The sequence below is a fragment of the Fundidesulfovibrio soli genome (assembly GCF_022808695.1).
Lineage (GTDB): Bacteria > Desulfobacterota > Desulfovibrionia > Desulfovibrionales > Desulfovibrionaceae > Fundidesulfovibrio > Fundidesulfovibrio soli.
The window spans coordinates 56266-111073 of sequence record NZ_JAKZKW010000011.1; the positions used below are offsets into that span (position 1 = coordinate 56266).

At 66.3% G+C, this 54808-nt stretch carries 54 protein-coding genes and 1 pseudogene; 21 read left to right on the forward strand and 34 right to left on the reverse strand.

Going from position 1 to position 54808, the window contains the following annotated elements; all coding sequences use genetic code 11:
• Nucleotides 1-43: 43 nt before the first annotated feature.
• The 3 genes from MLE18_RS11000 to MLE18_RS11010 form a co-directional block, all read right to left on the reverse strand.
• Nucleotides 44-430, reverse strand: coding sequence for a response regulator (locus MLE18_RS11000; protein ID WP_243438851.1), 387 nt, complete (start codon nucleotides 428-430; stop codon nucleotides 44-46).
• A 128-nt stretch (nucleotides 431-558) separates the two neighbouring features.
• Complete coding sequence (locus MLE18_RS11005; protein WP_243438852.1) at nucleotides 559-2619, reverse strand: methyl-accepting chemotaxis protein; 2061 nt, start codon at nucleotides 2617-2619, stop codon at nucleotides 559-561.
• 136 nt (nucleotides 2620-2755) lie between these two features.
• On the reverse strand, nucleotides 2756-3367 hold the full coding sequence (locus tag MLE18_RS11010; protein WP_243438853.1) for a GyrI-like domain-containing protein: 612 nt from the start codon (nucleotides 3365-3367) through the stop codon (nucleotides 2756-2758).
• 50 nt (nucleotides 3368-3417) lie between these two features.
• On the opposite strand from MLE18_RS11010, the gene MLE18_RS17970 reads away from it, so the two are divergent.
• The gene (locus tag MLE18_RS17970) at nucleotides 3418-3978 is read left to right on the forward strand and encodes a hypothetical protein (RefSeq protein ID WP_272881610.1); all 561 of its coding nucleotides are present in this window, start codon (nucleotides 3418-3420) and stop codon (nucleotides 3976-3978) included.
• A gap of 19 nt (nucleotides 3979-3997) precedes the next feature.
• On the opposite strand, the gene MLE18_RS11020 is transcribed toward MLE18_RS17970, so the two are convergent.
• The gene (locus MLE18_RS11020; RefSeq protein ID WP_243438854.1) at nucleotides 3998-5440 is read right to left on the reverse strand and encodes a sigma-54-dependent transcriptional regulator; all 1443 of its coding nucleotides are present in this window, start codon (nucleotides 5438-5440) and stop codon (nucleotides 3998-4000) included.
• Nucleotides 5431-6915, reverse strand: coding sequence for a sensor histidine kinase (locus MLE18_RS18125; RefSeq protein WP_243438855.1), 1485 nt, complete (start codon nucleotides 6913-6915; stop codon nucleotides 5431-5433). The genes MLE18_RS11020 and MLE18_RS18125 overlap by 10 nt, the downstream gene beginning before the upstream one ends.
• 152 nt (nucleotides 6916-7067) lie before the next feature.
• Here MLE18_RS18125 and MLE18_RS11030 point away from each other — a divergent pair, with 152 nt between their 5' ends.
• From MLE18_RS11030 to MLE18_RS11050, 5 genes are all read left to right on the forward strand, one after another.
• Nucleotides 7068-7523 carry an NfeD family protein gene (locus MLE18_RS11030; RefSeq protein ID WP_243438856.1) on the forward strand — a complete coding sequence of 152 codons (456 nt, stop codon included), beginning with the start codon at nucleotides 7068-7070 and terminating at the stop codon, nucleotides 7521-7523.
• Between the two features lie 19 nt (nucleotides 7524-7542).
• On the forward strand, nucleotides 7543-8448 hold the full coding sequence (locus MLE18_RS11035; RefSeq protein WP_243438857.1) for an SPFH domain-containing protein: 906 nt from the start codon (nucleotides 7543-7545) through the stop codon (nucleotides 8446-8448).
• 633 nt (nucleotides 8449-9081) lie between these two features.
• Entirely contained in the window at nucleotides 9082-11622 is a 2541-nt protein-coding gene (locus tag MLE18_RS11040) for an ABC transporter ATP-binding protein/permease (protein ID WP_243438858.1), read from the forward strand.
• Nucleotides 11588-12115 (forward strand): Crp/Fnr family transcriptional regulator, encoded by a 528-nt coding sequence (locus MLE18_RS11045; RefSeq protein WP_243438859.1) that lies wholly within the window; start codon nucleotides 11588-11590, stop codon nucleotides 12113-12115. Before MLE18_RS11040 ends, MLE18_RS11045 begins: the two co-directional genes overlap by 35 nt.
• 65 nt (nucleotides 12116-12180) lie before the next feature.
• A complete protein-coding gene (locus MLE18_RS11050) occupies nucleotides 12181-12621 on the forward strand; it encodes a Fur family transcriptional regulator (RefSeq protein ID WP_243438860.1) in 441 nt (146 codons plus the stop codon).
• Between the two features lie 395 nt (nucleotides 12622-13016).
• Here the strand turns inward: MLE18_RS11050 and MLE18_RS11055 are convergent, their stop codons facing one another.
• From MLE18_RS11055 to MLE18_RS11140, 18 genes are all read right to left on the reverse strand, one after another.
• Complete coding sequence (locus tag MLE18_RS11055) at nucleotides 13017-13511, reverse strand: hypothetical protein (RefSeq protein WP_243438861.1); 495 nt, start codon at nucleotides 13509-13511, stop codon at nucleotides 13017-13019.
• Between the two features lie 8 nt (nucleotides 13512-13519).
• A complete protein-coding gene (locus tag MLE18_RS11060) occupies nucleotides 13520-13825 on the reverse strand; it encodes a hypothetical protein (RefSeq protein ID WP_243438862.1) in 306 nt (101 codons plus the stop codon).
• Nucleotides 13822-14424: an RNA polymerase sigma factor gene (locus tag MLE18_RS11065; RefSeq protein WP_243438863.1), complete on the reverse strand. Its 603-nt coding sequence runs from the start codon at nucleotides 14422-14424 to the stop codon at nucleotides 13822-13824. The genes MLE18_RS11060 and MLE18_RS11065 overlap by 4 nt, the downstream gene beginning before the upstream one ends.
• Nucleotides 14425-14662: 238 nt before the next feature.
• Nucleotides 14663-16942 (reverse strand): ferrous iron transport protein B, encoded by a 2280-nt coding sequence (gene feoB / locus MLE18_RS11070; protein ID WP_243438902.1) that lies wholly within the window; start codon nucleotides 16940-16942, stop codon nucleotides 14663-14665.
• Nucleotides 16943-17039: 97 nt separating this feature from the next.
• Entirely contained in the window at nucleotides 17040-17282 is a 243-nt protein-coding gene (locus MLE18_RS11075) for a FeoA family protein (RefSeq protein WP_243438864.1), read from the reverse strand.
• 45 nt (nucleotides 17283-17327) lie between these two features.
• Nucleotides 17328-17540, reverse strand: a complete 213-nt coding sequence (locus MLE18_RS11080) for a hypothetical protein (protein WP_243438865.1) — start codon at nucleotides 17538-17540, stop codon at nucleotides 17328-17330.
• A 42-nt stretch (nucleotides 17541-17582) separates the two neighbouring features.
• Nucleotides 17583-17801, reverse strand: coding sequence for a FeoA family protein (locus MLE18_RS11085; RefSeq protein WP_243438866.1), 219 nt, complete (start codon nucleotides 17799-17801; stop codon nucleotides 17583-17585).
• Between the two features lie 423 nt (nucleotides 17802-18224).
• Nucleotides 18225-19043 (reverse strand): amidohydrolase family protein, encoded by an 819-nt coding sequence (locus MLE18_RS11090; protein ID WP_243438867.1) that lies wholly within the window; start codon nucleotides 19041-19043, stop codon nucleotides 18225-18227.
• On the reverse strand, nucleotides 19040-19468 hold the full coding sequence (locus tag MLE18_RS11095; RefSeq protein WP_243438868.1) for an acyl-CoA thioesterase: 429 nt from the start codon (nucleotides 19466-19468) through the stop codon (nucleotides 19040-19042). Before MLE18_RS11095 ends, MLE18_RS11090 begins: the two co-directional genes overlap by 4 nt.
• Nucleotides 19465-20670, reverse strand: coding sequence for a 2,3-bisphosphoglycerate-independent phosphoglycerate mutase (apgM, locus tag MLE18_RS11100; RefSeq protein ID WP_243438869.1), 1206 nt, complete (start codon nucleotides 20668-20670; stop codon nucleotides 19465-19467). The genes MLE18_RS11095 and apgM overlap by 4 nt, the downstream gene beginning before the upstream one ends.
• A 116-nt stretch (nucleotides 20671-20786) precedes the next feature.
• Nucleotides 20787-21665 carry a universal stress protein gene (locus MLE18_RS11105; protein ID WP_243438870.1) on the reverse strand — a complete coding sequence of 293 codons (879 nt, stop codon included), beginning with the start codon at nucleotides 21663-21665 and terminating at the stop codon, nucleotides 20787-20789.
• Nucleotides 21666-21678: 13 nt separating this feature from the next.
• Entirely contained in the window at nucleotides 21679-21867 is a 189-nt protein-coding gene (locus MLE18_RS11110) for a ferredoxin (RefSeq protein ID WP_243438871.1), read from the reverse strand.
• Between the two features lie 113 nt (nucleotides 21868-21980).
• Complete coding sequence (locus tag MLE18_RS11115; RefSeq protein WP_243438872.1) at nucleotides 21981-22148, reverse strand: flagellar biosynthesis anti-sigma factor FlgM; 168 nt, start codon at nucleotides 22146-22148, stop codon at nucleotides 21981-21983.
• A 160-nt stretch (nucleotides 22149-22308) separates the two neighbouring features.
• Nucleotides 22309-22737 carry an MOSC domain-containing protein gene (locus MLE18_RS11120; RefSeq protein WP_243438873.1) on the reverse strand — a complete coding sequence of 143 codons (429 nt, stop codon included), beginning with the start codon at nucleotides 22735-22737 and terminating at the stop codon, nucleotides 22309-22311.
• 162 nt (nucleotides 22738-22899) lie between these two features.
• A complete protein-coding gene (locus MLE18_RS11125; RefSeq protein ID WP_243438874.1) occupies nucleotides 22900-23376 on the reverse strand; it encodes a FadR/GntR family transcriptional regulator in 477 nt (158 codons plus the stop codon).
• A 17-nt stretch (nucleotides 23377-23393) separates the two neighbouring features.
• Nucleotides 23394-23810, reverse strand: a complete 417-nt coding sequence (locus MLE18_RS11130) for a hypothetical protein (protein ID WP_243438875.1) — start codon at nucleotides 23808-23810, stop codon at nucleotides 23394-23396.
• 93 nt (nucleotides 23811-23903) lie between these two features.
• On the reverse strand, nucleotides 23904-24245 hold the full coding sequence (locus tag MLE18_RS11135) for a DsrE family protein (RefSeq protein WP_243438876.1): 342 nt from the start codon (nucleotides 24243-24245) through the stop codon (nucleotides 23904-23906).
• Between the two features lie 18 nt (nucleotides 24246-24263).
• Nucleotides 24264-24998: an acyltransferase gene (locus tag MLE18_RS11140; protein ID WP_336605575.1), complete on the reverse strand. Its 735-nt coding sequence runs from the start codon at nucleotides 24996-24998 to the stop codon at nucleotides 24264-24266.
• 883 nt (nucleotides 24999-25881) lie between these two features.
• On the opposite strand from MLE18_RS11140, the gene MLE18_RS11145 reads away from it, so the two are divergent.
• The 13 genes from MLE18_RS11145 to MLE18_RS11205 are packed head-to-tail and all read left to right on the forward strand — an operon-like array spanning nucleotide 25882 to nucleotide 37500.
• Nucleotides 25882-26292 carry an NADH-quinone oxidoreductase subunit A gene (locus MLE18_RS11145; RefSeq protein WP_243438877.1) on the forward strand — a complete coding sequence of 137 codons (411 nt, stop codon included), beginning with the start codon at nucleotides 25882-25884 and terminating at the stop codon, nucleotides 26290-26292.
• Complete coding sequence (locus MLE18_RS11150) at nucleotides 26289-26837, forward strand: NADH-quinone oxidoreductase subunit B (protein ID WP_336605577.1); 549 nt, start codon at nucleotides 26289-26291, stop codon at nucleotides 26835-26837. Before MLE18_RS11145 ends, MLE18_RS11150 begins: the two co-directional genes overlap by 4 nt.
• A 2-nt stretch (nucleotides 26838-26839) precedes the next feature.
• Nucleotides 26840-27451, forward strand: a complete 612-nt coding sequence (locus tag MLE18_RS11155) for an NADH-quinone oxidoreductase subunit C (RefSeq protein WP_243438879.1) — start codon at nucleotides 26840-26842, stop codon at nucleotides 27449-27451.
• The gene (locus MLE18_RS11160; RefSeq protein ID WP_243438880.1) at nucleotides 27448-28566 is read left to right on the forward strand and encodes an NADH-quinone oxidoreductase subunit D; all 1119 of its coding nucleotides are present in this window, start codon (nucleotides 27448-27450) and stop codon (nucleotides 28564-28566) included. The genes MLE18_RS11155 and MLE18_RS11160 overlap by 4 nt, the downstream gene beginning before the upstream one ends.
• A 10-nt stretch (nucleotides 28567-28576) precedes the next feature.
• Nucleotides 28577-29569, forward strand: a complete 993-nt coding sequence (gene nuoH, locus MLE18_RS11165; RefSeq protein WP_243438881.1) for an NADH-quinone oxidoreductase subunit NuoH — start codon at nucleotides 28577-28579, stop codon at nucleotides 29567-29569.
• Nucleotides 29570-29571: 2 nt separating this feature from the next.
• Nucleotides 29572-30015, forward strand: a complete 444-nt coding sequence (locus MLE18_RS11170) for a NuoI/complex I 23 kDa subunit family protein (RefSeq protein WP_243438882.1) — start codon at nucleotides 29572-29574, stop codon at nucleotides 30013-30015.
• Nucleotides 30012-30587 (forward strand): NADH-quinone oxidoreductase subunit J family protein, encoded by a 576-nt coding sequence (locus MLE18_RS11175; RefSeq protein WP_243438883.1) that lies wholly within the window; start codon nucleotides 30012-30014, stop codon nucleotides 30585-30587. Before MLE18_RS11170 ends, MLE18_RS11175 begins: the two co-directional genes overlap by 4 nt.
• Complete coding sequence (gene nuoK / locus MLE18_RS11180) at nucleotides 30588-30917, forward strand: NADH-quinone oxidoreductase subunit NuoK (protein WP_243438884.1); 330 nt, start codon at nucleotides 30588-30590, stop codon at nucleotides 30915-30917.
• A gap of 18 nt (nucleotides 30918-30935) precedes the next feature.
• Nucleotides 30936-32432 carry a monovalent cation/H+ antiporter subunit D family protein gene (locus tag MLE18_RS11185; RefSeq protein ID WP_243438885.1) on the forward strand — a complete coding sequence of 499 codons (1497 nt, stop codon included), beginning with the start codon at nucleotides 30936-30938 and terminating at the stop codon, nucleotides 32430-32432.
• On the forward strand, nucleotides 32429-32680 hold the full coding sequence (locus tag MLE18_RS11190) for a hypothetical protein (protein WP_243438886.1): 252 nt from the start codon (nucleotides 32429-32431) through the stop codon (nucleotides 32678-32680). Before MLE18_RS11185 ends, MLE18_RS11190 begins: the two co-directional genes overlap by 4 nt.
• Nucleotides 32673-34466 (forward strand): Na(+)/H(+) antiporter subunit D, encoded by a 1794-nt coding sequence (locus tag MLE18_RS11195; RefSeq protein WP_243438887.1) that lies wholly within the window; start codon nucleotides 32673-32675, stop codon nucleotides 34464-34466. The genes MLE18_RS11190 and MLE18_RS11195 overlap by 8 nt, the downstream gene beginning before the upstream one ends.
• A 51-nt stretch (nucleotides 34467-34517) precedes the next feature.
• Nucleotides 34518-36041, forward strand: coding sequence for an NADH-quinone oxidoreductase subunit M (locus MLE18_RS11200; RefSeq protein ID WP_243438888.1), 1524 nt, complete (start codon nucleotides 34518-34520; stop codon nucleotides 36039-36041).
• 37 nt (nucleotides 36042-36078) lie between these two features.
• Nucleotides 36079-37500, forward strand: a complete 1422-nt coding sequence (locus tag MLE18_RS11205) for an NADH-quinone oxidoreductase subunit N (protein ID WP_243438889.1) — start codon at nucleotides 36079-36081, stop codon at nucleotides 37498-37500.
• A 263-nt stretch (nucleotides 37501-37763) separates the two neighbouring features.
• Here MLE18_RS11205 and MLE18_RS11210 read toward each other — a convergent pair whose 3' ends face one another.
• The 11 genes from MLE18_RS11210 to MLE18_RS11260 form a co-directional block, all read right to left on the reverse strand.
• Nucleotides 37764-38441, reverse strand: a complete 678-nt coding sequence (locus MLE18_RS11210) for an LrgB family protein (RefSeq protein ID WP_243438903.1) — start codon at nucleotides 38439-38441, stop codon at nucleotides 37764-37766.
• Entirely contained in the window at nucleotides 38438-38824 is a 387-nt protein-coding gene (locus tag MLE18_RS11215; RefSeq protein WP_243438890.1) for a CidA/LrgA family protein, read from the reverse strand. The genes MLE18_RS11210 and MLE18_RS11215 overlap by 4 nt, the downstream gene beginning before the upstream one ends.
• Nucleotides 38825-39061: 237 nt before the next feature.
• A complete protein-coding gene (locus MLE18_RS11220) occupies nucleotides 39062-40672 on the reverse strand; it encodes an SGNH/GDSL hydrolase family protein (protein WP_243438891.1) in 1611 nt (536 codons plus the stop codon).
• 62 nt (nucleotides 40673-40734) lie between these two features.
• Nucleotides 40735-41397 (reverse strand): DUF4412 domain-containing protein, encoded by a 663-nt coding sequence (locus MLE18_RS11225; RefSeq protein WP_243438892.1) that lies wholly within the window; start codon nucleotides 41395-41397, stop codon nucleotides 40735-40737.
• A gap of 82 nt (nucleotides 41398-41479) precedes the next feature.
• Nucleotides 41480-41836 (reverse strand): DsrE family protein, encoded by a 357-nt coding sequence (locus tag MLE18_RS11230; protein WP_243438893.1) that lies wholly within the window; start codon nucleotides 41834-41836, stop codon nucleotides 41480-41482.
• A 164-nt stretch (nucleotides 41837-42000) separates the two neighbouring features.
• A complete protein-coding gene (locus tag MLE18_RS11235; RefSeq protein WP_243438894.1) occupies nucleotides 42001-44658 on the reverse strand; it encodes a PAS domain S-box protein in 2658 nt (885 codons plus the stop codon).
• Between the two features lie 346 nt (nucleotides 44659-45004).
• Nucleotides 45005-45496: a chemotaxis protein CheW gene (locus MLE18_RS11240; protein WP_243438895.1), complete on the reverse strand. Its 492-nt coding sequence runs from the start codon at nucleotides 45494-45496 to the stop codon at nucleotides 45005-45007.
• A 15-nt stretch (nucleotides 45497-45511) separates the two neighbouring features.
• Nucleotides 45512-47545 carry a HAMP domain-containing methyl-accepting chemotaxis protein gene (locus tag MLE18_RS11245; protein WP_336605576.1) on the reverse strand — a complete coding sequence of 678 codons (2034 nt, stop codon included), beginning with the start codon at nucleotides 47543-47545 and terminating at the stop codon, nucleotides 45512-45514.
• Complete coding sequence (locus tag MLE18_RS11250; RefSeq protein WP_243438897.1) at nucleotides 47542-48177, reverse strand: TetR/AcrR family transcriptional regulator; 636 nt, start codon at nucleotides 48175-48177, stop codon at nucleotides 47542-47544. Before MLE18_RS11250 ends, MLE18_RS11245 begins: the two co-directional genes overlap by 4 nt.
• A 276-nt stretch (nucleotides 48178-48453) precedes the next feature.
• Nucleotides 48454-50451, reverse strand: coding sequence for a PAS domain S-box protein (locus tag MLE18_RS11255; protein ID WP_243438898.1), 1998 nt, complete (start codon nucleotides 50449-50451; stop codon nucleotides 48454-48456).
• A gap of 120 nt (nucleotides 50452-50571) precedes the next feature.
• Nucleotides 50572-52077 carry a sensor histidine kinase gene (locus MLE18_RS11260; protein ID WP_243438899.1) on the reverse strand — a complete coding sequence of 502 codons (1506 nt, stop codon included), beginning with the start codon at nucleotides 52075-52077 and terminating at the stop codon, nucleotides 50572-50574.
• A 1339-nt stretch (nucleotides 52078-53416) separates the two neighbouring features.
• On the opposite strand from MLE18_RS11260, the pseudogene MLE18_RS11265 reads away from it, so the two are divergent.
• Both MLE18_RS11265 and MLE18_RS11270 read left to right on the forward strand, forming a co-directional pair.
• Nucleotides 53417-54304 (forward strand): annotated as a pseudogene (locus tag MLE18_RS11265) (hydrogenase small subunit); the annotation flags it as partial.
• A gap of 92 nt (nucleotides 54305-54396) precedes the next feature.
• Nucleotides 54397-54808: nickel-dependent hydrogenase large subunit (locus tag MLE18_RS11270; protein WP_243438900.1), on the forward strand; the 412-nt coding region annotated here is incomplete at its 3' end.

Sequence of the window (54808 nt, forward strand, 5' to 3'; positions counted from 1 at the left end):
GCCAACCCGCGCCCCCCCAATCCACCTTCCGGGAGACCGGGGCTCACGGCCCCGAAAAACCCGATTCAATCCCTCCGCGAACGGCATTCACCACCAGCGCCGGGTCCTCGCCCTTGGGCACGAAGAGCACGCGGGGCTCGCCGAGACACTCCCCGGCCTCGTCCCGGCTGTGGGCCAGCACGGCCACCGGGAACCCGGGCCGCGCCCGGCGCACCAGCCGGATCACTGAGAGCGGGTCCATGTCGGGCAGCTCGGAGTCCATGACCAGCAGGTCGCCTCCGGCGCTCGCCATGTCCACTGCCTCGCGCCCCAGGGCGCAGCCCTTCACCGCGTAGCCCTCGCGGTTGAGCTCCCTGGCGAACAGCTCCCGGATGTGCCGGTTGCGATCCGCAAGGATGACGGTGAAGGTCGTGGATGCCGCAGTTGCCATGCCCCCCCTTAGGCAAGAGGCGTGCCGGAATTCACAAATCGCAACCGCCCAGAATAGCGAAACAAAAAAAGCGGCGAACCATGTGGTCCGCCGCCTGGGTGTCCATTTTCTTTACAGTTGATAAAGACTCAGACGCCGATGGCCCTGGCTCCGCCCGCCTTGCTTTCCTCCAGGTCCGCGATGACGGCCTTGAGCTCGTGGGCGTGGCCCGAGAGGCCCTGCACCGCCCGTGCGAACTCGCCCACGCCCTGGGCCAGGTTCTGGGAGAAGCTGCTGATGTCGGAAACCGCCCGGGCGATCTCCTCGCTGACGCTGGACTGCTGCCCCGCGGCCTGGGCGATGCCGCGCACCTGCCCGGAGCTCTGGTCCACCAGGCCCACGATGAGGGCCAGGGCCTCGCCGGACTGGTCGGCAAGCCCGGCTGCCACGGCCACGGCCTGGGCCGCCTTCTTCACCAGCTGCACATTGTCGGCGGTGTTGGCCTGGATGTTGGCGATGGCCTGGCCCACCTCCTTGGTGGAGTCCATGGTTTTTTCGGCCAGTTTGCGCACCTCGTCGGCCACAACCGCGAAGCCTCTGCCCGCGTCGCCCGCGCGGGCGGCCTCGATGGCGGCGTTGAGGGCCAGCAGATTGGTCTGGTCCGCGATGTCCGAGATGACGGTCATGACCTGGCCGATGGCCGTGGCCTGCTGCCCGAGCTTGGCCATTCCCTGCTCCAGGACCTTGGCCAGGCCGTCCACCTCGTTGATGGCCTTGCGGGCGTTCTCCACCACGTCGTGGCCGCTCTGGGCCTGCACGCGGGTCTTGTCGGCCAGCTCGGAGGCCTCCGCCGCGTTGCGGGCCACCTCCAGCACGCTGGAGTTCATCTCGTCCATGGCGGCCGCTGTTTCGCCGGTTGTGGCCTCCTGCCCGGCCACGCCGTTTCGCAGGGCGTCGATCTCCGCCATGAGCGCCTCGGAGCTCTCTGTGATGCCGCCCACCACGCCGTGCAGAATCCCCGCCGCCTGGAGCATGCCCTCGCGCCGGGCCTCCTCGGCCTCGTGGCGGGCCTGCTCGGCCTGCCCCAGGGCCTGCTTGGCCTCGTGGACGGCATCCTCGGCGCGGCGGCCTTCCTCCCGGATGGTCTCCAGGTTGGCCTTGAGGGAATCCACCATCTTGCGCAGGTCGTCGGCCAGCACGCCCAATTGGTCGGTGCCGTGGACCTCCAGCCTGGCGTCCAGACTGCCGCCGGCCACCTCGCGCGCGAAGGCGCCGCAGGCCGAAAGGGGCTTCAGTATGCACACCCGCAGCGACGCCATGATCACCGCGACCAGCAGGACGGCGATCACCAAGGATATGAGCATGTTGTTGCGGTTGACGGCCTGCACCAGGGCGGCCATTTCCTGGTAGGGGGAGACGATGACGTAGCGCCAGCCCGTGAGCGGATCGGGCAGCACCGTGACCATGCCCTTGTTGCCGTCCTGGCTGGTGGCGATCTTCTCCATGGAGGATGCAGCCAGGGCCTTTCGCATCCACTCGGGCGGGTCCTTCTCGGTCTGCATGCGCTTGGCCGTGTCCGGATGGGCCACGTACATGCCGTCGCGGTCCAGGATGAAGGCGTAGCCGGAATCCCCGATGCGGGTCTTGCCCACCTCGGAGGTGAGGTACTCCAGGTCAAGCCCGGCGTTGAGCACGCCCACGAGCTTTCCCGAGCCGTCCTTCACCGCCACCGCCAGCACCACCACGGCCTTGCCCACCGTGCGGCTCACCAGCGGCTTGGAGACGGCCCTGTCCTTGCCGGAACTGACGGCCTTGAAATAGTCGCGGTCCGCCACGTTCACAGAGCCCTTGAGCACCTCGGAAGAGGTCAAAGCCTCTCCCTTGAGGTCGAAAACGTTGAGATAGAGGAGCCCCTTGAGGCTATTGACCAGGCTCAGCAGTTCCTCGTGGGTGCCGGGAGGGTTCTTGCCTTCTGCGGCCTGGATCATGTCCTGGCGTTTGGCGATGCCCGCCAGGGCGTGGAGCCTGTCCTCCACGCCGCCGGTCACGTCGCGGGAGAGGAACTGCGCCAGCAGGGCCGTGTCCTGCCCGAGCATGGTCTCCATCGACGAGCGCACCAGGTTGGCGTTGAGCACCACCAGGCAGAGCATGCCCAGCAGAATGGCCCCGAGGGCCGGGATCAGAAATTTCAACTGCAGCGACAACTTCATGAATCCCCCAGGCTAAGGTGTTTCCAGGCAGTGTGGCACCCTTATATTTGTTTCGGTAGCAACCTCCAAAAGATTAGCCCGCATACCGAGCTGCCGGAACCGGAATTCCGGACGGGATGCATGGGCGGCGGAAAGCCTACATCACGGGCACCCGAAGCAGGACGCGTTGCCGTTCGGGCGCGGTGCGGGCGGGATCGTTCAGGGCCACCTCGTGCAGGCGGCCCACGGCGTAGGCCTCGCGCTCCTCGATGAAGGCGTAGAGGGCCCTGATGGAATCCTGCAGGGCCTCGCGCGGCCCCACGTGCAGCATCTGGGCGCAGCGGCCCTCCTCCATGCCCATGGCCACCGCCAGGCGCAGGGCGGGCGAGACTTCGCCCTTGGCCGCCAGGGCCGCCTTGACCTCCTCCAGTTCGTTCTCGCCCACGGAGTCGGGCAGGCGCATGCACATGGCCCAGTTGAGGGCGTCGTCCGGGGCCTGGGTGATGTCGAAGTATCCCGGGTCCATGTGCCACAGCGTCTCGCGGCGGCAGAGCTTGAAGCCCTGCCCCGCCGCCGCGGCCCGGGCCTGCAGCGCCCGGCCCAGGCGGGCGAGCGCCTGGCGCCCCTCGAGATACTCTCTCCCATCCACGCCGCCGCGCCCCTCGACGCAGAGGTACCAGCCCGACTCCACCTCGGCGAAGCGCGGTTTGCGCCAGGCGGTGTAGTCCTTGCGGTTCAGGGCGAAGAGGTCTGTTTTCTGCTGGGTCATGGACTGCTCCGGGTTGTGTTTGGCGATCAAAGATTCTAACTGCCTGCGTCATGCACGCCAAGCCCGCCCTGCCCCGGCGCATCGCGCGCCAGTTGCGCGCGCAGCCCGGAAGCCCGGAGCATGCCCTGGCCGAAAGCCTCTGGAGCCAGGCCCTGCTGCTGGCCGCGCCCAGGGCCTTCGCCCTGCGCCTGGCCCGGCGGGATTTCGAGGCCCTGTTCGGGCCGCATCTGGACGGGGCGGTGCTGACCCGCGCCGCCCTGGAGGGCTGCCCCGGCGTGTGGGTGCTGGCGGCCAGCATCGGCCCGGCCCTGGAGGAGCGCGCGCGGGAGCTGTTCGATGCCGGCGAGGCCTTCTCCGGCTACGCCCTGGACCTGTGCGGCAACCTCCTGGCGGACAAAGCCTTGCGTTCCCGCATGGACGCGGCCAAGGCCCAGGAGCCGCCGGGCAGCCGCTTCACCCGCCGCATCAGCCCCGGCTACCGGGACTTCCCCCTGGCCGCCCAGGCCGTGTTCGCGGAGCTGACCGGGGCCGCCACGGGCATCGCCTGCGGCGCGGGCATGGGCCTTGCCCCCCGCAAATCCCTCACGGCGCTTTTGGGCCTGCTGCCCTGAAATCATCCCCCGGTTCCGGCTAAGGGAGAACGTCCCCGATCCGCACCGAAGCCTCCACCACCAGCCCGAGCTTCTCCATCTTGGCCAGCAGCGTGGGGCGCGACAGCCCCAGCAGCCGCGCCGCCTGGGAGCGGTTGCCCCCCGTGGCGCGCAGGGCCTCGGCCAGCACCACGGCGGCGAAGCGGTCCGTCACCTGGGCGAAGAGGTCCGGCCCGCCCGCGGCCACGGCCTGGCGCACGTAGCGCTTCATGGCCTCCTCCAGGCCCGCCGGAGCGTCCTGGGCGGCCTCGGGCGTGCGCTCGGCGATGGCGGCGCGCACGTCCTCCGGGCCGATGGACAGGCCTCGGCTGAAGATCAGCGTCTTGTGCAGCACGTTGGAGAGTTCGCGCACGTTGCCCGGCCAGTCATGGGCCGTGAGCGCCGCGAGCCCCTCCGGGGTGACCCCGGGGCTGGCGGTTCCGGCCCCGGCGGCGTGCTGGGCCAGGAAGTGGGCCGCCAGCTGGGGGATGTCCTCCTTGCGCTCGCGCAGGGGCGGCAGCAGGATGCGCACCACCTGCAGGCGGTAGTAGAGGTCCTCCCGGAAGCGGCCCTCGGCTATGGCGGCGTCCAGGTCGCGGTTGGTGGCCGCGATGATGCGCACGTCCACGGGGATGGGCCCCTTGCCGCCCAGGCGCTCGATCTGCCTCTCCTGCAGCAGGCGCAGCAGCTTGGCCTGGATGGGCAGGGGCATGTCGCCTATCTCGTCCAGGAACACGGTGCCGCCCATGGCCTGCTCGATCTTGCCCGCCCGGCGCTGTGTCGCGCCGGTGAAGGCCCCCTTCTCGTGGCCGAAGAGCTCGCTCTCCAGCAGGGTCTCGGGGATGGCCACGCAGTTGACCACCACGAAGGGTCTGTCCTTGCGGGGGGAGTAGCTCCACAGGGCGCGGGCGGCCAGCTCCTTGCCGGTGCCGGACTCGCCCTGCACCAGCACCGTGGCGTCGGTGGCGGCCACCCGGCCGAGCTGCTTGTAGACCTCGCGCATGACCCGGCTCTGGCCCACCAGGCTCACCGGCGGGGCCTGGGCCGCCTCGGCCCCGTTCTCCTGCCCGGCCTTGGCCTGGCGGGAGGCGTCCAGCGCCTGGGAGATGAGCCCCAGCATCTCCGGGATGTCGAAAGGCTTGAGGATGTAGTCGAACGCGCCCTTGTTCACGGCCTCGATGGCCGTGTCCGTGGCCCCGTAGGCGGTCATGATGATCACGGGGGTGTGCGGGTCGGCGGCCTTCATGCGCTCCAGGGCCTCGATGCCGCTGATGCCCTGCATGCGCACGTCCATGACCACCACGTCGGGCTTGTCCGCCTTGAGGCGGGCGATGCCCTCCTCGCCGGAGGCGGCGGTGAGCGGCGTGTATCCCTCCAGGGCGATGAGCTTGGCGAAGCTGTCGCGCAGGCGCGGGTCGTCGTCCACCACGAGGATCACTGCCACCGGGCGCCTCCCTGCTTCTTGTTGTCGAAGGGGATGGTGAGGGTGAACTTGGCCCCGCCGCCTTTGGCCTGGGTCAGGGTCAGGCTGCCGCCGTGCTCGCGCACGATGCGCCGGGCGATGGGCAGGCCCAGGCCGGTGCCCTCCTCCTTGGTGGTGTGGAAGGGTTCGAACACACGCTCGCGCTCCTGCTCGGGCACGCCCGGGCCGGTGTCGGACAGGGAAACGATGGCCACGCGCCCCATGGGCTCCATGAAGCCCTCGCTCTCCTCCACGACGATGCGGCCGGGGCCGTGCATGGCCTCCATGGCGTTGCTCACGAGGTTCACCAGCACCTCCTTGAGCTGCTCCGGGTCGATGAGGATGGGCTGGAGCGCGCCGTCGCGCGCCACCTCCAGCTGCACGCCCTGGGCCTCCAGGCGCGGCCCGAGCAGGTGGGCCGCCGCGTCCGTGACGTCCGAGGGGCTGATCCGCTTGAGGGAGAGCTTGAGCGGCCGGGCGTACTCCAGAAAGTTCTGGATGATGCCGTCCAGATGCTTGATCTCGTGCGAGATGACCTCGAAGTCCTCGCGCTGGTTCTCGCTCAACTCCAGGGAGCGCTGCAGGGAGAACAGGCGCATCTTCACCGAGGTCAGCGGGTTGCGGATGGAGTGGGCCACGCCCGCGGCCATCTTGCCCACGGTGGCCAGGCGCTCCGTGGCCTCCAGGGCGGTCTGGCTCTTCTCCAGCTTGGAGCGGGCCTGCACCGCGCGCTCCACCAGGGTGTGCACGCGGTTCTCCAGCGCCGCCACCTCGTCCGCGCCCACGAGGTCGTCCTCGCCCTGGGCCAGGCGGCGGATGGGACCCAGCAGCTGCCGGGAGAGCACCAGCGCCAGGATCATGCCCAGGATCAGCGTGAAGGGCAGGAAGGCCGTGGCCATGCCGTTGACCAGGCGCATGCGCCACAGCCCCTCGGCGCGGTCGCGCTCCAGGTCGTGGCGCAGGGTGTCCAGGAAGAGCTCGCAGCTCACGATCAGGGCGTCGAAGCGCTTACGCGCTGCTGCGTGGAGCGGTGTGGCCAGATCGCGCTTGCCCTCGTCCAGCAGGGCCACCACCTTCTCGCGCTCGAACGTGAGCCGGATGAACTCGCCCTCGATGTGGTTGAGCATGGCGCGGGCCTCGTCGTTGTCCACGAAGGGCCGCACCCGGATGATCTCCTTCTCGAAGGAGGCCTGCTGGTCCGACAGGCGCGCCAGCCAGATGGGGTCGAAATTCAGCGAATAGTAGGTCAGGAAGCCGCGCTGGGCGGCCAGCGAGCTTTCCAGGCGCATGGCCGCGTCCATGGCCGCCACCTGGCGCTCGAAGATGCCCGAGAAGAAGTTCTGCAGCCCCGTGCCGTACCAGAGCATGAACGTGCCCCCGCCCACGGTGACCAGCATGAGCAGACCGAGCACCAGATAGACGCGCATCCGCAAGGACATGGAGAACTTGAGCCGCATCCGTCGATATTGCGGGGGCGCGCCGGGAAGTCAAGGCCGGTGGAGAGCGCATTCCACCGGCATGGTGGCATTTTTCCCCGGGAGTGCTATGGTCGCCCCACGTTCCGGGCTTGGTTCCGGGCCTGAACCCGGGCCGCCCTCAAGGAGGCAGCATGTTCGGTTTGTCGCCACCCGTGGCCTGGGCCCTGGCGGGCCTGCTCCTCATCGCCCTGGAGGCCGTGGTGCCGGGGCTCGTGATCGTGTTCTTCGGCATCGGGGCGCTGGTCACCTCCCTGGCTACGGCCGTGTTCGGCCTCTCCACCGACTCGCAACTGCTGGTCTTCGCCGCGTCCTCGGTGGGGAGCCTGCTTGCCCTGCGCCGCCTGTTCAAGAAGACCTTCCAGGGCGAGGCCCGCCCGGAGAACCAGCTCCAGCAGCGCCTGGAGGATTTCACCGGCGAGGCCGCCGTGGTCACCGAGGCCATCCCAGAGGGGGGCGCGGGCCGCATCAAGCTGCGCGGATCCTTCTACGCAGCCGTTGCGCAGGCGCCCATCCCGGCCGGAACCGCCGTGAAGGTGGCGGCGGACGTGCACGGCGACCACAGCCTGCTCAAGGTCGAAACCCTCTAGCCAGCCAATGGAGTCACCCATGCCCTACGTCGCATTCGCCATCGCGGCCGTGGTGTTGTTGCTGATCCTCATGTCGGCAACGGTGGTGCCGCAGCAGAACGCCTACATCGTGGAACGCCTGGGCAAGTACAACCGCACCCTGGAGGCCGGGTTCCACGTACTGGTGCCCCTGCTGGACAAGATAGCCTACAAGTTCTCCTTCAAGGAGGAGCTGGTGGACACCCCCTCCCAGCCCTGCATCACCCGGGACAACGTGACCGTGCACGTGGACGGCCTGGTCTACATCAAGGTCAACGACCCCAAGCTGGCCGCCTACGGCGTGGCCAACTACCGCTCCGCCGCCACGCAGCTGGCCCAGACCTCGCTGCGCTCCGCCATCGGCAAGATCACCCTGGACAAGGCCTTCGAGGAGCGTGAGCTGATCAACGCCGAAGTGGTCAAGGCCGTGGACGAGGCCGCCGCGCCCTGGGGCGTGAAGGTGATGCGCTTCGAGATCAAGGACATCTCCCCGCCGGAGTCGGTCAAGGTGGCAATGGAGGCCCAGATGACCGCCGAGCGCGAGAAGCGGGCCCAGATCGCCCTGGCCGAAGGCCAGAAGCAGAGCGCCATCAATATCTCCGAGGGCCAGATGCAGCAGGCCATCAACCTCTCCACCGGCGAAAGGCAGCGCCAGATCAACGAGGCAGAGGGCCGCGCCAAGCAGATCGAGCTGGTGGCCGCGGCCACGGCCAACGGCATCCGCACCGTGGCCCAGGCCCTGAACGAGGAGGGAGGGCTCACGGCGGCCAACCTGCGCGTGGCCGAGCAGTACATGGAGGCGTTCTCCAAGCTGGCCCAGGAATCCACCACCATGCTCATCCCGCAGAACGCGGCGGACGCCGCCGGGCTGGTGGCCACGGCCATGCAGGTGATCAAGAAGAGCTGACCTGCCCGCGACGGCCCGCCGCCTAGCGCCGGCGGTGGCAAAGACGAAGGCGAAGGCGAAGGCGAAAATTCACTGTTTGGGTTGGAGTCTCCCGCCCGGGCCGCTCCGTGCCGCGCCGCCCGACATATCGGAAGAATATCGGACGGCGCGGCAGGGAGCGAACCGGGCGGGAGACGACATCGTTTGGCGCGGGGACACTGAAACCAAACTTTCCGGGCATCGCCCTGATTGCGGCCGATGGCTCGTGGCACCCTCGGGCCGGAGGCAACATGTCGAGGCTGCACCGGGCGAGCCACGGTTCCAGGCGCTGTTTGGGCGCATCCGGGAGCGGGAAGGTGAAGCACCGCTGTTTGGCCTGGGATAGCCATGCGTCATGCCCGTGGTTTCGGGCCGTCCCCGCGAACTACCGCCGCTGCTTCTCCCCTGGTCATCCCCCTCCCCCCGCGAAACCGTGTGGGGTTCCAAGGGGGTTTGCCCCCTTGGCCGCCGGAGGCGTCACGCCGTCCTCCTCAGCCTGCGATACCCGTCCAAAAGCGCAGGAAATCACGAAAATGTGCCCGCCAGCGCCCGGATTTGTTGCCAACACGCGCATTTCAAGGCATCAATTCCCAAACGAGAACGGAAGGGCCGCCCATGTTTTTCGATCCGAAACTGCCGGATAAGCTCTACAAGCGTACGCTCTTCTCCTGGGTTCTCACCAGCAATCTGAAGCTCCAGGGCATACTGTTGGCCGTGATCGTGGTCACGGTCTCCATCAGGGTGCTGCCCCTGGAGATGCAGAAGAAGATCATCAACGAGGCCATCGGCGGGCAGAAAGTCCAGCTTCTGCTGCTCTACTGCGGCTACTACCTGGCCGCGGTGGTCTCCGGCTCGGCGCTCAAGTTCGCCATCAGCGCGCTCCAGGCCCGGATCGGGCAGGAGTCCCTGGCGGACATGCGCAAGAAGCTCTATGCCCACATCCTGACCCTGCCCATCAACTTCTTCCGCAAATCAAGCCCGGGCATGATCGTCTCCTCCCTGGTGACGGAGGTGGCCAACGCGGGCGACTTCGTGGGCCAGGCCATCGCCGTGCCCGTGACCAACATCCTGACGCTGCTGGCCTTCGCCGGGTACCTCTTCTACCTCAACCCGCTGCTGGCCGGGCTCTCCATGGTGCTCTACCCCCTGGCGCTCATCTTCGTGCCCATGATGCAGCGCCGCTCCAACGAGGCCAACCGCGAACGGGTGGACACCGGGCGCACCATGTCCACCATGATCGGGGAAACCGTCGCGGGCATCCACGAGATCCACGCCAACGCCTCCTTCCGCCACGAGAACAACCGCTTCAGCGACATCACCGACAAGCAGTACCGCATCCGGCTGCGCTGGACCCTCTGGAAGTTCGCCATCAAGAACTCCAACAACTTCTTCCAGTCCCTGGGGCCGTTCGTGCTCTTCCTGGTGGGCGGCTGGCTGGCCATCAACGGCCGGTTCGACCTGGGCGCGCTGGTGGCCTTCCTCTCGGCCAACGAGAAGCTCTACGACCCCTGGAAGGAGCTCATGGACTTCTACCAGACCTGGCAGGACGCCAAGGTGAGCTACAACCGGGTCATGGAGTATTTCGCGGAGGACTGCGAGTTCGCCCTGGAGCCCGCCGAAGCGCGTGAGCCCCTCTCCCTGAAGGGCCGCGTGGAGGTCAAGGACCTGGTGATGGAGGCCCAGGGCGGCATCAAGCTGCTCAAGGGCGTCTCCGTCAGCGTGGAGCCGGGGCAGCACCTGGCCCTGGTGGGCTTCTCGGGCTCGGGCAAGTCCACCCTGGCCCTATGCATCGCCCAGATCTACCGCTACTCCGCAGGGCACGCGCTGCTGGGCGGGCACGAAATTGCGGACATGGCCAAGTCCGACCTGGCGGAGAACATGGGCTTCGTGCCCCAGCACCCCTTCATCTTCGACGGCTCCATCCGCCAGAACCTGCTCTACGGCGTGAACTCCCGCATGGTGGACAAGGGCCAGGACCCCGCCGAGTTCGAGCCCAGCCTGGACGAGCTCATCGAGATCACCCAGCAGGTGGGCCTGTTCCTGGACGTGCTGCGCTTCGGCCTGAACACCGTGTTCCGCAAAGGCAAGAAGGAACACCTGGTCCAGAAGATCATCGCCATCCGCGAAGCCTACGCCACCAAGAAAGGGGAGGATCTGCGCGGGCTGGTGGAGTTCTTCGACGAGGGCCGCTACCTGCAGTACGCCTCCGTGGCCGAGAACCTTGTCTTCGGCAACGCCAACGACGAGGCCTACCTGCCCGACAACCTGCCCCGCAACGCCGACTTCAGGGACTTCCTGCAGGATGCCGGGCTCATGGTCGTGCTCCTGGAGCTGGGCAAGGCCCTGGCCATGCAGACGGTGGACATCCTCAAGCTGGTGCCCGGCGCGGACGCCTCCTTCTTCGAGCAGACCCCGGTGCGACAGGAGGAGTTCGAGAGCGACCTCCTGCTGGCCGAGCACCTGGAGCGCACGTCCATCAGCGAACTGAGCGACGAGGAGCGCGACCGCCTGCTCACCCTGGCCCTGCGCTTCACCCCTGGGCGGCACACCCTGGCGCCCCTGACCGTGGAGCTTGAGCGCAAGCTGCTCTCCGGCCGGGCCCTGTTCATGGACCGCATCGCGGCCAGCGCGCCCGAGAAGGTCAGCTTCTACCGGCGCGACAACTACATCCACACCCAGACCATCCTGGACAACATCCTCTTCGGCAGGCTCAAGAGCGAAAACCCCAAAATGCTGGAGCGGGTGAACAAGTCCATCATCCGGCTGCTCATCGCCCAGGACATGCTGGAGCGCATCGTGGAGCTGGGCCTCGACTTCCAGGTGGGAACCATGGGCGACAGGCTCTCCGGCGGGCAGCGGCAGAAGGTGGCCCTGGCCCGGGCCTTCCTCAAGAACCCGCCGCTGCTCCTGCTGGACGAGGCCACCGCCGCGCTGGACAACGCCTCCCAGACGCGCATCCAGAACCTGCTGGAGAACCGCTGGAAGGGGCGGTCCACGGTCATCGCCGTGGTGCACCGCCTCGATACGATCAAGAACTACGACATCATCGCCGTGATGAAAGCCGGACAGATCGTCGAATCCGGCTCCTACCAGGAGCTGATAGATAGAAAGGGGATGCTCTATGAGCTCGTCCACGGACCCAGGGCAGGCGCCTGAGGCCTGCGGGTACAGCGACTTCCTGGACATCATGCGCGGGCTGCCGCTGTTCGCCAAGGTGCCGCTGGAAGTCAGCAAGGTGCTAGCCTACCTGAGCCGCCTCGAGGAGTTCCAGACGGGCGACGTCCTGGTGCGCGAAGGCGAACACGCCGAGACGTTCTACTACGTCACCTGCGGCAGCATCGTGGTCAGCCGCCTGGCGGGGGGCGAGCCCGTGGTGATGCGCCGCTTCACGGCGGGGGAGTGCCTGGGCGGCCTAGCCCTGATCCTGGGCGGCAGGAGCCTGTTCACTCTGCAAGCCGAGACCCGCACCTCGGCCATGACCCTGGGGCGCGAGCAGTTCCTCAAGACCGTGCAGCGCTTCCCCCAGGTGGAGCCGGCCATGCTCCAGTCGCTTGCCGAGCACGTGCTCGCCTGGGAGGAGCGCTTCCTGACGCGGCACCCGGAGCAGTTCGCCCAGTTCGGGCAGGATTTCGGCCTGACCCTCTATTGAAACCAGCCGTTTGACACGCGGCCGGCTTCCCGGCTACGTGCCTGCAAATTCAGCCGGAGAGCCACATGCAAGACCCGCACGTCCTGTTCAACGACTACGCCGCAAAACAGCGCCTCAAGATGACGCCGCAGCGACGGCACATCCTGGACGTATTTCTGGAGCAGAGCGGGCACGTCACCTCGGAGGAACTCTACGAGTTGGTCAAGAAGGCCTACAAGACCATCGGCCAGGCCACGGTCTACCGCACGCTCAAGCTGCTCTCCGGCGCGGGCATTGCCAAAGAGGTCGACTTCGGCGACGGCGTGACCCGCTACGAGCTGCAGCAGGGCGACGACCACCACGACCACCTCATCTGCGAAGGCTGCGGAGAGAACGTGGAGGTGCTCGACGAGGAGATCGAAAAGCTCCAGGAGCAGGTGGCCGCGCGCCACGGCTACCGCCTGACCCGCCACAAGATGTACCTCTACGGCGTATGCCCGAAGTGCCAGGGGAAGAAGAAGTCCTGAGGGATGAAGATGCCTCCGGCGGCCAAAGGGCCTTCGGCCCTCTGGACTCCCTCATAGCTTCGCGCCGTTCGGGGCGGCAGCTTGGAGTTGCGTACAATAAAATAGCCTGGGAGGCGGAGCCTCCCAGGCTGTTATTTTTTCGGTCTGGCAATCGTGGTCCGGCGCGTGCGGCACTTCCGCCCTGTCCATTTTGCGGGTCAAGGGGGCCACGCCCCCTTGCGGGGCGCGGGGCAGCGCCCCGCTCTTGACCCCCCTCTCCACCTCCAGGCACCGGACGCCCTCCCGCACACCCGCCGCAAATGCGGGAGCCCCCGCGTCTGCGCTCGCGGGGGCTCCCGGGTGGCGGCCTCCGGTTGGAGGCTTTTCGGAGGAGGTAACAATCGCCTGCCACGGCCTCATTGCGGCGGTGGCGGAGGCCCGTCCGGCGGCCCATGCCCAGGGGGCGGAGGGGGAGGCCCCCCGAAGAGGCCCAGCGGACCCGGCGGCGGGCCAGGAGGCGGGTGTCCGCCCGGGATGAAATTCTTGCGCCGCTGGCGCATCTCCTCCTTGCGCTGGTCGTGCAGCTTGGCCTGGTCCGGGGTGAGATATTGGCGGACGCGGGCCATGTACTCGTCCCGGATGCGGTCCTCCTGCTCCATGAAGGGTTTGCGCTGCTCGTCCAGCTTCTCCACCATCTCCTTGAGCACGGCGCCGATCTTGAGGCGCTGTTCCTCGTTCAAGCCCAAGTCCTTGGTCATGTGCTCCAGAATGAAGGCCTGCGGACCCATGCGCTGCATGCGCGCGAATTGGTCGCCGCGCACCACGCGCCAGGCTTCCATGCCCAGGGCTCCGACGGCCGCGCCCGTGAAGAACAGGGCGGCCGCCAGCATCCAACCGCGATTTCTGGTCATCATTCCCCCTACAAGGTCATCAGCGAGGCCAGCAGCGGGCCGTCCAGCGCGGTGGTCAAATACCCGGCCGCGTCCCGGCCCTGGCCGTGCAGCACCACAGCGCCCAGCAGGGCGGCGGCGGCCAGCCCGGCGGCGAACCACGGCCGGGCCGAGAGGCCCAGCACGTCCCACACCGAGAGCTCGCGGCGCGCATTGGCCAGGGCGGCCATGACCCTGCCCTCGAAGCCGAGCGACGCACCCTGCGGGAGGTCCCTGGTGAACCAGCCGCCCAGCAGGGCGTCGAGCCTGGTGAAATCCTTATCGTCCTGCATCATCCTTCCCCCTCAAGAGCCGCCTGGTTCAAGGCCTTGGCCATCAACTTGCGGGCCCTGTGCAGCCGGACCTTGACCTTCTCGAGGCTCCAGCCGAGCATCTCGGCTATCTCGGAGAGCTCGTGCTCCCGCCCGTAGAAGAGCCCCAGGGCCACCCTGTCCTCCGGTTTGACCTTCCCGAGCAGCCACGACACCACGGACCCGGCCTCCCGCCGCCTGAGCGCATCCTCGTGACGGGCCTGGGACTCGCCGGCCATGTAGGCCTCCGCCCAGGAGCTGCCGTCCGGGCCTTCGGCATCCATCGAGACCTCGTTGCGCGAACCGACCCCGCGCCAGTAGCGGATCGCCCGCCGCAAGGCCAGGGAGGACAGCCAGGCGCGGAAGGCGGCCTTGTCGCGCAACTGGCCGAGCTTCTCGAAAGCCTGGATGAAGGCCTCCTGGGCCACCTCCGCCACTTCAGAGGCAGGCAGGTGGCGGCGCAGCAGGGCGAACAGATAGTCCTGGTGCCGCCGGACGAGCACTGCGAAGGCGTCGGTCCTGCCTGAAAGCACCAAGTCGATCGCATCGGCGTCGCTCGGGTCGGCGTCTTGTGCTTTTCTCATGCCGCTGGCTGCCGTGTTGGGGGCTCTCCACCCTTGCACGGCTTATGCTTTCCCCGGTTCGCGTCGCGCGCGGTCCGGCTGGGCACTCCTTTTCCGGGCGTCATCCCCGGCTATGACCCTAGAGCCGCGCCGCAAAGACAGGGTTACACCCCTGCCAGAAATAACGCGCCCATGCAAAAGAGGAACCGCCCGGCTTGCGCCGGGCGGTTCGGGGGGGTGGGAGGTGTCTTGGAAGGAACTAGAACAGCCTGCTGCCGACCTGGAAGACGGCCACGGCCAGCATGAAGGCGAATACGGTGTTGAAGGTCATGGAGAAGACGGACCACTTCCAGGAGCCTGTCTCCTTGCCAATGGCCACCACGGTGGGGAAGCAGGGCGAGTAGAGCAGGATGAAGACCATCAGCGCCAGGCCGCCCGCCACGGTGAGCCCCTCGGCGGAGAGCATTTCGGCCAGGGGAGCCGCGTCCTCCTTGTCGACCTTGCCCAGGGAGTAGGCGGTGCCCAGGGTGGAGATGATCACTTCCTTGGCGGCGAACCCGCCCACCAGGGCGATGTTGGTGCGCCAGTCGAACCCGGCGTAGCGGGAGAGCGGCTCCAGCGCGGCGCCCAGGCGGCCCGCCAGGGAGGCGGAAAGGCCCGCCGCGGCTTCCTTCTTCTCGACATCTGCCAGCTTCTCCTTGAGGGCTTCCAGGCCCTCGGGTTCGGCGGCCTGGACCGTGGCGGACTCTTCGCCCCGGGCCGGGGCCTCGGCGGCGAGGGCCGGAGTCTGCTCCTTGGCTTCGCCCGCTGCCTCGGGGGCGGCTCCGGGTGCGGCGGGAGCCTCCAGGGCCTCGATCTTGGCCGTGATCTCGGCCTTGGCGGCCTCGAAGGCGGCGGCCTTGTCCTCGTCCACGCCGGGGAAGGTCATGGCGGCCCAGACCACGATGGACACGGCCAGGATCATGGAGCCGGCCTTCTTCATGTACTGCCAGGTGCGCTCCCAGGTGTGGATGGCCAGGCCGCGCCAGGTGGGCAGGCGGTAGGGCGGCAGCTCCATGACGAAGGGGGTGGCCTCGCCGCGCACCATGGTGGAGCGCAGCATCCAGGCCACGCCCAGGGCCATGGCCCAGCCCAGCAGGGTCATGCCGAAGAGCACCTGGGCCTGGCTGTCGGGGAAGAACACCGAGGCCAGCAGGATGAGCACCGGCAGCTTGGCCCCACAGGTCATGAAGGGGGCGGTGAGGATGGTGGCCAGGCGCTCCTTGGGGCTGCGCAAGGTGCGGCTGGCCATGACGCCGGGCACCGCGCACCCGCCCGCGATGCCGCCTGAGATGATGAAGGGCATCACCGAGCAGCCGTGCAGGCCGAAGATGCGGAAGACCCTGTCGAGCATGTAGGCGATGCGCGCCATGTAGCCCGAGTCCTCCAGGAAGGCGATGAGCAGGAAGATGAGCATGACCAGCGGCACGAAGCCCATGACGCCGCCCACGCCAGCGATGATGCCGTCCACAAGCAGGGAGCGCAGCAGGCCGTCGGGCAGCGCGCTCTCCACCAGCTTGGCCGCCAGGGCGAAGAGGTTCTGGGTCCATTCCATGGGCACTTTGCCCACCGTGAAGGTGACCTGGTAGACCAGATAGAGCACGCCCAGCATGAGCAGGGGGCCCAGCAGCTTATGGGTGAGCACCTGGTCCAGGCGGTCGGAGAAGGCCAGCCGGTCGCCCAGGTTGTCCCTGGTGACCACGCCGCCCTTGAGCACCGAGGCGATGAAACCGTAGCGGTAGTCCGCTATGACGGCCTCGGGGTAGGTGCCCAGGGTGGAGCGCAGGTGCGCGGCCACGTGGGCTGAACGCTCTTCCAGCCAGGCGGAGAGGGCCGGGTCGGCCTGGACGCCAAGCTCCCTGATCTGGGCGTCGTTCTCGAGGTACTTGAGCGCCACCCAGCGGGCCGGGTAGCGGTTGCTCAGGAACGACTTGGCCATGATCGCTGTGCTCATCTCGGCCAGGACGGGGTCCAGGTCCGGGCCGTAGGAAATCTCCATGGGCTTCCAGCGGCCCTGGCGCTCCTTGGCCAGCCGGGTGGCGGCCGCGGTCAGCTCACGCACGCCCGTGCCGGTCCTGGCGACGAGCTCCACGGTGGGGCAGCCAAGCAGTCCGCCCAGGCGCTTTGCGTCCACCACCATGCCCATCTTGCGGGCCTCGTCCATCATGTTCAGCCCGAGCACCACGGGGATGCCGAGCTCCAGGAACTGGACGGCAAGGTAGAGGTTGCGCTCGAGCGACCCGGCGTTGAGCACGTCCACCACGGCCTGGGGGCGCTCATCCACCAGGAAGTCGCGGGCCACCAGCTCCTCGGCGGAGTAGGCGGTGAGGGAGTAGGTGCCGGGCAGGTCCACCACGTTGAGCACCGCGTCGGCGGTGCGCACCTGGCCCACCTTCTTCTCCACGGTGATGCCGGGGTAGTTGCCCACATGGGTGCGGGCCCCGGTGAGCGCGTTGAACAGGGTGGACTTCCCGGCGTTGGGGTTGCCCGCCAGGGCGATGGTGTATGTGGGGAGGGCGGCGTCCTTGCCGGAGCCCTTGCCGGGCTCCCGGCCCGGGGCGTTGGCGGCGGAGACGTTCTGGCTGGCGTTGGTCACTTCATTCCTCCGGGGTGGCGACGAAAATATTGTCCGCCTCGTTGTTGCGAAGCGACAGGGTGAAACCCCGCAGCCGCAGGGCAACGGGATCCTTCAGGGGCGCGCGGCCCACGATCTCCACTTCCGCGCCGGGCACGAGGCCCATGTCCCGGATGCGGCGGCCGAGTTCGCCTTCGGCGTTCACCCGGGCGATGATGGCCTTGTCCCCCACCTTGAGGGCGCGCAGCGGTCGTGACTGAGGCATATCTTCTCCGATGTTGAAAATCATTCTCAACTATGGGGCAAAAAATTAAAGTCCCTTTGAGCAGCCGCAACCACCGCCCTGGCGCATGTCTCCGATTGCTCCACTCTGGCAGGAGCAGCCCGAGGAGGACTTGCCCGAGCCCGGGGAGCAGCAGCCGGAGCTGGAACCGCAGCCGCACCCGCCGCCAGCGAACTTACTGCGCACCAGCCAGGCCGCCGCCAGGGCCACGATGAGCCCGACGAGCACTTTTTCAAACATTGTCACTTCTCCTTGAAGGAAGATCGGCCCGGAAAGTGCGGCTTAGACGCGCACCACCTTGATCTGGTCGGCCAGGCCGTTGCCCAGGCAGATTTCGTCGCCACGGACGCACACGCGGCAGCTCTCCCCGTCCTGGCGGATAACGGCCTCGACGCCGGGCGTAAGGCCCATGGAGCACAGCCTGCAACGGCACCCGGGATCTTCGCAGAGTTCGAGAACCCGCACCTTGCTACCCTTGGGGCATCTGCTCAAACTGACCATGGGGACTCCTCGGCGGCTTCTGGGAACTTCAGGGGCCTCGCCGCTCCGCCCGGTAGTGGGCAATGCGCGGCAGGCTGTTCCAGCGCCACGCCCCTTTGATAATGTCATTGATAATCATTGTCAACAAGCGATCGAAAAAAATACCCCCGAAAAGTCCTCAGGCTCGGCCAGGCCGCGCACCGCCTTGACGAAAGCCTCGCGCGACACGGGCTTCACCAGGTATCCCGAGGCAAGTGCCCTTGAAGAAGGAGTCCCCCACATGGCGCGGCTGTCTGTGGGCGGTGATCTTGGGCACCCTGGCTTCCCGCCCTGCGGGGAAGGCCCTGGGCCTTCTCGCGGTCCCTGATGGCGGCCAGCGCCGCCTGCCCGCTTATGCCCGGCATCTCGATGTCGAGCAGGATGATGTCAAGGTTGACGGGCCGTTCAAGCGCTTTCGCGCATATTTTCCCGCTTCAGGTCCGGAAAGAGAGCGGCTGCGTTGGTGAGCAGGCGCTCCAGGTCCGCGTCGGAGAGGTGCAGGCGGGTGCGCAGGCGCTCGAGTTCCACGGATGGGTCGTAGAGGGGGTAGTCGCTGCCGAAGAGCACGCGCTCCGCCGGATGCCTGTCCAGGATGGCCCGCAGCTGGTCGTCCCGGATGTAGGGCAGGCAGGAGGAGGTGTCCATGTAGACGCCGCTGCCCGCAAGGTGCGCGAGGGCCTCGTCCCAGTGCAGCCAGCCGCCAAGATGCGCGGCGATGAGGGTGAGGCCGGGGAAGTCCCTGTGGATGGCGGCCAGCTTGGCCGGGCAGGAAGGGTTCCTGTCCGGCGGGAGCCGGTCGCCCACATGGAACATGACCACGAAGCGGCCCTCCAGGGCCTCCAGCACGGGGCGCAGGGCCGGGTCGTCCAGGCGGAAGCCCTGGAAGTCGGCGTGTATCTTGATGCCGCGGATGCCCGCGCGCTCCAGGCGGTCCAGCTCCCTGGCGTTGTCCGCGTAGCCGGGGTGCACTGTGCCGAAGGGGATGAGCGAGGGGTGGATGCGGGCCAGCTCCAGTGCCCAGTTGTTGGCCGGGATGACCTGGGCCGGGGTGGTGGCGGCGGCGTGTACGGCGGCGCGGTCGATGCCGGCGGCCGCCAGCTTGCGCAGCAGGTCCTCCGGGGTGCCGTCGCCCACGGCCTCGATGTGGTAGTGGCCGTTGAGCTGCCGGACCGCCTTGTCCGCGATCTTGGGATGGAAGGCGTGGGCGTGGATGTCGATCTTCACTTCAGGCAGACATCCTTCAGCCAGGCGGGCACGGCCACGGGCCTGCCCGAGGCGTCCACGCAGGCGTGCTGGGTGGAGCCGAGGCACAGCGGCTTGGTGCAGTCCGGCGGCCCGAAGACCTGGTAGACGAAGGTCACGGAGGCCCGCCCCCAGACGCTGATGCCCGCGCGCACGCACACCAGCTCGTCGTAGCGGGCCGGGGCCAGGTAGCGCACGGCCATCTCGCGCACGGGCAGCATCACGCCCCGGCGCTCCACGTCCGCGTAGGAGAGGCCGCGCTCCCGCAGGAACTGGCCCCGGGCGCGCTCGAACCAGTGGGGGTAGTTGCCGTAGTAGACCACGCCCATGGCGTCCGTCTCCCCGTAGGAGACGTGGAGCCGGAAGTCGGTGGACGCCTCGGGGAAGGGCTCGCCCGGCCGGATCATCGCAGGCCTCCCTTGGCCAGGGCGAACTCCAGCAGGGTGTGCCCCGGGTCGATGGAGAGGCCGGTGGCGGCCGCCTCGGCCTCGCTGAACGCCGCCGCCCCGTTGCCCGACATGCCCGGGCCGTACAGCAGGAAGGGCACGGGGTCCTCCACGTGGGTGCGCTTGGCGATGGGGGTCAGGTGGTCGCAGGTGATGAGGAACAGCCCCTCCGGGAAGGCCTGGCGCAGCGGGGCCACCACGCGCGCGTCGAAGCGGGCGATGGCCTCGGCCTTGCCCGGGGCGTCGCCGCCGTGGCCGCACTCGTCCGGCCCTTCCAGGTGCACGAAGGCGAAGTCCCCGTGCTGGAGGAAGTCCACGGCGGCCCGCACCTTGCCCTCGTAGTTGGTGTCCAGAAGGCCGGTGGCCCCCTCCACGTCCAGGACCTCCATGCCCGCGGCGCGGCCAAGACCCTTGATGAGGTCCACGGCGGAGATCACGGCCCCGCGCAGGCCCGTGCCGGCCTCGAAGCCGGGCAGCTTGAGCGCCCTGCCCTGCCCCCAGGGCCAGATGGCGTTGGCCTTGGTGGTGTTGCCGGGCGCGGCCAGGCGTTCGGCGGCCTCCTGGCAGAGGGCGCGCAGGTGCGGGATGGCGGCCAGGGCCTCGAGATCCTGGTCGATGGGCTGGCCGGTGATGTCGTGGGGCGGCCGGATGGCCAGGCGCGCCTCCGGGGAGGAGGCCGCTCCGGGCTGGACCAGCAAATGGCGGTACTGCACGCCCGGGAGCAGGCGGAAGCGGGCCCCGGGGCCGCTGCAGCTGGAGCAGTCGCGGTTCAGGCCTTCCACCAGCGGGCGGGACTGCTCCGTGGAGATGTGCCCTGAGGAGTAATCCAGCATGAGGCCGCCCGGGGCGTAGGAGCTGACGCTGACCACGTTGCAGCGCCAGACCAGGTCGTCGTCGGCGAGTTGCAGGCCCTGGGCCGCGGCCTCGATGGGCCCGCGCCCCGTGTGGTGCCGGGCGGGGTCGAAACCGAGCAGGGCCATGTTGGCCACGTCGGAGCCGGGGGGCATGCCGGGGGGGATGGTGCGTGCCAGGCCGCTCAGGCCTTCGCGGGCCATCTGGTCCATCACGGGCGTGCTTGCGGCCTCCATGGCCGTGGCCTTGCCCAGTTCGCCGGGCCAGCCGCCCATGCCGTCCGCCACCAGGAACAGGAACTTTCTTCGCATGGCGTGTTCTCCCGGCCCGCAGAGGTGGCCGTTTTTCGCGGAAAAGTCAAAACCCCGATCCGGCGGCCTCGGCCTGGCGGATCGGGGTTGAATCGGTCACGGCGGGTTTGCTCAGCCTACTTGGATATCCACAAGGCGGCGCCTTCGAGCTTGCGCAGCAGCGTCTGGCTGAGCGAGCCGAATATGTTGGAGAAGGCCCCTGGCTTGCCGCCGGTGCGCCCGATGGCCACGGCCGCGTACTCGCCCTTGCGCGCCTCCTCCAGGATCATGTCGGCGGGGTGCTTGGAGGACTTCACCAGGAAGCTGATGCGCTCATCCTCCAGGCCGTTTTCCCGCAGCAGCTCCCCGGCTTCGGCCAGCACGCTCTCGATGCTGCGGTTGCCCACAGGCCCGGTGGCGCGGTTGTGCAACACGGTGACGCTGTGCTCGGGCTCGTCGCGCAGGACGAAGCCCACGTGGTCGGCCACCCGCAGGGACTGCTCCGAACCGTCCACGCACAGCAGCACGTTCCTGCGGTTGCGCACGGGGTTGCGGCAGACCCACAGCGGGAAGCTGATGGACTCCCAGAGCAGCCGGTGCGAGACGGAGTCGTCGAACATCTCGTCGAACCAGCTCAAACCCCGCCTGCCCAGGACGACCGCGTCGTAGAGGCCGCGTTCGGCCTCGGCGGCGATGTCCTTGACGGGGCCGAGCTTGGCGGGCAGCGCCTTGAGCTCGATGCGCTCGCCCGGGAAGCCCATGTCCAGCAGCCAATTGCGGGCGGTATGCAGGGCCTGCGGCACGGGCCTGCAGCCCCCCCCGAAGGACTGCGTCTCATCGACGGCGCAGTAGGGCTTGTTCTCCAACCCCGGCTGCGGGCTGCGCGGGCCCACGTAGAAGAGCGTCAGGCGCACCAGGTCGCGCCGGGTGAAGAATCCGAAGACGTAACGAAGCCCGAAGAACGCGTTGACGTCCTCCGAGATGCTCACCAGCAGGTGTTTCTCGAGTGTTTCCATACGCCAGGGCCGATCAGTCCCGCCAGTGGATGCACTCCACGGGGCAGGTGTCCATGGCGTCCTGGACGCACTCTGTGGAGTCGTCCGCTTCGGGGTCGGCCTCGGCCTTGTTGTCGTCATCCATATGGAATACGTCCGGGCAGATCTGCACGCAGGATTCGCACCCGATGCATTCGTCCTTGTCGACATAGGGATGAGGCATGTGGGACCTCCTGGAAATGCGCATTTGGCCACGAAAGCTGGCCATTGTGCTGACTAGAACGGATGCGGGAGGGAAAGTCAAGCGCGCGGGGCGGGACCGCGCGGGCGGACGGTTCAGGGAGCGGTCTTGAGCATGTTGTAGATGATCTCGCGGCTGTTCACCCGGTAGCGGCCCTGGGCGATACGCCGTTTGATCTCGGCCACGCGGTTGGCCCGCTCCTCGGGGCTCTCCGAGGAGGGATCGTCGCCGTGGTCGGCTCTATGTTTCGCGTCAGTTTCCATTGCCGTTTCCTGCCGTATGTTCATCAGCGATATCGGCAGGCTGCGTCAGAGCTTTAGCGCCCGGGAACGGATCCGGGGGATGCTTTCCGGGCAAACCCGTGAAACTGCGGCGTGTTTTTATTTTCGCCCTGCGAAGAGTTTTCCGCAGGGCCCAAACTGTTCAGCCAACCCGTTCCAGCATGTCCCCCGCACGCACGCGCCCGGGCGCGAGCACCCTGGCGAACAGGCCCTCGCGGGGCATGATGCAGTCGCCCACGATGCGCCGGATGTCGCAGCCGTGGTGGCATGTCTTGCCGATCTGGGTGATCTCCAGCACGGCGCCGCCCACCGTCACCCGGTCGCCCACGGCCAGGCCCAGGGCGTTCAGGCCCTCCACGGTGAGGTTCTCCGCGAAGGCCCCGGGGCTGATGCTGGCCAGTTTGAGGCGCATGGCCTCCAGGCTGTCGAAATCAAGCAGGCTCACCTGGCGGCCCGACCCCGCATGGGCGTCGCCCGCCACGCCGTGCTCCACCACCAGCTCGATGGATTCCACCGGCACCTTCTTCTGACCTGTCTTCTCGCTGACACAGACCGCCTTGACCACCGGCATGACACACCTCCCGCTGGAACCGTTTTCGTCCACTTCAAGTAATCCCTGCGGGGGCCGGGGGCAAGCCGGCGGCAGCGTATCCGGACGCGCCGGGCATGAAAAAGCCCGGGGAGCCGCCTCCCCGGGCCACGTCATTCATGCAACAGCCGCCCGCGCCGCTTTTCAGCCGAAGGCTTGGGGCGCTACGGCGCTGCCTTCCACGCCCTGCAGGTGCTCCCGCATGGCTCGGGCGCTCGACTCGGGGTCGACCGCCTCCAGCCCCTGGACGATGCGCGCGTGGGCTTCAAGCGAGGCTGCGATCCGCTGCGGGCTCATCAGAGCTTCGTCCCTGCTCTCGGCCAGCAGGTCGTGGAGCATGGCCGCCACCTCCCAGAGCACCTCGTTGCCGGTGGCCTTGGCCAGGGCCATGTGGAAGCGGGTGTCCAGCGCCGGGAATTCGGCGGGGCCTGCCCGGCGTTGTTTCTCCAGGATGCGCCGGATGCGCTCCAGGTCCTCGGGGGAACGGCGCAACGCGGCCAGCGCGGCAACCTCGGGCTCCAGGATGAGCCGCAGCTCCATGACCTCGCGCACGCGCCCCGGGCGCTGCCCTGCCTGCCTCTCCAGCCGGCTCAGAAGCGCGGCGGTCTCCTTGCCGATCATACGCGCCTTCGCCGCGCCTACTCCACGCGCATCATCTTGTAGTTCTCGCTGCGGCCGGGATACTGCATGAGCACCTCGCCGTTCTCCACGTAGAATATCACACCGTCCACGCCGGAGGTCATGCGGTCGCCGTCGATGGTGAACTCGGCCCAGCCCTTGAAGGCGTTCTTCTTGTGGGAGTCGTAGTAGTAGTACACCGCGTACTTCTCCCCTTTCTTCACCAGCCAGTAATTGAACGCCCAGGGGTTGTTGATCCCGGCGGGAGGTATGCGCCGCCAGTGCCCCATGAGCAGCGGGTTGGGCGCGGCGATGACTTTGGCGGAGGCCGTCGGGGCGGTCTCGACGTCGGCTGGCTTGATGGGCGCGAGGCCCGCGCAGGCCGAACACATGAGCAGCACTGCCAGGACGAGGACGGACGCGAAATGTTTCAGCATGAGCTTCTCCTTGGCTTGAAACCGGTATCGGCGGGAACGCCTATATTTTCTTATGCCCACTGGCGGCGCAAACGTCAAAGCCCAAAGAATGGCTCAGGGCTTCACGTAGGCGTACCCCTCACCCTGCAGGCGCACCAGTTCGATGATGGCCGCCGGCACCACCTCGCACCCAGGAACGAGGAAATCCGGGAACAGGCTGAAGTCGTTCAGGGAATTGCCGCAGGCCCGCACCACGACGCCCTGCGCCATCAAGGCGGAGAGGCTGGCGGCATGGTCGGGGTTGGCCTTGCCCAGCAGTTGCACGGCCGGTCCGTTGGCCACCAGAACGATGGAGGCGGGAGCCCCGGACAGGGCCTTCAGGGCGTTGCCGGCGTTGCGCAGGGCCACGCCCAACCGGTCGTCGGCGGTATCCACATGGAGCAGAAGTTTGAACACGGTCCCCTCCGGGGCGGGTTAGGGTTTCTTCACCGCGGCCGGACGGCCGTCCTCCAGGGCGAACGCCTGCCCACAGGCCGCACAGGCGCAGGTGCCGTCCGCGCCGAAATCCAGGCGTTCCCCGCAGAAGCAGACCCAGCCCGCCTGCCGCGCGGGCACCCCCATGACCAGGGCGTGGGGCGCTACGTCCCCGGTGACCACCGCCCCGGCCGCCACCATGGCGTAGGCCCCGATCTCATGCCCGCAGACCACGGTGCTGTTGGCCCCCAGGGTCGCGCCCCGGCGCACCACCGTGGGGCGGTACTCGTGCCTGCGGCAGACGAAGGCCCGGGGGGTGAGCACGTTGGTGAACACGCAGGACGGCCCGCAGAACACGTCGTCCTCCAGGACCACGCCGTCGTAGATGGAGACGTTGTTCTGGATCTTCACACCGTTGCCGATGCGCGCCGTGCCCATCACGCAGACGTTCTGGCCCAGGGTGCAGCACTCCCCGATCTCGGCACCCGCTAGCACGTGGCAGAAATGCCAGATGCAGGTACCGCGGCCAACACGCGCGCCCTGGTCCACGCACGCGGTGGGATGCACCTGGGCGGTGGGATGCACGCCGTTTTCATCCGCCAGTGATGGCGTAGCGGGCGCATCCGCCGCGTCGTAGGGGAAGGGCTGCATGGTCCGGTGGTAGAGGGCATGCCCCCGGGTGTCAAGGCGGAGCGGCGGTCCCGGCGTGGCTCGGCGCACGGTGCGAACGTACACGCCCCCCGCGAGCCGTTCCTGATGCGCTCCGAGCCCCTTGAAGGCCGGCCGGCGCACCGACTGGCGCATCTATGTTTCATTTCGCGCCCATTTCCAACGCGAGCCGGGCGGAAAGCCCTCCGGCAAGCCCACATGCCCCCGTCCGACAGTTCCGAATGGAAAAAATGCCACACCGAACGTAACAAAATGCACACGCTCCGGGGCTGATCGGGCCCGGAAACAGAACCCTCCTAGCCCCCGAAGCACCCCGCAGGCCGCGCCAGTTCTGGCCAGCGAAATCCGGCAACCCTTTCGGCACGCGGCTTGCTGATGGGGTGACGGCTCCTGAGCGGGTCACCAGCGACTATAAAATATGGAATTGGAACCGTAGCGGATTCAAAATGAAAAGTTTGTTTCTCATGAATTCTTTCACAAAGCCCTCCCTGGGCAGTTTCTTGACAGAAAAGCCTAAGTGCTACCAATTACTGTTACCATGCCACCTTGCTGGCAACATCATGTTTTATAAATCTATTTTTCCATAACCCGCTCTGTTCGCGGCAGCCAGGGCCAGAGGGCCTAAACGCCTGCCGGCAAATTTTGAGATTGGGGTTGCATAACCCTTACAAGTGGAGCATAGTAGGTCAACCTCCCGGAATAAGAAGACTTGCCGGATTGCACGGCCTGTTGCGGATAAAAAATGTGGACTGTTGTTCTTGTACACAATTTTGCGACACGCCGGCACCATATGCACAGCATGACAAGGCACCCGGCGTTGAACCCGAGCGGCGCTGCCCGCGGCGTCCGCAGGCTCTTCGGCGTCCGATGCGCCGCCGGCGGCGCGCCGGCTCCGGGAAGCGCGGTTCCTTGAGCGGCCATTGAAGCGAACAGCAAGGAGTGACGTCTCGTGAACGAAAACGCCACGCTCGACCTTCTTTACGTCTTCGCCTTCTTCCTGGGCGGGCTGAGCTTCGCCCTGGGCCCGTTCGTCATCGTCTACTTTCTCTCGCCGCGCTCCACCCGGAGCACGCGCGGCCAGACCCGCCAGTTCATCGAATGCGGCGTGCCCCCCATCGGCGACGCCTGGATCAAGTTCGGCGTGGTCTACTACCTCTACGCGCTGATGTTCGTGGCCTTCGCGGTGGACATCCTGTTCCTGTTCCCGGTGGCCCTGGTCTACAACAAGCCGGGCCCAGTGGGCGACCTCCGCGCCTTCGTCGAGATACTGATCTTCGTGGCGATCCTCTCGCTGGTGATCCTCTACGCTTGGAAAAAGGGAGTGTTCAGGTGGCAACGCAAGACGTTCTCCAATCGATAGTGCACTTCTCGCAGCTCGACAAACTCGTCGCGCTGTGCCGGGCCAACTCCCTGTGGCCCATGACCTTCGGCCTGGCCTGCTGCGCCATCGAGATGATGGCCACGGGCGCCTCCCGGTTCGACCTGGCGCGCTTCGGGGCCGAGGTGTTCCGCCCCTCGCCCAGGCAGAGCGACGTGATGATCGTCACCGGGACCATCAACAAGAAGATGGCTCCGGCCGTCCAGACCCTCTACGATCAGATGCCCGAGCCCAAGTGGGTCATCGCCATGGGCAACTGCGCCATCTCCGGCGGGCCCTTCGTGTTCGAGGGGCAGTACAACGTGGTGGAGGGCGCCTCCAAGCTCTTCCCGGTGGACGTGTTCATCCCCGGATGCCCGCCCAGGCCCGAGGCCCTCATCGAGGGCATCCTGCTGCTCGAGGAGAAGATGACCGGCACGCGCCGCTGGCCCCGCGTGGTGGTGGACCCCATGCCCCGCCAGCCCCTGCCCCCCGAGGATGAAGACCAGGGCGAGCCCGCAACCGACACCAAGGCGGAGGCCAGCTGAACATGGACGCAGACACCCTCAAGCAGAGGCTCGCGGCGCTGCCCTCCGCCGCCGTGCAGGAGCTCGACCACGCCCGCAGGGGTTTCTCCCTGGACGTGAGCCTGCCCCCCGCGCAGCTGGTGGCCGCCGTGCGGATTTTGGACGAGGCCGGATACTTCATCGAGACCATCACCGGGGTGGACTGGCTGGGCGAGAACGCCGCCAAGATAAAGGAAGCCCAGGCCGCCGCCGCTGCCAAGAAGGCGGCCGCCGCCAAGAAGGCCGCCGAGGCCCGCAAAGCAGCCGAAGAGGCCGGGGAGCCCCTGCCCGAGGAAGCCGCCGCTGAAGAACCGGAGGCCGAGGCCGCCCCGCCCGAGCCCGCCGTGGACGACATGGAGGCCATCTACGATTTCAACCGCTACGACCGCTGCCACCGGGTGACCCTGCGCACCCGCACCCCCCGGGACAAGCCCTCGGTGCCCAGCATCGCCAACATCTACCAAGCGGCGCACTGGCACGAGCGCGAGACCCACGACTTCTTCGGCATCGTCTTCGAGGGCCACGGCTACCTGGTGCCCCTGCTGCTGCCCGAGGACGCCGACTACCACCCCCTCCGCAAGGACTACAGCGCATGACAGCCATCGCCCAAAGCGCGAGCAACGAGACTTTCGTCCTGAACCTGGGGCCGCAGCATCCCGCCACGCACGGCGTGCTGCGCGTGAAGCTGGTCATGGACGGGGAGTACATCGTCGAGGCCGAGCCCGTGCTGGGCTACATCCACCGCATGCACGAGAAGATGGGCGAAAACCGGACCTGGGCGCAGTTCCTGCCCAACACCGGGCGCATGGATTACCTGCACGCCCTGGCCTACAACCACAACTACGTCTGCCTGGTGGAGCGCGCCGCCGGCATCGAGGTGCCCGAGCGCGCCGAGTACATCCGGGTCATCACCAACGAGCTCAACCGCATCTCCAGCCACCTGCTCTGGTTCGGGGCCTTCGTGCTGGACCTGGGCGGCTTCTCCCCCCTGCTGTACGCCTTCGACGACAGGGAGCAGATCCTGGACCTGCTGGAAGCCGTCACCGGGTCGCGCCTGACCTACTGCTACTACCGCTTCGGCGGCGTCTACAACGACGTGGACCAGGACTTCCTGGACGGCTCCAAGGCCTTCGTGGCCCGGCTGCGCGAGCGCATGCCCATGTACCACAACCTGGTCACCAAGAACATCATACTGATGAAGCGCCTGCAGGACATCGGCTTCATCGACGCCGAGATGTGCCGCAAGTACGGGGCCACCGGCCCGGTGGCCAGGGGGGCGGGCATCGACTTCGACGTGCGCCGCCACGAGCCCTACTCCGTCTACCCCCGCTTCGACTTCGACATCCCCGTGTACTCCGGCTGCGACTCCATGGCCCGGTACATGGTGCGCATGGACGAGATGGAGCAGAGCATGCGCATCATCGAGCAGGCCGTGGGCTCCATCCCCGAAGGCCCGGTCATGGCCGCCAAGGCGCCCAAGACCATCAAGCCGCCCAAGGGCGACTACTACCACGCGGTGGAGACCGCGCGCGGTTCCTTCGGCATCCGCGCCGTCAGCGACGGCACCAACACGCCCTACAGGATGAAGCTGCGCACCCCGAGCTTCTCCAACCTGGTGACCTTCGGCGAGGCCGCCAAGGGGATGCTCCTGCCCGACGCCCTGGCGCTGATGGGCAGCCTGGACCTGGTCATACCCGAGATCGACCGCTGAGGTGGGCAATATGACGATCGACCCCGAACTGTTGCGGCTTCTGCTCTACCTTGTGGGCTTCATCGCCTTCATCGCCACCAACGCCGCCTATCTGGTCTGGCTGGAGCGCAAGGAGGCGGGGCACATCCAGTGCCGCATAGGCCCCAAGGAGGTCGGCCCCTTCGGCCTGCTCCAGCCCGTTGCCGACGGCCTCAAGCTCATGACCAAGCAGCTGATCATCCCCAAGGGGGCGGACTCCTTCCTGTTCCGCCTGGGCCCCGTGCTGGTGATGACGCCCGCCGTGATGTGCTTCGTGACCATCCCCTACAGCGACACCATCGTGGCCCGTAACCTGGACGTGGGGCTGCTGGCCATCTTCGCCTTCGCCTCGGTGAACGTGCTGGGCCTGCTGCTAGGCGCGTGGGGCTCGCGCAACAAGTACGCCGTGATCTCGGCCGCGCGCGTGGTCTCGCAGAACGTGGCCTACGAAATTCCGATGCTCATCGTCATCGTGACCATGGTCATGGTCACCGGGACCATGAACCTGCACGAGGTGGTCACCACCCAACTGGGCGGATTCTGGCACTGGAACGTGTTCCGCTTCACGGCCAGCCCGCTGATGCCCGTGGCCTTCCTGATCTACTTCGTGTGCATGCTGGCCGAGACCAACCGCGCACCCTTCGACATGGCCGAGGCCGAGAGCGAGCTCATCGCGGGCGCCTTCACCGAATACCCGGGCATGGGCTTCGGCGTGTTCTTCATGGGCGAGTACGCCAACATCGTGGTGGGCACGAGCATGGCCACCATCCTGTTCCTGGGCGGCTGGGACTGCCCCTTCGGGCTCTGGCCGGGCCTGCACTGGTTCCTGATCAAGATGTACGCGCTGATCTTCACCGTGATCTGGATCAGGTGGACCTTCCCACGGACCACGTTCTATTCGCTGCTGAACCTCTCCTGGAAGGTGCTGATCCCCGTGGCCTTCGCCAACCTGATCCTCACCAGCGCGCTGCTCAAGGTGCTCTAGCCATGAAAGCCTACATCAGAGACATCGTAAACGGCACGTGGAGCCTGCTGGTGGGCATGACCATCACCATCAGGTACTTCTTCGGCCCCGTGGTCACGCTGCAGTACCCGCACCAGACCGTGCCCATGAAGCCGCGCTTCCGGGGCCACATCGACCTGGTGCTCGACGAGCGCAAGGGCACCAACAAGTGCATCGTGTGCAACGCCTGCATGAAGACCTGCCCCTCGGGTTGCATCACCCTGGAAGGCGAGAAGCGCGAGGGCGTGAAGCAGAAGGTGCTCACCTACTACCAGCTGGACTTCACCAAGTGCAGCCTCTGCGGCCTGTGCGTCGAGGTCTGCCCCACGGCGGCCCTCGACTTCTCCAAGGACTACAACCTGGTGGGGTCGCAGGAATCCGAATTCGTCTTCGACCTGCTCAAGCGGCTGGAGGAACGCAAGCAATGACCACGCAGACCTTCCCCGCGGAGGCCCTGACGGGCTTTCTGCTGCTGCCCCCCGGGCTCACGGCTTCGCAGGCCCTGGCGGGGCTGCTCTTCCTGGGCTTCGTGGCCATCACCCTGGCCGGAGCCGTGGTGGCCACCGGGGCGCGCAGGCTGGTGCGCAGCGTCGCCGGGCTGGCCCTGTGCTTCCTGGGCGTGGCCGGCCTCTACTACTACCTCGCAAGCCCCTTCGTGGCCCTGATGCAGATACTTATCTACATCGGCGCGGTGTGCGTCACCATCATCTTCGCGGTGATGCTGGCCGAGACCGCCGACCAGGAGCGCCAGGTGGAGCGCAAGCCCGTGATGGTCTTCCTGGGCCTTGCCGGCAGCGCCGCGATCACGGCCGCCCTGGCCTGGGTGGCGCTGGGCACGAAATGGACCGGGGCGCCCGCCGCCCCCGAGGCCGGGTCGCTCGAAAAGGTGGGCCAGTCCCTGCTGACCACCTACAGCATGAGCTTCGAGCTCATCTCCGTGGTGCTGCTGGTGGCCATCGTGGGCTCGCTGGTGCTGGCGCGGGCCGGGAGGGACAAGTAGATGATCCAGATCCTGAACCTGGGCGGCAGCCTGGAGACCTACCTGGTCCTGGGGGCCCTGCTCTTCGGCTTCGGCCTCTTCGGCATGGCCCTGCGCAAGACCTTCATCGGCATGCTCATCGCCTCTGAGCTGATCCTCTCCGGGGCCTCGGTGAACTTCATGGCCTTCAACCACTTCCTCGCGCCGGACCCCACGGTGGGGCAGATCATCACCCTGTTCATCATGGCCATCGCCGCGGCCGAGGCCGCCATCGCGCTGAGCATCATCATCGCCATCTACCGCAACTACCGCTCCATCGACGCCGACACCCCGGCGGAGCTGAAGGGTTAGCGGACAGGAGAGCCCGCCATGGACAGCGTCGAATCCATCAAGCCTTTGGCAGCCAGCCTGGCGGCCCTCGTGGGGGCCATGCTGGTGATGCTCTCGGGCCGCAACCCCAACATCAGGGAGTCGTGGTCCAGCGTGGCCTCCCTGGTGATGTTCGCCATCATCATGTCCATCGTGCCGGACGTGGCCCCCGCGCCCCTGGGCAAGGGCCAGACCCTGCACTACACCCTGTTCAGCATCCTGCCGGGGCTCTCGGTGACCTTCCGGGCGGACGCCTTCTCCATGGTCTTCGCCATGGTGGCCTCCTTCCTGTGGATCATCGCGGTGTTCTACTCGGCGGGCTACATGAGGGGCCTGCACGAGCACGCCCAGACCCGCTTCAACACCTGCTTCGCCCTCTCGCTGTTCGGGGCCGTGGGCGTGGCCTTCTCGGACAACCTGTTCACCCTCTACCTCTACTACGAGATCGTGAGCGTCTGCACCTACCCCCTGGTCGCACACCACCAGGACGAGGAGGGCTACGAAGGGGCCAAGAAGTACATCGTCTACCTGACCACCACGGCCAAGGGCCTGATCCTGCCGGCCATGATCGTCATCTACGTGCTCACCGGCACCCTGGACTTCGCCAACAACATCCACACCGGCATCTTCCCCCAGGGCGTAAGCGACACCCTGGTGACCATCCTCTACTGGTGCTGCATCCTCGGCTTCGCCAAGAACGGCATCATGCCGTTCCACAACTGGCTGCCCGGGGCCATGGTCGCGCCCACGCCGGTCTCCGCGCTGCTGCACGCGGTGGCGGTGGTCAAGGTTGGCGTGTTCTGCACCACGCGCGTCATGCTCTACGTCTTCGGCACGGACCTCATGGGCGCGCTGAACCTGGGCGTGCCCACGGCGTACTTCGTCTCCTTCACCATCCTGGCGGCCTCGATCATCGCCCTCACCAAGGACAACCTGAAGGCGCGCCTCGCCTACTCCACGGTGAGCCAGCTCTCCTACATCGTGCTGGGCGTGGCACTGCTCACGGTTGACGGCATCCAGGGCGGCATCGTGCACATCGCCAACCACGCCTTCTCCAAGATCACGCTCTTCTTCTGCGCGGGCGCCATCTACGTGGCCACGCACAAGAAATACATCTCCGAGATGGGGGGGCTCGGGCGCACCATGCCCTTCACCTTCGGGGCCTTCGCCATCGCCTCGCTCTCCATGATCGGCGCGCCGCCCGTTGCGGGCTTCGTGACCAAATGGAAGCTGCTGGTGGGGGCCATGGAGATGCCCGCGCACTCCATGGGCATCCTGCTGGTGCTGCTGGCCAGTACGCTCCTGAACGTGGCCTACTTCGCCCCGGTGACCTACAAGGCCTTCTTCGGCAAGCGGCCCCAGGGCGAGGTTTCAGCAGGCATCAAGGAGGCCCCGCTCTCCATGGTCATCCCGATCCTGATCGCGGCGGCCATCTCCGTGTACATAGGCATCTTCCCCGACACCATCATGCTCTTCGTCAAGGCGGTGACCGGATGATCGTCAAATTCATCGACTTCCTGCGCGACCGGCTCACCCTGGTGATCCGGTGCTGCGTGGGCGTGCTGGCCCTGGTGGTGCTCTGGGACGCGGTCTTCGTGTCCAAGGAGCACGCCCACACGATGGCGGAGCGCATCCCGGGCTTCTGGTCGCTGTTCGGTTTCGCGGCCTGCGTGATCATCATCATCTTCTCCAAGTGGTACGGCCACCTGGGGATCATGACCCGCGAGGACTACTACGATGACTGATCTCTGGATCCACCCCTCGCTGATTCTCATCGCGGGCGCGCTGCTCTTGCAGATCACCCCCAAGGCGATGCGCAAGGCCGTGCTGATCGCGGTGCCGGTGCTGGCCTTCCTGGACGTGCTCTCCATGCAGGGGCACTTCGGGGTCTACGGGCAGGCCCGCTTCCTGGACTGGACGCTCACCTTCGGGCGGGTTGACGGCCTGAGCATGGTCTTCGCCTACATCATGACGCTCATGTGCATCATCGGCACCATCTACGGGCTGCACGTGGAGAACACCTGGGAGCACATGGCCGCGTGGATCTACGTGGCCGGGTCGCTCGGCGTGATCTTCTGCGGGGACTACCTGGTGCTGTTCCTGTTCTGGGAGGTGATGGCCTTCTCCTCGGTGTTCCTGGTCTGGTTCCGGGGGCGCAAGGAGTCACTGGCCACGGGCTACCGCTACCTCCTGGTGCACACGGCGGGCGGGCTCATGCTGCTGGCCGGGCTGGTGCTGCGCTACCAGGCAACCGGGGGCGACATCTCCTTCGGGCCCATCGGCGTGGGCGACCCGCAGCTCTACACCTGGCTGATCATGGCGGGCTTCATCCTGAACGCCGCCGTGCCCCCGCTGCACGCCTGGCTGCCCGACGCCTACGGCGAGGCCACGGTCTCGGGCGCGGTGTTCATGTGCGCCTTCACCACCAAGACGGCGGTCTACGCCCTGGCGCGCGGCTTCGCTGGCATGGAGATCCTGGTGCCCCTGGGCGTGTGCATGGCCCTCTACGGCGTCGTGTACGCGGTGCTCGAGAACGACGCCCGGCGGCTGCTGGCCTACCACATCATCAGCCAGGTGGGGTACATGGTGGCGGGCGTGGGCCTGGGCTCGCAGATGGCCATCAACGGCGCCTGCGCGCACGCCTTCGCGCACATCCTCTACAAGGGCCTCCTGTTCATGGGCTGCGGCTCGGTGCTGCAGATGACGGGCAAGAGCAAATTCTCCGAACTGGGCGGGCTCTACAAGAAGATGCCCCGCGCCTTCATCTTCACGCTCATAGGGGGCCTCTCGATCTCGGCCTTCCCTCTGTTCAGCGGCTTCGTGAGCAAGTCCATGATCGTGGCCGCGGGCTTCGAGCAGCACAACCTCTGGGCCGCCTTCCTGCTGATGCTGGCATCTGCGGGCACCTTCCTGCACACGGGCCTCAAGGTCCCCTATTACATCTGGTTCGGGAAGAACAACTGCAGCCAGGAGACCTGGGAAAAGGCCAAGGACCCGCCGTTGAACATGCAGGCGGCCATGCTCATCGCCTCCTTCCTGTGCATCTTCATCGGCTGCTACACGCCCTATCTGTACGAGATGCTGCCCTACCCGGACGTGGCCGCGAAGTACCACCCCTACGACACCTACCACCTGTCCGAGACGCTGCAGATCCTGCTGTTCACGGCCCTGGGCTTCTTCCTGCTGCTCAAGAAGCTCACGCCCGAGGCGGTCATCAGCCTGGACATGGACTGGTTCTACCGCATGGGCGGACGCGCCTTCTTCTGGCTGGCGCGCAAGCCCGTCCAATCCGCAGACGACACAGTGAGCGAGGCCTACAACACCATCGGGCTCATCCCGCTGATGAAGACCTCGCGCTTCTGGTCCTGGTTCGACTGGAACATCCTCGACGGCGTGATCGACGGCACCGCGAGGGGCGTGCGCGAAACGGGCGGCGTGCTGCGCGGGGCGCAGGCCGGACGCCTGCAGTACAACATCATCCTGATGCTGGCGGTGGTCGCCGTGGTGCTCGTCGTCCTGGCCACGGCCTGAGCCCGTGAAGCCCTGGCCGTGCCTCGATCTCATTGAGCAAGGAGCGTGGGAATGGACTTTCTGACCATGAATACATTCGGGTTCCCGATCCTCTCCATACTGATCTTCCTGCCGTTGGCGGGGGCGGTGGTGGCCCTGGTGCTGCCGGGCGAGAACACGGTGAAGGTGTGGACCCTGCTCGTCACCCTGGCCGTGGCGGCCCTCTCCCTGCCGGTGTGGGGGCGCTTCGACACCACGTCGCACCTCTACCAGTTCGGGGAGCACGCCGCCTGGATACCCACGCTGAACATCAACTACACCCTGGGCGTGGACGGCATCTCGATCCTGCTGGTGATGATGACCACCCTGATCATGCCGCTGTGCGTGCTGGGCTCCTGGCGCTACATCACCACGCGGGTGCGCGAGTTCATGATCTGCCTGCTCATCATGGAGACCTCCATGCTGGGCGTGTTCATGGCGCTGGACCTGGTGCTCTTCTACGTGCTCTGGGAGGCCATGCTCATCCCCATGTACCTGCTCATCGCGGTCTGGGGCGGCCCCCGCAAGACCTACGCCTCCATCAAGTTCTTCCTGTACACGCTGGCCGGGTCGGTGCTGCTGCTGGTCGCCATCGTGGCGCTCTACATCAGCCAGGGCACCTTCAGCATCCCGGCGCTCATGGGCCAGAACTACTCGGCAACCTTCCAACTCTACGTGTTCCTGGCCTTCTTCATCGCCTTCGCCATCAAGGTGCCCATGTTCCCCTTTCACACCTGGTTGCCCGCGGCCCACGTGGAGGCTCCGACGGCGGGCTCGGTCATCCTGGCCTCGGTGCTCCTGAAGATGGGCACCTACGGCTTCCTGCGCTTCTGCCTGCCCATCACACCGGCGGCCACGGTGGGGCTGATGCCCTTCCTGCAATGGCTCTCGGTGGCGGGCATCCTCTACGGCGGGTTCACGGCCCTGGCCCAGCAGGACATGAAGAAGCTCATCGCCTACTCCTCGGTGGGCCACATGGGCTTTGTGACCCTGGGCATCTTCGCGCTCAACCAGCGCGGCATCGAGGGCGCGGTGCTGCAGATGATCAACCACGGCGTCACCACCGGCGCGCTGTTCTTCTGCGTGGGCATGGTCTACGAGCGCAGCCACAGCCGCGAGCTGGCGGCCGCCGCGGGGCTGGGCCGCTTCATGCCCATCTACGTCACCTTCCTGACCTTCTTCTCGCTCTCGTCCCTGGCCTTCCCGGGCACCAACAGCTTCGTGGGCGAGTTCATGATCCTGGCGGGGGCCTTCTTCAACAACAAGATCGTGGCCGCCTGCGCCATCCCCGGCGCGGTGCTGGCCGCGGCCTACATGTTCAGGATGCTCCAGCGCGTGATCTGGGGCGGCACGGCCAACCCGGACCAGTCCAAGATGCCGGACCTCAACTGGCGCGAGGCCGTGACCCTGGCCCCGCTGCTCGTCTTCGTGTTCTGGATCGGCCTGGCCCCCGAGCCCTTCCTCAAGGCCATACGCCCGAGCATAACCAACCTCATCGCGCAGACCGCCTACACGGCCCAGAACTCGCTGGCGCTCACCGAGATGATGCCGCGCTGAACGGACACCACCAGGACTTACAAACCAAGGCCAACATATGAACGCACTGCTCTTCGCTCCTGAACTGGTCCTCATCATAGGCGGGCTCGTGGTCTTCGGCCTGAGCATGGTCACAGCGCCCCCGGGGGCGGTCAGGAAGGTCACCCTGGCCCTGGCCCTGTGCAACATCGCGGCCTGCGTGATCGCCCTGCCGCAGCAAGGGAGCCTGTTCTACGACGCCTACCGGGTGGACCTGTTCTCCCAGATCGTGAAGCTGGCCCTGGCCACGGGCTTCGGGGTGGTGCTGCTCTTCGGCACGGACCTCAAGGACGTGGCCGAGGACATCCGGCCGGAGTACTACTTCTTCCTGATAACCAGCATGCTGGGGCTGAACCTGCTGGCCAGCAGCGTGGAGCTTCTGACCCTGTTCCTGTCGCTCGAGCTGTCGTCCTACTCGCTGTACCTGCTGGTGCCCATGCGCGACGAGCGCGGCGGCCTGCGGGAGCAGATGGAGGCGGCGGTCAAGTACATCCTGTTCGGCGTGGTGGCCACGGGCATCATGCTCTTCGGCATGAGCTACGTGTTCGGGCTCACCGGCACCACCTACCTGTACAAGCTTTTGCCGGCCATGCACGCCGTGATGGGCCAGCCCGTGGCCTGGGTGGCGCTCATCATGATGCTGTGCGGGTTCCTGTTCAAGCTGGCGGTGTTCCCGTTCCACTTCTGGTCGCCGGACGTGTACCAGGGGGCCTCCAACGACACCACGGCCTTCATCGCCTCCATCCCCAAGGTGGCGGCGGTGGCCATCCTGGCCCGGTTCTGCGCCCTCTCCACCCCCGAGACCCAGGCCGTGATCACCACGCTCACGGCGCTCTCCATCGCCTCCATGTTCTACGGCAACCTGGTGGCCCTGGTGCAGACGGACATCAAGCGCATGCTGGGCTTCTCCGGCATCGCCCATGCGGGCTACATCCTGCTGGGCTTCGTGACCATGCAGGCCCTGGGCTTCGCCACCGCGCTCTACTACGTGGCGGGCTATCTTGTGATGATGCTGGCGGCCTTCCTGGTGATCTGCACGGTGTCGCCCACCGGAGCCAACGTCACCATCAAGGACTTGAACGGCCTGCACAAGCGCTCGCCGCTTCTGGCCTTCACCCTGGCGGTGAGCATGTTCGCCCTGGCGGGCATCCCGCCCTTCGTGGGCTTCATGGGCAAGTTCATGCTGCTCACCGGGGCCTACAAGGCCGGGCACCTGATGCTTGTCATCATGGCGGCGATCAACACGGCCATCTCCATCTACTACTACCTGCAGGTGGTGCGGGCCATCTACACCGTGCCCCCGCAGAGCGAGGCCTCCATCGGGCTGGAGCCGGGCGTGCAGGTGGCCAGCGTGTTCCTGCTGGCCGCGATCATCGCCCTGGGCCTGGCCCCCGAAGCCATCGTGCAGATGACCTCCACCGCGGTGAAGGCCATCATGTAGTTATTCGCGCCGCCCGCGCCTCACAAAAACCCGGCCCCTGCAGGCGTATGCCTGCAGGGGCCGGCTTTTTATAAGCTCGATCATTCCGTCCCTGCGCGGCGAGCCAAAACCGCCGCCGCAGATAGGGTCCCCAAACGGGATTCCAAAGGGAGGAACTCCCTTTGGCGGGGTTCAGGGGCGGCGCCCCTGGCCGCCGGAGGCCCTATCTCCTCCTGGCCATCCTCTTCAGCCCAAAGTCCGCACCGTTCTTAAGCCGTGTCCCCTCACCCCAGAATCCACACCGCCAGCGGCGCGAACACCGCCGTGAACACCCCCGCCAGGATCAGCGCCAGCCCGGCCATGGAGCCCTGCTCCTCGCCCTCCTCCAGCGCGGCGGCGGTGCCCTGCGCGTGGGACACGGTGCCCAGGGCCAGCCCCCGGGCCACGGGGTTGCGGATGCCCACGCGGCTCAGGAACACGGCCCCCATCAGCGAGCCCAGGGTGCCCGTGGCCACAACGAAGGCCGTGGCCAGAGGGGGGACGCCGTCGTACATGCGGGCGATCTCCACCGCGAAAGGGATGGAGACGCCCTTGGGCAGGATGGACATGACCACCTCGCGCGGGAGCCCCGCGAGCCTGGCGATTCCCCCGGCAGTGAGCATGGCCGTGAGCGCGCCAAGGCCGACGCTGGCCAGGATGGGCAAGGCGTAGAGCCTGAGCAGGCCGCGATGGCGGTAGAGGGGCACGGCCAGGCCCACGGTGGCCGGGCCAAGCAGGAAGGTCATGATGTCGCGCGCGGGGATGTAGTCGGCGTAGGGCATGTTCAGGCCCATGAGGACGGCGGCCACCACGGCGGAGCTGAGCACCACCACGTTGAGCAGGGGGTGGGGACGACGCAGGTAGAGCTTGCGCAGCAGGACGTAGGCCGCCAGCGTGAGCGCCACGAGCAGGGGGGTGGTCATATGTCGCACGGTTTGCCCCTGCGGTGCAGCCATTGGGTCACGAAGCCCACCAGCCAGAACGGGAGCAGCGAGCTCACGACCACGGCGGCCGTAAGCTCCAGCCAGTACTCCTTGAAGACTCCGCCCCATTCCATCAGGCCCACGGTGATGGGCACGAAGAAGAACACCAGGTGCCTGAGCAGGAAATCCGCCGCGTGGGAGACGTGCTCCAGCTTGACCACGCCCAGGCAGAGCAGGGTGAACAGCGCCACCACGCCCACCACGTTGCCTGGCAGGGGCAGGGCCACGGCCTCCACGAACCAGCAGCTGCCCCGGTAGACGGCCCAGAGGATGGCCGCCTGCCAGATGAACCTGAACACATTGCCGAGGGAAACGTCCTGCATGATGCGCCTCGCCCGATCAGCCTGTTGAATAATCCCCGCTGGCTGCGTCGGCCCGGAAAAGTCAAACCCTCGCCTACGCGAACTACTCTTCGGCATTGACTTTTTCTTGCGCCTTGCCCGCGAGTTTGTTGAACAGGCTGACATAAACGATTGCTGCAAGGGATGCCGCGCAGGGGTGGGCCTATCCGAGGCGCGCCCCAATTGCAACGCCGGAATGGCCGGAACCCGGCCCCGCCGTCAGTATCCCATGCTCACAAGCATGCGCCTGGGAGGCTCACCTGACTTCTTGTCGATGACCAGGCCCGTGCCCTTGCCTACCACGAAGCGCAGCGCGGCCCTGGTGAAGGGCTTGTCTGGGGAGTAGGCGCTGTAGAAATAGGCGTCGTCCCCCGAGGTGCGGCCGTTCCTGTCCAGCACCAGCCGCTCGGGTCCGCCGTCCAGGCTCAAGTAGGCCTTCAGGCCGCCGTTGTCCGCGTCGTTGAACACCTGGGGATGCAGCTTCAGCTCGATATAGGTCCGGGCCTCCTGCGAGCCGACAGCCAGACAGAACTCGCCGGGCGTGTCCTCGTAGGTGGTGATCTCGGCCCTGTCCGTGGCCGCCCCCAGGCCCTGCACATGGATGCGGCCGTCAGCAGTCCAGGCGCCGTAGAGCTCGCCGTCGTCTCCCAGAAGGGCCGGGCCTTTCCCGTCCGCAACCAGGCCGACGCGCGAAACGTGCCCGAACCCGTACCAGGGCCGGGCATCCAACTCCACGCCGCCCCCGGGCTTCAGGGCGATGGCCCGGGCCGCCAAGACGGCGATGACGGTGTTGCCCGCCCTGTTGGCGTGGAAATCGTAAGGGGAGTTGTAGAGCGGCACACCGTCCTGATGGTGGGCCGCCCGGAAGGCGGGCAGCAGGTCGATGGCGGCCACGCCGTCGCGGGCCAGAAGGGGGTTCAGATAAGCGGAAGGGGCCACCAGATCCTGCTGGACCTGCGTCTCGTCGGGCACCATGAGGAACAGGAAGCGCGCACCCGAGGCCTCCACGCTGTCGCGCAGCGCCAGAAGCCCGGCGTAGTACTTCTCCCAGCGGCAGGCCAGAGCCACAAGGCTGGCCTGGTCCAGCATGCCGGAATTCAGGGCCCCGGACTCCGCTTCGGACGGCCTGGGGCAGTAACGGCCCTCGTACCAGGGGTCGGCGGGCCTGGCCGCCTGGCCCTGCGCGGGCAGCATCCCGGCCTTGAACAGCCCGTAGGCCGCCGTGGTGGCGGCGGCGTATACCCTGGACTGCTTGAGCAGCTGCCTGGTCGCGCTGTAAGGCGCGGCCTTGGCCCTGGCCTCCCTGCGGAACGATTCTCCGTTCATTGTCTGAACGTCGTTATAGTAGAATTGGCAGATCACCAGGTCGGGCTTGAGCGCGCGCCCCTTCTGCTCCCAGTAGTCCAACTCGTCCACCACGTCGAAGAAGGGCATCCCCGCGTTGACGACCTCGATGTCCCGGCCGGGGTATTTGGTCCGCAGGATGGCTTCCAACTGGGCGGGGTAGGCCTCGCTGTCGTTCACCCCGACCCCGAAGGTGAAGGAGTCCCCCAGGCAGAGCACCCGGAGCGCGCCGCTCCCAGGCGGGGACAGCTCGCGCGTGGCGCGCAGCCCTTGGGAATTGGTGCTCACCGTGAACGGCAGACCCCTGATGAGGGTGTCCGTGAGGTGACGGCCGGGAGCGAAATCGCCCGCCCGGTCGGGATGGAATTCGAAACTCACGAAACTGGGCACCGGTGCGGAAAAGAGCCGCAGTCCGAGTTCCGCCAACAGGAACAAGCACAGCACCGAAATGGGGAGGTACAGGACGTAGAAAAACGCGCGTTTCATCTTTAAAAGGGGTCGTTATTGTGATGGCCGGGGCGCTGGCGGCGCGGTTCAGCCCGAGTGCCTCATTCCTGCGAATGTTGTCCGCTCTTCATGAAGAGCTGGGCCGATTTGGCCGCCAGGTCCTGATCGACCATGCCCGGAGCCATGCCCAGGCCCGCCGGCGGCATCACGGCCTTCCGGTAGTCCGCGGGAACCGTGAACATTCCGGCGGCAATGGAGCCGGGCCTGATGTTCTTGTACTCCATGGTGATGCTCTTGCCGGTCTCCCTGAGCACGGACTTGATCACATAACCAAGCTTCTCGGGGAACCAGACCGTCACCTCGCCGCTGGCGCCGTCAGACCGGAACTCCATGATGCGCTTCTCGCAGTCCCAGACGCCGATGGTCTCGCGGCCGATCCTGCGCCACTTCGCCGGGTCGGACTGCCCCGCGAGCGCCAACAGCCCCAGGCGCTTGGGCTCCAGGGGAAGCTCCAGGTACGACTTGGTCGCGGCTTGAAGCATGTAGGCCTTACCCAGCGCCTGATCGATGATGAACACCTGCATCTCGTCTGCCGGAGCTGTCTCCAGGCGCATCCTGCTGCCTTTGACGTAGACCACCCCATCCTGCAGGAACTTACCGTCAACGGACAGGAGCATGTCGGCGGCGAAATCCGCCGCCAGGGCCCCTGTCGCGGCCGGGAACAGCAAGGCCAGCGCCAGGGCCAAACTCAGGATGGGGTTCATCACGATTCCTCGTTGCACTTTCCGCCCCTGCTGGAGGCCCTCTCCGGGCTTCAAGCCCGGCTCGGGATTGAGCAGGCCGCGCCTAGAAGCTGAAAACCTTGGCCTCGACCGCCATGTCGATGAGAACGGCGGCGGTGCTGATCTCGAACCCGGCGGGCAGATCGTCCGCACCGATCAGACGGGCCTCGGCGCAGGGCTTGCACACCAGAAACTTCACCCCCTTGTCCTGGAGCTCCCTGATCTGGTCGATCATGGCGTCACCGGTTGGGATGCGCACCCTCTCGGCCATGCCGAGGTTGGACCAGTAAACGGCCTCGTCCAGCAGGAACACGGTGACGTCGTGCCCCTTTCCGGCCGCCACCTTGGCCAGGAACATGGCGCGCACGGCGCGTGTGGAGTCTTCGGGGCCACGGGATAGCACGAACAGGAACTTGCTCATGGGGTCCTCGCTTGGGTGCTGGTTTCGGGTGTGCATTAGGATATGCGATTTCGGCGCGCAAGGCCAGGGCGGGAAGCCGCGCCATCCGGTGGACATGCTTGGCTTGGCAAAGCCTGCAGCGTGACGGCGGCCGGCTGCTCAACGGGCAGCCGCCTCGCGTGGCATCACCTGAGCGGGAGCGATACCGTAAAGCGAGTGCCCTTCCCCGGCTCGGACTGCACCTCGATGGCGCCCTTGTGGTTTGTGACCACGATGAAATAGGACACCGAAAGCCCCAGCCCCGTGCCCTCGCCCACCCCCTTGGTGGTGAAGAAAGGCTCGAAAACGCGTTTGCGCACCTGTTCCGGCATCCCGGGACCGTTGTCCTCCACCACGATGCGCAGGAAGTCCCCGTCGAGGCTGGTCCGCAGGCTAATGGTGCTGCGCGCGTCCCGTTGCGGCAGCTCGGTGAGGGCCTGGGCCGCGTTCTTGAGCAGGTTGAGCACCACCTGCTCGATCTCCGTGCGCGTGCAAGGCACCTGCGGCAGGTCCTGGGCGTACTGGCGCTCGATGCGGATCTTCCTGAAATCATACTTCTTCTTGAGGTCGTAGTCCGAGAAGGCGAGCTCCACCGTCTTGTCCAGAAGGGCGTTGATGTCCACCGGGGCGCGCTTGGATTCGCTCTTGCGGCTGAACTCCAGCATGTTGGAGACGATGCGCGCAGCCCGGATGCCCGCCTCCCGGATGCCCTCAAGAAACACGAGGATCTGCCGTTTCTCCGCGTAGGCCCTGATGGAGTCCAGGCTGCAACCGGCCTGTTCGGCGGCGGCGTGGTTGGCCTTGCGCTCCGAGGAAAAGAGGGAGAGCACCACCTGCGCGCTCTGCAGGATGGCGGAAAGGGGGTTGTTGATCTCGTGGGCCATGCCCGCCGCCAGTCCGCCCACGCTCATCATCTTCTCCGTCTGGATCATCAGCTCCTGCATCTTGCGGTGCTCGGTGACGTCGGTGTGCGTGCCGCTCATGCGCAGGGCCTTGCCCTGGGCGTCGTATTTGACCACCCGGGCCTGGTCCAGAATCCAGCGGTAGCCCCCGTCCTTGGCGCGCATCCTGTATTCCACCCGGTGCATGGGCGTTCTGCCCGCCAGGTGGTCCTGGATGGATTTCAGGGCCAGCTCCCTGTCCTCGGGGTGGATGAGTTCCGTCCACTGGCCCACGTTGGTCCTGACCTCGTCGAGGGTGTAGCCCAGTATCCTGGCCCACATCTCGTTGCGGTAGACGCGGCCGGTCTCCATGTCCCAGTCCCAGAAGCCCAGCTGGCTGCCCTCCAGCACGGACTCAAGGCGGTCCTCGCTTTCGCGCAGGGCCTCCACGGCGGTCTTGCGCTCGGTGATGTCCTCGTAGATGCCCACCACCCCGCTGACGCGACCCTGGGCGTCGATCAGGGGGAGCTTGCTCGTCTCCACCCAGATGCGCTTGCCGTCGCTTTGCATCTGCTGCTCCACGATGTTGCGCTTGGGCTCGCCGCCCTCCATGACCTGCCTGTCGTCCGCGCGGTAGCCTTCCGTCTCTTCGGGGAGCCAGGGCAGCTCGAAGTCGGTCATGCCCACGATCTGCCCGGGGTCCTTGAGGCCCGCGGCCTGGGCGAAAGATTTGTTGCAGCCCAGGTAGACGCTGTTCCTGTCCTTCCAGAAGATGGACTGGGGCACGGAGTTCAGGATGGTTTCGAGCACCTGCCGGTTTTCGCGCAGAGCCTCCTCGGCGCGCTTGCGCTCAGTGACGTCCACCCCCACGCTGATGACGCCCTGGAACTCCCCGGAGGCGTCGAAGAAAGGCTTGTTGTTCCAGGCAACGACCAGCAGGCTGCCGTCCTTGCGAATGTTCTCGTTTTCGGAAGAGGATTCCAGCCCGGGGTCCGCCAGGATGCCCTCGATCCTGGCCCCGAGATTCCCCCCGGCCTTGTCCGTCCGGGGCACAATGGTATCCAGGACGTGCCTGCCCAGAACCTCCTCGGGTTTGTACCCTAACACCTCGCTGGCGTATTCGTTGAATTCCAGGATGCGCCCGTTCTTGTCGATCTTGAGGATCATGCTCCGGGCGTTCTCCACCAGCTCGCGGTAACGCTGCTCGCTGGCCTGGGCCTCCTGCCTGGCGTCGTGCATGCGCTGGTAGCTCTCGCGCAGGCTGGAGCGCATGGTGTTGAGCGCGTCGGTTAGGATGTCGATCTCGTCCCCGCGCCAGGCCTTGTCCAGGTACAGGGGGCGCCCCAGATCCTCTATGCCGGTGCTTTGCAGGAAGGCGGCCGCGTCGGCCAGGTGCCTGCTCACCTGTTGCTGGAAGCGCCTGAAGATGAACAGGGCCACCAGGAAAATCATGAGCGCATAGAGCAGGCTCATCTTCAGCGTTCTTTCCACGATCTCGCGCGCGGCCCCCTCCCGGGAGGCCTGCACCGTGAGCGTGCCCACGGGCATCCGCCGCTGGTTCCCGGCGTAGACCAGGGCGATGTCCCGGGCGATTGCGCCCTTCGGGGCCTTCACCCCCAATTCCATGACGGTTTCGCCTTCGCTGGTCACGCCGACGTAACTGACGTGGCGCTGCGAGCGAATCCCCTCCAACTGGGCGGCCAACTGGCGCCTGTCGAACTCCCAAAGCGCGGTGGAGAGGGATTTGCCGTAGCGGTCGCCGATGGCCTCCAGGCTCCTCTCGATGCCCGAGACGGCCTGGGTGTACTCCATGGCCAGCTGGGCCAGGCTGAACATCGCCAGCAAAGCCAGGCTGAACACGAGCACCTGACGAAGCAGGCGCTTGCCGATGCGGCTTTCCGGTGTGGTGGCGTGGAAATTCACGGCTGCACCGATTCCCGATCCGAAGGGACGGAACGGGTGCTCGTGTTGCCGGAGACGGCAGGAAATTGGGTTGGGTACGGTCGGAGCATGACAGCCTCCCTAAGCCAAATGGCGCGCAGGGCGCAGCGGCCGGAAATGTACGCCGCCGCCAGCCGGGGCACAAGCCCCCGCAAGGCCGGGCCGGGGCTCAACCCTACGGCCGGGTCACCGCTCCGGGCTGTACGGCTGGCCCCGGCGGGCGGTCATGCCGGCCGCCCGGCCCCGCATCCGGCGTGCTCCTGCTGTCAGGCGCCACGCGTGATGCGGGGCCGGGGGAGGCCGGCCGTTTTCCAGGTAATATACCGCGTCAGGCGGCGGCCTCCGGCTCGGCGCCGGTGCCTGACAGCTGGAGCAGCTCCTCCTCCGAGAACACCTTGTCGATATCCAGAAGGATGATGAAGTCTTCCCCGTGCTTGCCGATACCCTTGATGAAGTCGGCCTTGATGGAAGTGCCGATCCTGGGCGCGGGCTCGATGTTCTCCGGCTCGATGTCCATGACCTCCTTGACCGAGTCGGACAGGGCGCCGAGCACAGTGGTCTCTCCTCCGAGGTCCACCTCTACGATGATGATGCAGGTGTTCACCGTGCGCTGCGTGGAGGCCATCCCGAACTTGAGGCGCACGTCCACCACTGGGACGGCCCGGCCCCGCAGGTTGATGACCCCCCGGATGTATTCCGGGGTGCGCGGAACCTTGGTGATGGCCGTGTACTCCAGCACCTCGCGCACCGACGCTATATCCAGTGCGAACACTTCCTCGCCCAGGGTGAAGGTCAGGTATTGGTTGTTGGTGTCGCTCACGTCTGGCTCCTGGGGCTAGAATTTCTCGAAGTCGTCGTCATGACCTTCGGCGCCCATGTCCAGCACCACACCCCTGCCCGCGGGCTTGGCTTTCCTGGCTTCCGCACGCCCGGCGGGGCGATGGGCCGCCTGGGGCAGCGCCCTGGGCGCCGCGCGGCGGCCGGTCTGCCCGTCCTTGAGCTTGAAGAAGCTCACGGTGGCCAGCAGCTGCTCGGCCTGGCTGGAGAGCTCCTCGGAGGTCGAGGCCATCTCTTCGGAGGCGGAGGCGTTCTGCTGGATCACCTGGTCGAGCTGCTGCACGGCCCTGTTCACCTGATCCGCCCCGGCGTTCTGCTCGCGGGAGGAGGCCGAGATCTCCTGCACCAGCTCCGCCGTCTTCTTGATGTCCGGCACGATGGCCCCGAGCATCTTCCCGGCCTTCTCGGCCACGGCCACCGATTCCGACGACAGCGACGATATCTCGGCCGCGGCGTGGCCCGAGCGCTCGGCCAGCTTGCGCACCTCGGCGGCTACCACCGCGAAGCCCTTGCCGTGCTCGCCCGCGCGGGCGGCCTCGATGGCGGCGTTGAGCGCCAGGAGGTTGGTCTGGCGGGCGATCTCCTCGATGATGGAGATCTTCTCCGCGATCTGCTTCATGGCCCCGACGGTCTGGGTCACGGCCTGGCCGCCTTCCTCTGCGTCCTTGGCGGCCTTGAGGGCCATGGCCTCGGTCTGCACGGAGTTGTCGGCGTTCTGCTGAATGTTGGAGGCCATCTCCTCCATGGAGGAGGATACTTCCTCCACGCTGGCGGCCTGCTCGGAAGCGCCCTGGGAGAGCGACTCCGAAGTGGCGGCCAGCTCCTGGGCGCCGGAGGCCACGTTGTTGGTGCCCTCGATCACCTCGCCCATGACCTCGCTCAGGCGCTGCACCATGGTGCGCAGGGAGTCGGCCAGCACGCCGATCTCGTCCTTCTGGTTCACGTCGAGGGTCTGGGTCAGGTCGCCCTGGGCCATCTTCTGGGCGAAGCCCACGCCCTTGATGACCGGGCCCGTGATGCCCCTTGTGATCACGATGGACACCACGATGCCCAGGATCAACGCCAGGCCCAGGCCCACCGCCATGACGGTGGAGGCGCGGGACAGGCTGTGCGAGGCTTCGCCCGTAACCTCCTCGGTGACCTTCACGCCGTAGACGGCGATGTCCTCCGCGGCCTTGAGCACTTCGGCGGTGGCGACGCTGCGCTTCTTGCCGTTGTCCTCCATGGCCTGGGTGTTCTTGAGGTAGGCCTGCATGGCCTCCTTGTATGTCTCGCCCGCCTTGCCGGTGTCGGTAAGGGCCTGGAGCACCGCCGGGTTGCGCGTCAGCGGCCGCAGCTTGGCGAGCTTCTGGTTGATTTCATCGAAATTCTTCATGGCGTCCTGGATGAGCTTCTGGTCGCGCAGGGCCTGCCCCTTGAAGTTGGCCAGGCGAACTGTGTTGCCTAGATCCATGACATCGTTGATCAGCGTGATCTTTTCCAGGCGCTCCAGAACCTCCTGGGTTGCCACAGGGCCTTTTCCCGCGGCGGCGGCCAGGGCCGTGTTCTGCTCATCGAGATACTTCTGGCCGTTGTTCATGAAAGCCTGGGCAGCCTGGTCCATGACCTTGCGGTTCTCAGCCATGGCCTGCTCCAGCTCGAAGCTCGCGGTTATGTACTTTCGCCACTCGGCCACGGTCGCGATGGTCTTTTCAGATGCCTCCCTGAGCTTCACCAGCCCGGGATACTTCTGGGCCAGTTCGCGGGCATCCTTCAGATACTTTTCCACCTCGGCCAGATATTTGAGCCCTGCATCCTTGAATTTGGGGTCGCCGGTGTAGCCGAAGGCGCGGACGTTGAGGACCGCATTGAGGGCGTTGCGCTCGATCTGGTTGGCAATGGCAACTTCCGGGGCGATCTCCTGGGCCAGGCGGTCAGCATGTGCGCCGACGGAGAGCATGTTCATCATGGCCATGCCGCCCAAGGCGCAGGCGATGAGCAGCAGGGTGCCGAATCCCAGGCCTATTTTCATACCCAACTTCAAGTTCTTCACCGTACTCCCTCCTGATTGGATTGTTCCCCGTGCAATTTCCGCAGAGGCTCCCGGAGGGAGCCCATAAGCCTGTATGTGAAGAGCTCCTTGAGCTCCCGGGCGAGCAGGCCCTTGTCGAGACTCTGGCTGAACGAACGGCAAACGCCCTGCAGCATGGACCAGATGATGAACTCGAGCGCTTCCTCGGAGACGGAGTTGAAGATGCCTGCCTCCACGCCTTGGCGCACCCTGGACAGCACCAGCCCCACGATCTGGTTCTTGAGGACCACAAGCTCCGTCTCCGGAAATCTGGTCAGGTCCAGGCGCATGAACGGGTTGCACTTGGCCAGGAACACGGCGCTGTCGCGGTTTTCCGCGGCGAAGGCGAACAGGCTGTCGATGAAGGCGTGGATGGCTTCGAGAGGGTCTGCCTCGGGGGGCATGGCCTCCAGGGCGCAGCGATGGAGGCGCGAAAGGATCATCCTGGAGACAATGAAGAGCAGGTTGTCCTTGGACTTGAAGTGGTAAATGATCAGCCCGGAGGAGACCTTGGCGCTCTTGGCCACCTCGAGCAACGAGACGCCGCCCACCCCCCTCTCCGCGAAGAGGGACGTGGCCGCCGTCAAAATGGACTCCACCGCATCCTTGGCCATATCAGCTCCTGACTGAATGATCATTCAGTCATGGTTTTCAAGCGTCATGTCAACAGCCTTTCACCGCCCTAACACATCGGCAAACTGAAAACACTGTAAAGATTGGAGATATTTTTAGGCTTTCGGCAAGGCTCAGGGCTGGACGTCCCGCTTCGGCTGTTGAACGCAAAAAATCGCCCCCAGACAGGCGGAATCACACGGGAGAGTGCGGAATGGCTGAACGGATGTTCAATCGCCCGGGCGTTGGCGCGCCCGGAGTCGCTGGTTGCACCGGGACTATGCGGATGCTTCCCGCCCCCCTGCCGAGACCGGCAGCCGAATGAGGAAACGGGTGCCCTTGCCGGGCAGGGAGTCGATCTCGATGGTGCCCCGGTGGTTGCTGGTTATGATGAAATAGGAGACGGACAGCCCAAGCCCGGTGCCCTCGCCCACCGGTTTGGTGGTGAAGAACGGCTCGAAAGCCTTGCGTTTGGTGTTCTCGTCCATCCCCGGGCCGTTGTCCTCCAGCTCGATGCGCACCCAGCTCCCAGCGGTGCGGGTGCGCATAATGATCCTCGGACTGGACGCGCTCGCCAGGGCGTGGGCGGCGTTGCTGAGGATGTTCATGAATACCTGCTGGATCTTCGATTTGGCGCACAGGACCTGGGGCAGGGATGGGTCATAGTCCCGCTCGATGGAGATCTTGCGGAAGTCGTACTTCCTCTTCAGGTTGTAGTCCGTGGCGCAAAGCGCCACGGTGCTGTCCAACAGGCTGTTGATGTCCGCCCGGTCGTAAGCCGCGTCGCTCCTGCGGCTGAATTCCAGCATGCTGTTCACGATGTTTGCGGCCCTGGTCCCGGCCTCATGGATGTTCTCCAGGAAACGGGGAATGCCGCGCGACTCCATGAACCGGCCGATGGACTCCCACGGGCAGCCGGATTCCCGCGCGGCCTGGATGTTCGGGGCCGAATCCTCCGAGAGGCGGCGCCGGATGACCTGCACATTCTGCAGGATGCCCCCCAGGGGGTTGTTGATCTCGTGGGCCATGCCCGCGGCCAGCCCGCCCACGCTCATCATCTTCTCGGACTGGATCAGCGCCTCCTGCATCTCCCTGCGCTCGGAGATGTCCCGCGCGATGCCCATGAAATGGGGCTCCCCGCCCAGGTTCAGCACCGCCACGCGGACCTCCACGGGGTAGGTGACGCCGTCCTTGCGCCTGTGCGTGGTCTGGAACATGCCGCCCCCCTTGCGGGCGATGTCCTCAAGCGTGGGGACCTCCGGCTGGAGACTGAACTCCGTGTCAACGTCGACGATGCGCAGGCGCAGCAACTCCTCCCGGGTGTAGCCCGTCTGCTCCAGGGCCCTGGCGTTCACGTCCACGAGCCTGCCGTCCCGGTCGGAAACGTAGATCGCGTCCCCGGCGCTCTCGATGAGCAGGCGGTAGCGGCTCTCGCTCTCGCGCAGGGCCTGCTCGGTGCGCTTGCGCTCAGTGATGTCCGTGTGAGTTCCGGTCATGCGGCTGGGGCGGCCCTGGCCGTCGAGGCGTGAGGCTTTGCCCCGGGTGAGCACCCACTTGGTTTCCCCGGATTTTGTTTTCAGGCGCTGCTCCACTTCGAAGACGGGCGAACGCCCTACCAGATAGTCCTCCAGCCTGCGCATGGTCAGGGGCATGTCCTCCTCGGACACGAGATCCCTCCAGGACCGGACAACGCTCTGCAATTCTGCGGGTTCGTAGCCGAGTATCGCACAACCCCTCGGGCTCATGTACACGGCGCCCGTCTCCATGTTCACATCCCAAAGGCCGTCGTTGGCGCCCTCCAGGGCGAAGCGCAGCCGCTCTTCGCTGACCTTGAGGGCCTGCTCGGTGCGCTTGCGCTCGGTGATGACGTCGAACACGGCCACGAAGTAGCCGGGCTGGGGGCAGAACGCCGCCAGGGAGAACCACTGACCCAGCGATTCCAGATAATACTCGAAGCGTTCCGGCGGGCCGCCGCGGGCCACGCGGCCGTAGATGGCGAGGAGCCCGGGGTCGCGTTCCCTGATGCCGGGGATGACCTCCGACACGGCCCTGCCCGTCACGTTCTCGAGCCCGGTCAGGGCGGCGAAGGCGGGGTTGACGTCCACATAGACAAAATCAACGGGTTGGTCCTTGTCGAACTCCATCTTGCAGTAGGCCACCCCCTGCACCATTGTGTCGAAAAAAAGACGGAGGTGCTCATGATTCAGGCGGCCGAGGCTTCCGGCCTCCGCCTGGGTCGTGGCATGGTCCATGGGGCTAGGATCGCGTCCGGGCATGTCCAAGGTGCACTTCCTGGCTATTTTGGGGGACAATGACCCTAATTATCGGGCTTGGCAACACCATCGCCACTGATCGGTCCCTGGTCGGCAGGGAACACCCGCAGGGCCGTGGCAGGCTCACCGGGCGGGTCGGCCCTCCCGCGGAACGGGCATGATGATTTCGATTGTCGTCCCCTCGGCTTCGCTGCTGCTGAAGCCGATGCCGCCCCCGTGGGCCGAGGCCACCAGGCGGGCGCTGTACGTGCCGAGCCCCGTGCCGTGCGGCTTGCCGCTCGTGGCGTACTTTTCGAAGAAACGGCCGCGCACGCACTCGGGCACTGCCCCCATATTATGGACGCGGATGATGACCCCATCCGGCCCCACCTCCCAGGACACGGTGACCGGGCGGCCCTCCGGCGAGGCCTCGACCGCGTTCCTGAGCAGGTTGGAGAGCATGTCCGCCACGAGGAACTCCTCGCCGTGGATCATGGCGGGCCCCTCCGGCGCATTCCTGACCATGCTGCAGCCCTTGCGGTTGAACATGTGGGCCAGTTCCTCCGACAGCTTTTCCACCACGGTCCCCAGCTCGAACCATGTCGCCTTGAGGGCGTAGTCCCCCTTTTCCATGCGGCAGATCTTCTCGGACGAGTCGACGATGTCCATGACGTGCCGGACTGCACGCACCAGATCGGGAAACAGCTGCAGCGAACGCTCGGTCGCGCCCCTGGCCACGACCAGTTCGGCCAGGCTTAGCAGGCCGCACAAGGGGGTCTTGATCTCGTGGCGGATGATGCGTTCGACGTCCTCCCTGAACCGTTCGGACTCCTTGAGCTCCGTGATGTCCATGATGTTGCCGTAGACGCGCCCGACCTTGCCGCCGGATCGCTCGGCTTCGGCCGTGGCCCGGATCCACCTGCGGCGGCCGTCGCCCGTGGTTATGGGCAACTCAAGGTCGAACGGGCTCCCCTCGGCGAGCAAGATTTCGAAGGCGCTCTCCAGGGAGGGTCTCCAGATCGGGTCCACGAAGTCGAAATTGCGCTTGTAGTCGCCCTGATCGTACGCGGAGCTCTCAACGCCGAAGATGCGGTAGAGTTCCCTGGTCCAGGAGATGTCCCCGCTGGCCAGGTCGAACTCCCAGCCGCCCACGCGGGCCAGCCTCTCGGTCTGGTTGAGCAACGCTTCGCTGTGGGCCAGTATCGCCTGCGTCCGGCGCAGGCTTTCCTCGGCCTGGCGCCTCTCGGTTATGTCGTTGCCGTAGATGTAGTACCCGTCCCTGGCCTCCGAGCGGACCACGTGGAACGCGTACCACCTGTCAGCGAACCCCGCCTCGACGCACAGCGGCTCCCACACGGCCCGGCGTTCCGCCACGGCGGCTTGAAGACCCGGCAACAAATCGAAGACGGATCTGCCCAGCATGCCGAGCCCCAACACCCGCTCCGCGGCGGGATTCAGGCGCAGTATGAGGCCGTCGAGGCCTGTCCGAAGCACCGGGGAAGGATTGTGCAGAACGAATTCGGCCAGTTGCGCCAACCGGACCCGGTCTTTCGCGCCCGCCCGGCAACGGGCCTCGCAGGCCGCCAATCTGGCGCGCGCCCTTGCCAACTCGGCCTGAAGCTGGTCGCCGGTTTTGTGACCTTCCCGCATCTTCTCTCCGGAGGACTAGGTTTCTATATGGAAGAGTTATTTCGGTATTTATACACCACCGCCAAAAAACTCCAGGGCGGAAAATCCAGACCGCGAGGGTCGTATTTTTGGCGCCTCCGGCTTCAGGGGAGGACTCCAGTGTGCGAAATTGCCTGCGCGGCCATGGGTTCCCAAGCGCGTCCAGGTGGATTTTGAGCCCTTTTTCCCCGTGCCAAAGCAAAATCATCCTCAATAAGGAGGAAATCTTTTCCCGGCGGCAGCGTTTTCCTGCCGCAAAAATTCGGGAAGAGGAAAGATTGCCCCCCTAGGGGCAGGGGGCGTCATAAACCAGACGCTCCCTGCCAACTAACCGCAAACATGAGCGATTTTCTCGAGCCAGCCTGAAATCCGCATCGATGGGCCATCATGGCATGTCGGCGCGCCTCCAAGAATTGGAGGTCCGAGGGCATCTCGATCGCGCAGCTATTGCGCGATTAGGAACAAATCTTTTTTAATATCGAGGTGGTCGGGATTCCTGATTGTGCGTGGCACGGGGAATGCTCAAGGAGTGTCATCGCAAAGGCGCTCGCCAGGGGTCAGGGTCACGTCACCTCCTTGAGAGGCCGATCCCCCCTGAAGCGGGATGAGCGACGAAACATCAGGCGAGGAAATCATGGGAGTCACCACCAGCGCGAGCAACACCGAAGCCTCCACCCGGCAGGCTGATGACCGCCCCCTCCTGCGGGCGCTTCGGTCTGGCTCCGGGTCCGGTTTCGCGCGTGACGCTTCTTGCTGGCGCTCTGCCCGGGACGTGGCGCGGTGCGGCCTGCAATCGCCCTCGAACCGGGCTAACGCGACCCAGAGCCCCATCGCTCCCTGTTTGGCAGCCTGTCATGTTGCAAGCGCCGGGCGCCCCCAAGAGCACGATGCATGCCAAGCCCCTGTTCCCGGATTTTTCGCGCTTGCGAGCGTCGATTTCGGGCGCCGGTCGATAAATTTCCATCATGAACCGCCAGTTACAAGGAATTCATCCTACGCTTTTTTAGTTCCTTCTCTGTAACTGGTTCGATAGGACGCAGCCGAAAGGTTGTTTTCAGCTTGGCAACGCTCCCGATCTTGTGATATGTTTTTTGGTTTTCCCTCTAGCACAGATTTTGGAGCCCTTATGTGGCCATCGAGTAGTAACAATTCCTAGGGCCAAGCTGCTTCAAGGTAATATTCGTCTGTAACTTTGATACGTTGACGAGCCGCCCTCCCCGGGATCGTCCGGGCCAGGGCGGATGAAACAACTCACTGAACGGGCGCAGAATCAAACCGGGCCGGCCTCCGCAAAAACGCGCGCCGCCCACGAGGAGTCGCAATGAAAAACCGCAACGTGCCTTCCGCCAAAGACATCCCTTGTCCCCCGGGAGTATCCCGGCGCTCCTTCCTGAAGTTCTGCTCGGCCGTGGCCGTCACCATCGGGCTTGGCCCCACGGGCATGGCCGAAGTGGCCAGGGCGCTGACCGGACCCAAGCCCATCGTGGTCTGGTTGAACTTCAGCGAATGCACAGGCTGCACCGAGTCCCTGCTGCGCATGTCCAACCCCACGCCTGACAGCCTGATCCTGGACACCATCTCCCTGGAGTACCACGAGACCCTGATGGCCGCCGCCGGCCTGGCCGCCACCGGCCACCTGGCCGACGTGGTCAACGCCAACGCGGGCCAGTTCTTCGCCATCGTGGAAGGCTCCATCCCCACGGCCAACAACGGCGCCTACGGCACCATCGGCGGCGAGACCATGCTCTCCATCGCCCAGCGCGTGCTGCCCAAGGCCAAGGCCGTCATCGCCTACGGCACCTGCTCCTCCTACGGCGGCCTGGCCGCGGCCAAGCCCAACCCCACCGGGGCCAAGGGCGTCGGCGACCTGGGCATCCTGGGCAGCGTGCCCCTGATCAACGTGCCCGGCTGCTCGCCCAACCCCTACAACCTGGCGGGCGTCATCGTGAACTACCTGCTCAAGGGCACCCTCCCGGCGCTCGACACCTACAAGCGGCCCACCTTCGCCTTCGGCCAGACCGTTCACAGCCGCTGCCCCAGGCCCCACGGCTGCCTCGAGGACTACCGTTGCAGGGGCAAGGTCACCTACAACAACTGCGCCACCGCCAAGTTCAACGGCGGCACTTCCTGGGACATCCAGGCTGTCCACCACTGCATCGGCTGCTCCAACCCGAACTTCTGGGACGCCAACACCTCGTTCTACAACAGTGAGTTCGGAACCAAGTTCGCTTCGAGCAGCCACAGCAAGATTCAGTTCGTGCCCGCTGGCGGCGATTAATAGAAATTTTTCAGGAGATAACTATGGCTACCACTTCCACTGCTAGCTCGTTGCTCGGCGGGATAACCTCCACAACGGGCACCACCACGACGACGTCCACCACGACCGCGGCCGCCGCTGCCGTCGCGGCCCCCGGGAACATCACCCTCGATCCCATCAGCCGCATCGAAGGCCACCTGCGCATCGACGCCAAGGTCGGCACCGCCGGCACCGTCGACTCGGCCTGGGCCTCGGCCACCCTGTTCCGGGGCATCGAGATGATCCTGGCCGGCCGCGACCCCCGCGACGCGCCCCTGATCACCCAGCGTCTGTGCGGCGTGTGCACCTACATTCACCTGCAGGCCTCCACCACCGCCATCGAAAACGCCATGAAGCTGACCGTGCCCGCCAACGCGCAGATCGTTCGCAATCTGCTGCAGGGCACCCAGTTCCTGC

What these genes read in the sequence shown, in the direction of transcription:
- MLE18_RS11000 (WP_243438851.1), bottom strand. Translation starts at nt 430, where the DNA reads ATGGCAACTGCGGCATCCACGACCTTCACCGTCATCCTTGCGGATCGC.
- MLE18_RS11005 (WP_243438852.1), bottom strand. Translation starts at nt 2,619, where the DNA reads ATGAAGTTGTCGCTGCAGTTGAAATTTCTGATCCCGGCCCTCGGGGCC.
- MLE18_RS11010 (WP_243438853.1), bottom strand. Translation starts at nt 3,367, where the DNA reads ATGACCCAGCAGAAAACAGACCTCTTCGCCCTGAACCGCAAGGACTAC.
- MLE18_RS17970 (WP_272881610.1), top strand. Translation starts at nt 3,418, where the DNA reads ATGCACGCCAAGCCCGCCCTGCCCCGGCGCATCGCGCGCCAGTTGCGC.
- MLE18_RS18125 (WP_243438855.1), bottom strand. Translation starts at nt 6,915, where the DNA reads ATGCGGCTCAAGTTCTCCATGTCCTTGCGGATGCGCGTCTATCTGGTG.
- MLE18_RS11030 (WP_243438856.1), top strand. Translation starts at nt 7,068, where the DNA reads ATGTTCGGTTTGTCGCCACCCGTGGCCTGGGCCCTGGCGGGCCTGCTC.
- MLE18_RS11035 (WP_243438857.1), top strand. Translation starts at nt 7,543, where the DNA reads ATGCCCTACGTCGCATTCGCCATCGCGGCCGTGGTGTTGTTGCTGATC.
- MLE18_RS11040 (WP_243438858.1), top strand. Translation starts at nt 9,082, where the DNA reads ATGTTTTTCGATCCGAAACTGCCGGATAAGCTCTACAAGCGTACGCTC.
- MLE18_RS11045 (WP_243438859.1), top strand. Translation starts at nt 11,588, where the DNA reads ATGAGCTCGTCCACGGACCCAGGGCAGGCGCCTGAGGCCTGCGGGTAC.
- MLE18_RS11050 (WP_243438860.1), top strand. Translation starts at nt 12,181, where the DNA reads ATGCAAGACCCGCACGTCCTGTTCAACGACTACGCCGCAAAACAGCGC.
- MLE18_RS11055 (WP_243438861.1), bottom strand. Translation starts at nt 13,511, where the DNA reads ATGACCAGAAATCGCGGTTGGATGCTGGCGGCCGCCCTGTTCTTCACG.
- MLE18_RS11060 (WP_243438862.1), bottom strand. Translation starts at nt 13,825, where the DNA reads ATGATGCAGGACGATAAGGATTTCACCAGGCTCGACGCCCTGCTGGGC.
- MLE18_RS11065 (WP_243438863.1), bottom strand. Translation starts at nt 14,424, where the DNA reads ATGAGAAAAGCACAAGACGCCGACCCGAGCGACGCCGATGCGATCGAC.
- MLE18_RS11075 (WP_243438864.1), bottom strand. Translation starts at nt 17,282, where the DNA reads ATGCCTCAGTCACGACCGCTGCGCGCCCTCAAGGTGGGGGACAAGGCC.
- MLE18_RS11080 (WP_243438865.1), bottom strand. Translation starts at nt 17,540, where the DNA reads ATGTTTGAAAAAGTGCTCGTCGGGCTCATCGTGGCCCTGGCGGCGGCC.
- MLE18_RS11085 (WP_243438866.1), bottom strand. Translation starts at nt 17,801, where the DNA reads ATGGTCAGTTTGAGCAGATGCCCCAAGGGTAGCAAGGTGCGGGTTCTC.
- MLE18_RS11095 (WP_243438868.1), bottom strand. Translation starts at nt 19,468, where the DNA reads ATGATCCGGCCGGGCGAGCCCTTCCCCGAGGCGTCCACCGACTTCCGG.
- apgM (WP_243438869.1), bottom strand. Translation starts at nt 20,670, where the DNA reads ATGCGAAGAAAGTTCCTGTTCCTGGTGGCGGACGGCATGGGCGGCTGG.
- MLE18_RS11105 (WP_243438870.1), bottom strand. Translation starts at nt 21,665, where the DNA reads ATGGAAACACTCGAGAAACACCTGCTGGTGAGCATCTCGGAGGACGTC.
- MLE18_RS11110 (WP_243438871.1), bottom strand. Translation starts at nt 21,867, where the DNA reads ATGCCTCATCCCTATGTCGACAAGGACGAATGCATCGGGTGCGAATCC.
- MLE18_RS11115 (WP_243438872.1), bottom strand. Translation starts at nt 22,148, where the DNA reads ATGGAAACTGACGCGAAACATAGAGCCGACCACGGCGACGATCCCTCC.
- MLE18_RS11120 (WP_243438873.1), bottom strand. Translation starts at nt 22,737, where the DNA reads ATGCCGGTGGTCAAGGCGGTCTGTGTCAGCGAGAAGACAGGTCAGAAG.
- MLE18_RS11125 (WP_243438874.1), bottom strand. Translation starts at nt 23,376, where the DNA reads ATGATCGGCAAGGAGACCGCCGCGCTTCTGAGCCGGCTGGAGAGGCAG.
- MLE18_RS11130 (WP_243438875.1), bottom strand. Translation starts at nt 23,810, where the DNA reads ATGCTGAAACATTTCGCGTCCGTCCTCGTCCTGGCAGTGCTGCTCATG.
- MLE18_RS11155 (WP_243438879.1), top strand. Translation starts at nt 26,840, where the DNA reads ATGGACGCAGACACCCTCAAGCAGAGGCTCGCGGCGCTGCCCTCCGCC.
- MLE18_RS11160 (WP_243438880.1), top strand. Translation starts at nt 27,448, where the DNA reads ATGACAGCCATCGCCCAAAGCGCGAGCAACGAGACTTTCGTCCTGAAC.
- nuoH (WP_243438881.1), top strand. Translation starts at nt 28,577, where the DNA reads ATGACGATCGACCCCGAACTGTTGCGGCTTCTGCTCTACCTTGTGGGC.
- MLE18_RS11170 (WP_243438882.1), top strand. Translation starts at nt 29,572, where the DNA reads ATGAAAGCCTACATCAGAGACATCGTAAACGGCACGTGGAGCCTGCTG.
- MLE18_RS11175 (WP_243438883.1), top strand. Translation starts at nt 30,012, where the DNA reads ATGACCACGCAGACCTTCCCCGCGGAGGCCCTGACGGGCTTTCTGCTG.
- nuoK (WP_243438884.1), top strand. Translation starts at nt 30,588, where the DNA reads ATGATCCAGATCCTGAACCTGGGCGGCAGCCTGGAGACCTACCTGGTC.
- MLE18_RS11185 (WP_243438885.1), top strand. Translation starts at nt 30,936, where the DNA reads ATGGACAGCGTCGAATCCATCAAGCCTTTGGCAGCCAGCCTGGCGGCC.
- MLE18_RS11190 (WP_243438886.1), top strand. Translation starts at nt 32,429, where the DNA reads ATGATCGTCAAATTCATCGACTTCCTGCGCGACCGGCTCACCCTGGTG.
- MLE18_RS11195 (WP_243438887.1), top strand. Translation starts at nt 32,673, where the DNA reads ATGACTGATCTCTGGATCCACCCCTCGCTGATTCTCATCGCGGGCGCG.
- MLE18_RS11200 (WP_243438888.1), top strand. Translation starts at nt 34,518, where the DNA reads ATGGACTTTCTGACCATGAATACATTCGGGTTCCCGATCCTCTCCATA.
- MLE18_RS11205 (WP_243438889.1), top strand. Translation starts at nt 36,079, where the DNA reads ATGAACGCACTGCTCTTCGCTCCTGAACTGGTCCTCATCATAGGCGGG.
- MLE18_RS11210 (WP_243438903.1), bottom strand. Translation starts at nt 38,441, where the DNA reads ATGACCACCCCCCTGCTCGTGGCGCTCACGCTGGCGGCCTACGTCCTG.
- MLE18_RS11215 (WP_243438890.1), bottom strand. Translation starts at nt 38,824, where the DNA reads ATGCAGGACGTTTCCCTCGGCAATGTGTTCAGGTTCATCTGGCAGGCG.
- MLE18_RS11220 (WP_243438891.1), bottom strand. Translation starts at nt 40,672, where the DNA reads ATGAAACGCGCGTTTTTCTACGTCCTGTACCTCCCCATTTCGGTGCTG.
- MLE18_RS11225 (WP_243438892.1), bottom strand. Translation starts at nt 41,397, where the DNA reads ATGAACCCCATCCTGAGTTTGGCCCTGGCGCTGGCCTTGCTGTTCCCG.
- MLE18_RS11230 (WP_243438893.1), bottom strand. Translation starts at nt 41,836, where the DNA reads ATGAGCAAGTTCCTGTTCGTGCTATCCCGTGGCCCCGAAGACTCCACA.
- MLE18_RS11250 (WP_243438897.1), bottom strand. Translation starts at nt 48,177, where the DNA reads ATGGCCAAGGATGCGGTGGAGTCCATTTTGACGGCGGCCACGTCCCTC.
- MLE18_RS11255 (WP_243438898.1), bottom strand. Translation starts at nt 50,451, where the DNA reads ATGCCCGGACGCGATCCTAGCCCCATGGACCATGCCACGACCCAGGCG.
- MLE18_RS11260 (WP_243438899.1), bottom strand. Translation starts at nt 52,077, where the DNA reads ATGCGGGAAGGTCACAAAACCGGCGACCAGCTTCAGGCCGAGTTGGCA.